Source organism: Nocardiopsis coralli (genome assembly GCF_014892575.1).
Classification (GTDB): domain Bacteria; phylum Actinomycetota; class Actinomycetes; order Streptosporangiales; family Streptosporangiaceae; genus Nocardiopsis; species Nocardiopsis coralli.
On record NZ_JADBGI010000010.1, the window covers coordinates 57,672 to 115,342 of the forward strand.

The window sequence follows — 57,671 nt, forward strand, 5'->3', positions numbered from 1 at the left end:
CCCCGGCCTCCGTCCCCGTGTGTTCGGCGACGGGCTCGCGGCGGAGCTCCGGCCGCCGTCGCAGCAGGGCGAGCACGAGAACGGCGAGCAGGGCGCTGAGGGCATAGGAGAGCGCTACCCCGGCGACCGGCAGGACCGCCACCACGGCGAAAAGCATCCCGGCCACGGGCGGCCCCACGAAGTCCTGGGTGACGGTGCGTGCCCCTTCCGCCCGCCCGTTGGCGCGGTCCAGGTCCGGACGGCCCACCACACGCGTGACGGTGATCCGGGTGGCGGGGTCGGTGACGGTCTCGCAGCAGATGACCACGAACAGGGCGGCGTACAGCAGCCAGACGGTGTGGTTCCCGGTCAGGACCGCCAGGGCGAGCAGGGCGACGGTGGCGGCGGCGACCGAGTTGGACACGACCATGGCGCGCAGGCGGTCGACCCGGTCCAGGAGCACCCCGGAGAACGGGGCGACCAGGAGCCAGGGCAGGAAGCGGGCGATCGTCAGACCGGCGACGGCCAGCGGGTCCTGGGTGAGGGCGGCGGCGATCAGGGGCAGCGCCGTGGCGAGCATGCCGTCGCCGAGGTTGGTGGCGGCGCCGGCGCCCCAGAGCCCGCCGAACGCGGGTCCGAGCGGGCCCCTGCGGCGGGGACGCTGCGGTGAACGGGTGGCCATGGCGGCTCCTCACCGTGGGGGGTAGGGCCACCCACGCTACTCCAAAGACTCCTTTGCAAACAGTCCTCTGCAAAAGTTTCTCTGCACAGTGCTTCTTCGGCTCCGTGGCCGAAGGCGGCCGGACACCCGCCCCTCGAACGGCGAGGGACCTCCTCCCGATCCGGACCCCCTTGGGTGACAATGGAGCCGACCCCGCACCCGCCGAGCGACGGCCCCGCAGGAAGGGACGGCCCCACCATGGACCCGCTGAGCCTGGTCATCGGCGCGCTCATCGCCGTGGGCGGAGTGGCCGTCGGACGGCTCTCCACCCGCAACCGACTGCGCGCCGCCCTGGAGGAGGAGCGCGGCCGAGAGCGCGCGCGCATCACCGAGGACGGGCAGCGGTCCGTGCAGCCCCTGTGCGGGTGCGGCCACCACCTGGTCTTCCACGACCGCGAGTCGTCCAAGTGCCAGAGCCAGGTCGTGATCCCGGGCCACTGGACCGGGTCGAACGAGACGACCTACCGCCAGTGCATGTGCCAGGGCTACCGGGGCCCCCGCCCCATCGACCCCTACTACGCCCCCGACCTCAACGAGAACTGAGGACCCGCGCACCGCACACGGCCCGCGTCCAGCCCCTCCAGGGCCCTGATCGATCACCGATCCCCGTTGACCTGCGGGGGCGCGCGGGTACCCCTCCTACATGGATCCACTCGTGAGCGACATGCTCCTCGCAGCCGTAGCCCTGTTCGGAACTCTCGCCATCATGGTGGTCGTGGGTTACCTCGCCATGCGCGAGGAACGCCGCAGCCACCTCTGAGCACCCACAGGTGAGCCCCTGCCGGCACCGCGCCGGGCAGGGGCAGCACGGCCCGCCCGGCCGACGGCGCGCGTATCGGAACACACCGGACGCGCGCCCGTTCTCTGCCCGGGTGCGAGCACCGCCGCGGGTGGGGGACCCTGGACACGGGACGGGGCCGGGGTGACAACTGTTCGCCGCGGCAAGAGAATGTCCCCGCACGGATCAGCCAGAGAGTGGACGTACGACTAGTGACGACCCCTGTGACCACCACGATCGACCAGCGCATCGCCGAGGAGCTCGGCGTCGGCGCGCACCAGGTCGAGGCCGCCGTCGGGCTCCTCGACGGCGGTTCGACCGTCCCCTTCATCGCCCGTTACCGCAAGGAGGCGACCGGCGGGCTCGACGACGCGCAGCTGCGCGCCCTGGAGGAACGGCTCCGCTACCTGCGGGAACTGGACGAACGCCGGAGCGCGATCCTGGAGTCGATCCGCTCCCAGGGCAAGCTGGACGAGGACCTGGAGGCCCGCATCCGCGAGGCCGACACCAAGGCCCGTCTGGAGGACATCTACCTCCCCTACAAGCCCAAGCGCCGCACCAAGGCCCAGATCGCCCGCGAGGCCGGCCTGGAGCCGCTGGCCGACGCCCTCATGGGCGACCCCGGCCTGGACCCGCAGGAGACCGCGGCCGGGTACGTCGACACCGAGCAGAACGTTGCCGACACCAAGGCCGCCCTCGACGGTGCGCGCTCGATCCTCGTGGAGCGCATGGCCGAGGACGCCGACCTCACCGGTCTGCTGCGCGAGCGCCTCTGGGAGCGGGGCCGCCTGGGCTCGACGGTGCGCGAGGGCAAGGAGGAGGCCGGGGCCAAGTACTCCGACTACTTCGACTTCTCCGAGGCCCTGACCGACCTGCCCTCCCACCGGGTCCTGGCCCTGTACCGGGGTGAGAAGGAGGAAGTGCTCACCCTCAACCTCCAGCCGGAGGAGACGCCCGAGGGCGAGGAGTCGGCGACCGCGCGCAGCTCCTACGAGAACGCCATCGCCCACCACTTCGAGGTCGTCGACCGGGGCCGCCCCGCCGACAAGTGGCTGCAGGACACCGTGCGCTGGGCCTGGCGCACCCGGATCCTGGTGCGCCTGGACATCGACGTCCGCATGCGCCTGTGGCAGCACGCCGAGGACCAGGGTGTGGGCGTGTTCGCGGCCAACCTCCGCGACCTGCTGCTGGCCGCCCCGGCCGGGAGCCGCGCCACCCTGGGCCTGGACCCGGGCCTGCGCACCGGGGTGAAGGTGGCCGTCACCGACGCCACCGGCAAGGTCGTGGCCACCGACACCGTGTTCCCGCACGCGCCCCGCCGCGACTGGGACGGTTCCATCGACCGGCTGGCGAAGCTGTGCGCCGCCCACGGCGTGGAACTGGTCGCGATCGGCAACGGCACCGCCTCGCGGGAGACCGACAAGCTCGCCGGGGACCTGCTGAAGCGCCACCCGGAGCTGAAGCTGACCAAGGTCATGGTGTCCGAGGCCGGAGCGTCGGTGTACTCGGCCTCCGCCTACGCCTCCGAGGAGCTCCCGGACCTGGACGTGTCCCTGCGCGGTGCCGCCTCCATCGCCCGGCGCCTGCAGGACCCGCTGGCCGAGCTGGTCAAGATCGACCCCAAGTCGATCGGTGTGGGCCAGTACCAGCACGACCTGGCCGAGACCAAGCTGTCGCGGTCGCTGGACGCGGTCGTGGAGGACTGCGTGAACGGCGTCGGCGTGGACGTCAACACCGCCTCGGTGCCGCTGCTGACCCGGGTGTCGGGTGTGACCTCGACGCTGGCGCGCAACATCGTCGCGCACCGGGACGAGAACGGCCCGTTCCGCAGCCGGGGCGAGCTGAAGAAGGTCTCACGCCTGGGCCCGAAGGCGTTCGAGCAGTGCGCGGGCTTCCTGCGCATCCCCGGAGGGGACGACCCGCTGGACGCCTCGGCGGTGCACCCGGAGGCCTACCCGGTCGTGCGGCGCATCCTGGACTCGGTCGGCACTGACCTGCCGTCGCTGATCGGTGACGAGAAGGCGCTGAAGCAGCTGCGCCCGCAGGACTTCGTCGACGACACGTTCGGGCTGCCGACGGTCACCGACATCTTCTCGGAGCTGGACAAGCCCGGGCGCGACCCCCGTCCGGCCTTCGCCACCGCCGCCTTCAAGGAGGGTGTGGAGAAGCTCGACGACCTGGAGCAGGGCATGCTCCTGGAGGGTGTGGTCACCAACGTGGCCGCGTTCGGGGCGTTCGTGGACGTGGGTGTGCACCAGGACGGCCTGGTCCACGTCTCGGCGATGTCGCACAAGTTCGTGGAGGACCCGCGCGAGGTCGTCAAGCCGGGCGACATCGTCAAGGTCAAGGTGCAGGACGTCGACATCCCCCGCAAGCGCATCTCCCTGACCATGCGCCTGGAGGACGAGGCTCCCTCGGGCGGCGGCAAGGGCGGCCGCGGAGAGCAGCAGGGCGGCCGCGGTGGACGCGGTGACCAGCAGGGCGGCGACCGCAAGCGGGGCCGCGGCGGCCGGGGCGGCAAGAACCGCGGCCAGAAGCAGGAGCAGGCTCCGCAGGGGGCCATGGCCGAGGCGCTGCGGCGTGCGGGCCTGAGCTCCTAGGAGCACCCGCGGGGCGTCGCGGCCCCGCGGGCGCACACCGGGCGGGTGCCTCTGCGGAGGTGCCCGCCCGTTCTGTTGCCGGACGCGGATCGACCCGGGCCGACCGACCCGGCGCCCCGAAGGCGCCCCTGCCCGACGGTTCCGGTCAGTCGTTGCGCCGGGCGTTGACCCGTTCGGCCAGGGCGCTGAGCAGGTCGTTGGCCAGCGGAAGCTTGCGCAGGTCCTCCGGGCCCGGCAGCGGGGCCTGTTCCCGGTCCCCCAGTTCGCGCACCTCGCCGTGCAGCCGCTCCATGGTCTCGTCCAGCCGGTGGGCGGTGTCGGCGGCCGTGCGCAGCTCCTCCAGGAGCTCCTCGGGCACCGCCTTGGCGTACTTGTAGTAGATCTTGTGCTCGAGGCTGGCCCAGAAGTCCATGGCGATGGTGCGGATCTGGAACTCGACCGGCACCTCCACGATGCGGTCCGACATCCGTACCGGGGTGCTCACCAGCAGGTGCAGGCTCCGGTAGCCGTTGGGTTTGGGGGAGCTGATGTAGTCCTTCTCCTCCGTCACCCTGATGTCCTCGTGCCCCGTCAGGAGGTCGCGGATCGTGTAGGTGTCGGAGAGGAAACTGCAGGAGATCCGGATCCCCGCGATGTCGAGGATGTGTTCGGAGATGCTGTCCAGGTCGAGCGGGATCCCGCGGCGGCGGGCCTTCTCCAGGATGCTCGAGGGGGACTTGAGCCGGGAGCTGGCGTGCTCGATCGGGTTGTGGTCGTGGGTGTAGCGGAACTCCTCGCTGAGGATGTTCACCTTCGTCATGAGGGTGTCGATGGCGAACTTGTACGACATGAGGAATCGGGCGACGTCCTCACGCGCCTCGAGCAACGCTTCGGACACGTCCTCCACCACGGCACCCCCAGCACCCCGCACACAGTGTCACGTGACCGCATGTTACCCACCTCCGCGGGGCATGCCCCCGCGGGTGCCCTCCGGGAAGCGGTTCCGGCCCCTACTTCGGGCCCATGGGCAGGCCGCGCCAGATGTGCCGCACCGGCGAGGGGTCGTGTGCGTAGAGTTCGTCGACCTCGTCCCAGACCTTGACCGGGGTGGCCCCGGCACTGACGGGCGACCACCCTGCGTCACCGCCGGTCGCGAAGTCGCGCCAGGCCCCCATGATGCGCCGTGACAGGGCGCGGTGGGCATCGGTGGGGGCCCCGTCGAACAGGAAAGCCCCGAGGTCGGATTCGAGGGTGCCGAAGGCCAGAGGGAGGTCCAGGGCGTGGCAGGCGCCCAGGCGTCCGCCCAGGGCCGGGCTCTCCAGGGCCAGGCGGAACACGTGCGCGCGCCCGCCGGCGGCGGCGTGGGTCTCGGCCAGGCGGAGGGTGAACTCGCCGAACATGGCGTCGCCCATGACGGACACGTACAGGTCGCGCGGGGACAGGGCCGGGTGGACCTCCCGGTAGGCGGCCACCTCGCCGGCTCCGAGGCCGATCCGGGCGGCCTTGCGCAGGAGGGCCTCCTCGTCGTTCACCCGCACGTCCTGGCCGAGCTCGCTGAAGAGCCGGTACTCGTGGAGGTTGTGGCCGGTGAGCAGGTCGATGTCGGAGACGTCCCCGCGGGCGATGACGTCCAGGGGCGCCTCGGGCAGTTCCGGTCCGCCGACCACGGGGGCGAAGCAGGTCAGGGAGCGACTGCGCCGGCCCTGGCTGTCGGTCCGGGTGAGCACCTCTTCGGTGGCGGCGACGATCTTCTCCGGGGGCAGGGCGGCCAGCGCCTCGGCCTCCAGGGGCACGCCGAGGACCTCGGCGAAGCGTTCGGAGACCAGGCGCGCGGTCTCGGTGCGCATCATGTCCCCGGGCGGGCTGTGTGCGATGGCGCGGTGGAAGAGGCCGCGCGCGTCGGGCATGGCCATGAGCGCCGCCACCGATCCGGCCCCGGCGGACTCCCCCGCGACGGTGACGTTGCCGGGGTCGCCGCCGAAGGAGGCGATGTTCTCGCGCACCCAGCGCAGGGCGGCGATCTGGTCGAGCAGGCCCCGGTTGTCGGGGCGGCCGGGCACGTGCCCGAAACCCTCGAAGCCGACCCGGTAGTTGATGCCCACCACGACCAGCCCGGTCTCGGCGAGGCGGGTGCCGTCGTAGGTGGGTTCGGAGGCCGATCCGACCAGGTAGGCACCGCCGTGGATCCACACCAGGACGGGGGCGTTCTCACCTGCGCGGACGCTGCTCCACACGTTGAGGATCAGGCACTCGCGCGGGGTGTCGGGGGTCCAGCCGGCCGCGCCGATGAGCAGCTCGCCCTGGGGCGCCGGGGGTCCGGGGGCCGTGCAGTCGCGCACGCCGTCGAAGGGGACCGGGGGCGCGGGCGCGGCGAAGCGGTGCTCGCCGAAGGGGGCCTGCGCGTAGGGGATGCCCCGGTGGACGACGACCGTGCCGTTGCGCGCGTGGGGCGAGGGGGTGCCCCGCAGGCGGCCGCTGGGGGTCTCCACGGTGAGTTCGGCGTCCACGTGTGTCCTCCCGTCATGGTGTGGGCCACACCACCTAACAACGTTAGGTACGAGGCCGCAAGACCCTGCGGGCCACGACGTGCCACGAGGAACCGCGAACCGGACCGGGTGCACGGGCGTCCGACCGGCAGAGCGGCCCCTACGCTTGGGCCCGGCCCGCCCCGGGCCTCCCCCGACCGACGACACCGCGCCGACGGCGCGCCCCCGAAAGGCCCCCATGCACGCTCCCCTGTTCACCGCCCCCGTCCTGCTGGTCGAGCAGCCGCACCGGCTCCACCGCAGCGAGGGCCACTACGAGGTGGTCGACGAACGCGGCCACCCGCTCGCCCACGTCAACGAGCACATGAGCTCCTGGCGGGGGCTGCGCGGACAGCACCGTCCGCACACCTTCACCATCTACGACACCCGGGGACGCCCGCTCATCACGCTGCACAAACCGTGGGAACGGGGCCGCCCGCACATCCACGTCAGCGGGCCGCGCGGGGAGCGTTACGGCACCATCGTTCAGGACCGTTCCTTCACCGGTTCGCGCTTCCGGATCGACGACCCGCGCGGGCGCCGGGTGGGCGAGCTGCGGGGTGACCGCAAGGGGTGGCGGTACTCGGTACTCGACCACGCGGGTGTGGAGGTGGCCCGGCTCGGCAAGGAGCACCCGGGCCTGCGCGGGCAGTTCTTCACCACCGAGGACCGCTACGCGCTGGAGTTCGCCTACGACCTGCCCTGGCCGCTGCGGCGCATGGTGCTGGCGGCGGCGCTGACCGTGGACGTGCTCCTGCACGAGCAGGAGGCGGAGTTCTACCACTCCCACTACGCCGACTTCCGGCGCTACCCCGAGTACGGGTACCAGCCGCGCCACCACTGGCACCATCCGCGCCGGGGTTACCTGGTGGACCGGCGCCGGAGGGCTCCGCTGGCGCCGCGGTCGTCGTTCCGGGCACCGCACTCCGGTGGGGCGTACGTGCCGCTGCGGGAGAGCGCGCCGCCCCAGGCCGGGTACGCGCCCTACTCCGGCCCGGTGCACGCGGCGCACTCGGCGCCGGGGGTGCAACGTTCGGCGCCGGTCTCTCGGAACACCGCGGGGCCGCGGCGGACCACCCCCGGCGGCGGGGGCGGCGCCTCCAGCGGCGCGGGTGCCAGGCGCGCCCGCAGTGAGATGCAGCAGCGTTCGGCGCCGGCACGGCGGACCTCGGGCTCGGCTTCCTCGGCCTCCCGGTCGGGACCGGCGGTCGTGGGCTCCTCGCGTGCGGGCGGCTCGCGTGCGGGCGGTTCCGGTGCGTCGTTCGGCGGATCCGGCGGGGGCGGTTTCTCCGGCGGCGGTGGTTCCCGGGGTTCTGGGGCCTCCTCCGGGGGCGGGTCCCGGCGCAGCGGCGGGTCCTCGGGCGGCTCCCGCGGAGGCTTCGGCGGGGGCGGCTCGGGCGCGTCCTTCGGCGGCGGGCGTTCGTCCGGTGGCGGTGGCGGTTCCTCGTCCGGCGGGTCCCGCGGAGGCGGCGGCTCCAAGGGCGTCGGCGGCGGTTACCGCAGGTCGGGCGGGGCCGGCGGCTCCTCCCGCAGCGGGGGCGCCAAGAGTATGGGCGGTTCGCGGGGCGGGGGCTCCAAGGGCCGCGGCGGCTCGGCCCGCGGAGGCGGCGGTTCCCGGCGTTCGGGTGGCGGCGGCTCCCGGCGTTCGGGCGGCGGGGGTTCCCGCCGTTCCGGTGGCGGCCGCCGCAGGTGAGCCGTTCCGCCCCGGGGAGCGCACCGTTCCCCGGGGCGGGGCACCGCTCAGGCGCGTTCGTCGGCGACCATCGAGCGCACGGCGGGGGCGACCTCGGCGGCGAAACGCTCCACCTGCTCCACCGAACCGTCCGAGGGGCCGAAGACGAACGTGTCCATCCCGTACTCCAGCACCAGCTCGGTCAGCTGGTCCACCCACTGGTCGGCGGGGCCGTCCAGGAACCCGGACGAGGCACCGCCGGTAATGGTGCCCCACACGTTGTAGACCCGGCGGATCGAGGCGGGGTCGCGCCCCGCCTCGGCCGCGCCCTCGTCGATGAGCGCGTGTTTGCCGGCGAGCTCGTCGGGACCGATGAACCCGGTGGAGGGCACCCACCCGTCCGCGGCGCGCCCGAGCGCCCTCAGCAGGCGGGGGCCGGCCACACCCAGCCAGATCCCCATGTCGTGCACGGGAAGCGGCCCGGGCTTGACCCCGGAGAGCGTGTAGTGCTCGCCGGAGAACCGCACCGACCGCTCCCCCGACCACATGAGCCGGATGATCTCGACCGCCTCCACCAGGGCGCCGGCCGCTTCGCGCGGGGTGCGCCGGGGCCCGCCCATCGCGCCGATGGCCTCCCAGAACCCGCCGGCGCCCAGTCCGAGCTCGAACCGGCCCCCGGAGAGCACGTCGAGGCTGGCGGCGGAGGTGGCCATGACCGCGGGCGGGCGCAGCGGCAGGTTGGCCACGTCGGGGAAGACCCGCACGCGCTCGGTGTGTGCGAGCACCGTGGCCATGAGCATCCAGGTGTCCAGGTGGCGCCGCTGGTAGGGGTGGTCCTGGATCCCCACGAGGTCGAGCCCGCCGCGGTCGGCCGCCGCGACCTGGGCCCACAGGGTCTCCAGGGACCGGGGGTCGGCCTCGGGAGAGGGGAACAACCCGAAGGCCACGTCGCGTCCGTAGTCACCCGTCGTCATCGCTCGCTCCCGCCCGGGGCCGGTTCACTCCTTCGGTGAGCGGTAGACCAGGTCGACGTAGTCGGGGTGGCGTTCGATCCACCCCTTGACGAACGGGCACAGCGGCAGCACCGCCAGGCCGCGCCCGCGGACGTCGTCGAGGGCCTCGCGCACCAGCGTTCCTCCCAGACCCTTCCCCTCGAACGCCGGGTCGATCTCGGTGTGGGTGAACGTGATGAGGTCGTTGGTGAGGATGTACTCGGCGTACCCGGCGACCTCCCCGTCGCTGATGATCTCGTACCGGCGCTCGTCCGGGCGGTTCACGACCTCGGTCGCCATGCGTGGCCCCCACTCGTCTCGTCCAGGCGGGGCCGAGCGCCCCACCCGCCCCATTGTGGCGCCGCCGCGGAGTGCCCACCCCTTGCGGCGCGCACCCCGCCGGACATAGAGTCGCCCTGACATACCGACCAGTCGGTCTAAGGAGAGCTCCATGACTTCCCGGTTCGCCGGACGGACGGCCGTCATCACCGGCGCCAGCCGAGGCATCGGCCTGGCCATCGCCCAGCGGCTCGTGGACGAGGGCGCCCGTGTGTGCATCACCGCGCGCAAACCCGAACCGCTCAAGGAAGCGGTCGAGGCCCTCGGCGGCCCCGAGCACGCCATCGCCGTTCCGGGCAAGGCCGACGACCCCCAGCACCAGGACGAGGCGATCGCCGCGACCATCGAGGCCTTCGGCAGCCTCGACATGTTCGTCAACAACACCGGCATCAACCCGGTCTTCGGGCCCATGATCGAGCTCGACCTGGACGCCGCCCGCAAGATGGTCGACGTCAACGCGCTCTCGGCCATCTCCTGGGTGCAGAAGTCGTACAAGGCCTGGATGGGCGAGCACGGCGGATCCGTCGTCAACGTCTCCTCCGTCGCCGGACTCAAGCCCGCCCCCGGCATCGGCTTCTACGGCTCCACCAAGGCCATGGTCAAGCACATCACCGAGGAACTGGCGGTGGAGCTCGCCCCCGGGATCCGCGTCAACGGCGTCGCACCCGCCGTGGTCAAGACCCGCTTCGCCGAGGCGCTCTACGAGGGCCGCGAGGGCGAGGTCTCGGCCCAGTACCCCATGCAGCGCCTGGGCGTGCCCGAGGACGTCTCCGGTGCCGTGGCGTTCCTGCTCTCCGACGACGCCGCCTGGGTCACCGGCCGCACCCTCGTCGTCGACGGCGGCTCGACCCTGACCGGGGGGCTGTGACATGGACCTGACCGGAACCGGCGCGGTCGTGACCGGCGCGGGCAACGGCATCGGCGCGGCCCTGGCCCGCCGCCTGTCCGCAGCCGGCGCGGACGTGGTCGTCAACGACCTGGACGCCGCTGCCGCCGAGGCCGTGGCCACCGAGATCGGCGGCCTGGCCGTACCGGGCGACGCGGCCTCCGAGGACGGCGTGACCGCGCTCGTGGCCGAGGCCGGGGCACACCTGGACGGCATCGACCTCTACGTCGCCAACGCAGGCGTGGGCGTGGGCGGCGGACCCGAGGCGCCCGACACCGACTGGGACTTCGCCTGGCAGGTCAACGTCATGGCCCACGTGCGGGCCGCCCGCGCCCTGGTGCCGGGGTGGGTCGAGCGCGGCCGCGGCCACTTCATCAGCACGGTCTCCGCGGCGGGGCTGCTCACCATGCTCGGCAGCGCCCCCTACTCGGTGACCAAACACGCGGCCCTGTCGTTCGGCGAATGGCTCTCGGCCACCTACGGCGACCGCGGCGTGGCCGTGCAGTGCGTGTGCCCCCTGGGCGTGCGCACCTCCCTACTGGAGGACAGCGGCGACGTCGGCCAGGCGATCCTGAGCGCGGACGCCATCACCCCGGAGGAGGTCGCCGACGCCGTCATCGAGGGGATGGCCGACGAGCGGTTCCTGATCCTGCCCCACCCGAAGGTCGCCGACTTCTACGCGGCCCGGGCCACCGACACCGACCGCTGGCTCAAGGGCATGCGCCGCCTGCAGGCCAAGGTCGACGGCGCGGCCGGCTGACCCGCGCCCACAACGAGACAGTCCAGAAAGGAGCGGGCGGCCCCGCGGGGTGCCCGAGACGACGATGACAGAGGAACTGCCCGGACTGGACCTGGACCGGTTGCGCGCGTACCTGGACCGCGAGGCCCCCGGGATGATCTCGGGTCCGCTCAGCGGCGAGGTGATCACCGGCGGCAAGTCCAACCTCACCTACACCGTCACCGACGGTTCCGGCCGCTGGGTGGTGCGCCGTCCTCCCCTGGGCCACGTGCTGGCCACCGCGCACGACATGTCCCGCGAGTACCGGGTGATGACCGGACTGCGCGAGACCGACGTGCCGGTGCCCCGCACCCACCTGCTGTGCGAGGACACCGAGGTGCTCGGCGCCCCCTTCTACGTGATGGAGCACGTGGAGGGTGTCCCGCTGCGCACCCGCGAGGAGATCGCGCCGTTCGGGGTCGAGGGCACCCGGGAGATCGGCCGCGACCTCATCACCACGCTGGGGAACCTGCACGCCGTCGACCCCGAGTCGGTGGGCCTGGGCGACTTCGGCCGCCCGGCCGGGTTCCTGGAGCGCCAGGTGCGGCGCTGGCGCAAACAGCTCGACGCCTCACGCAGCCGCGACATCCCCGGGATCGACGACCTGCACGAGCGCCTGGCGCAGACCCTGCCCGAACAGGGCGCGCCCGCGATCGTGCACGGCGACTACCGGCTCGACAACGTGCTCGTCACCGACGACGGCCGCCTGACGGCGGTCCTGGACTGGGAGATGGCCACCCTCGGCGACCCCCTGGTGGACCTGGGCCTGATGCTGGTCTACAAGGAGCACTCGGTCACCGGCGGCCTCTCCCCCGCCACCTCCGCGGAGGGTTTCCCCAGCGCATCGGAGCTGGTGAAGACCTACGCGGCCGCGACCGGGCGCGACGTGTCCCGCCTGAACTGGTACGTGGCCTTCGGCTGCTTCAAGCTCGCGGTGATCGCGGAGGGCATCCACTACCGGCACAGCCAGGGTCTGACCGTGGGGGCCGGTTTCGACACCATCGGCGAGGTGGTCCCGCTCCTGGTCGAGCGCGCCCACGCCACACTGCAGGAGGACTGAATGGACTTCGCACACGACCCCGCGACCGAGGAACTGCGTACCAAGCTGCTGGCCTTCATGGACGAGCACGTCCACCCGGCCGAGGAGGTCTTCGCCCGGCAGATGGCCGAGCGCGAGGACCACTGGTCGGTGCCGCCCGTGGTGGCCGAGCTGCAGGCCGAGGCGCGCCGGCGGGGCCTGTGGAACCTGTTCCTGGCCGGCCACCCCGAGCACGGGGGGCTGTCCAACCTGAGCTACGCGCCGCTGGCCGAGATCACCGGCCGGAGCCCGGGGCTGGGGCCGAACGCGCTCAACTGCGCCGCACCCGACACCGGGAACATGGAGGTGCTGACGATGTTCGGCACCGAGGAGCAGAAGAAGCGCTGGCTGGAGCCGCTGCTGGACGCCCGGATCCGTTCGGCGTTCGCGATGACCGAGCCGGAGGTGGCCTCCTCCGACGCCACGAACATCACGACGAGCATCGTGCGTGAGGGCGACGAGTACGTCATCAACGGCCGCAAGTTCTACATCACCGGTGCGCTCAACCCGGCGTGCGAGATCTTCATCGTGATGGGCAAGACCGACCCGGACGCCCAGCGCCACAAGCAGCAGTCCATGGTGCTGGTGCCGCGCGACACCCCGGGCCTGCGGGTCGAGCGCGGGATGCACGTGTACGGCTACGACGACAGCGACCACGGCGGGCACGCCGAGGTGGTCTTCGACGACGTGCGGGTGCCGGCGGAGAACCTGATCGGCGGCGAGGGCGAGGGCTTCGCCATCGCGCAGGCCCGCCTGGGCCCGGGCCGGATCCACCACTGCATGCGTGCGATCGGGATGGCCGAGCGGGCGCTGGAGCTGACGTGCCGCCGGGTCCTGGACCGGACCGCGTTCGGGCGCCCGCTGGCCGACCAGGGTGTGGTGCGCCAGTGGATCGCCGAGGCGCGGGTGGCCATCGAGCAGCTGCGGCTGCTGGTGCTCAAGACCGCCTACCTGATGGACACGGTGGGCAACAAGGGTGCCCACTCCGAGATCCAGGCGATCAAGATCGCGACGCCGCGCACGGTGGAGTGGATCCTGGACAAGGCGGTGCAGGCACACGGCGCCGCAGGGGTGAGCCAGGACTTCCCCCTGGCCCGCTGGCAGGCGAGCGTGCGCACGCTGCGCCTGGCCGACGGCCCCGACGAGGTGCACCTGCGCTCCCTCGGCCGGGCCGAGCTGCGCAAGTACCGGTAACCGCCGGCCCTGCTCTCCCGCGCCCGCCCCGGCCGCCCGGGACGGGCGCGGTGTTCGTGCCACCTCCGATGCCCGGTGGAGCGCTTCGGAAGGCTGGTCGAGCACGGCCGGAGCCCTCTCGGTAAGCTTCCGCTCGGAACCGACCGGAGGAGGCGCCGATGCCCCGGACCTTGATCGACCTCAGCCACGAGATCGACCACGGGATGAGCACGTATCCGGGGCTGCCCGGGCCCGAGATCTCCGACCACCTCAGCCGGGACACCTCCCGGGAGCACTACGACGCAGGGACCGAGTTCCACATCGGCCGCATCTCGATGGTCGCCAACACCGGCACCTATCTGGACACACCCGCGCACCGCTACCCCGACGGCCACGATCTGGCGGCGTTGCCCCTGCACGCCGTGACCGACCTCCCGGCGGCGGTCGTGGCGACGCGGGACCGCGCGATCGGCCCCGAGACCCTGGACGGTGTCGAGGTCGAGGGCGCGGCCGTGCTGTTCGCGACCGGGTGGGACCGCCACTGGGGCACCGAGGGCTACGGCGCGTCCGAGCACCCCTTCGTCACCGGGGAGACCGCCGAGCTCCTGGCCGAGCGCGGTGCGGCGCTGGTCGGGATCGACTCGGTCAACATCGACGACACCACTGGCGGCACGCGGCCCGCGCACTCCGCGCTGCTGGCCGCGGAGATCCCGATCGTGGAGCACCTGACCGGGCTCGAGCAGCTGGTGGGCCGTTCGGCACGGTTCTCCGCGGTGCCGCCGAAGATCCGCGGGATGGGCACCTTCACGGTCCGTGCGTTCGCCGTCGTCGACGCCTGAGCACGGCCGTACGGGTCAGCCGGCGGTGATGGTCTGGTCCCCGTCGGAGATCCAGCCGATCCGCCGCAACAGGACCGCGAAGACCCAGGCCAGCAGCGCGGGGACCACGAAGAAGAACGCCGCGATCAGACCGAGCACGTAGGGCGAGGTCCCCATCGTGTTGAGCGTCATGATCGGCCCCACCAACCCGGACGTGCCCATCCCCGCACCCGCGGCGTTGTTCTCCAGCGCGAACCCGACCGTCGCGATCGGGGCGGTGACCGCGCCGGCCAGCGTCGGCGGGATCAGGATCCGGGGGTTGCGGAAGACGTTGGGGATCTGCAGCATCGACGTCCCCAGCCCCTGCGAGACCAGACCGCCCCACCCGTTGTCCCGGTAACCGGCGACGGCGAACCCGACCATCTGCGCGGCGCACCCCACGGCCGCGGCGCCCGCGGCCAGGCCGCTCAGGTCGAGCATGACCGCGATGGCCGCCGACGAGACGGGCAGGGTCAGCGCCAGGCCCATGAGCACCGCGACGAGCACGCTCATGAGCAGGGGCTGCTGCTCGGTCGCCCAGGAGATGAGCCCGCCGAAGCGGCGCAACCCCGCGTCGATGACCGGCCCCGCGACCCAGGACACGGCGAAGCCGGCCCCCACGGTGGTCAGCGGGGTGAGCACGATGTCGACCTTGGTCCGGCTCGACACGAGCTTTCCGGCCTCGGCCGCCACCAGCGCCGCCAGGAACGCCCCGGCCGGGCCGCCCAGTTCGGCGCCGGCCGCCCCGGTCGCCACCGAGGAGAACAGCACCAGGGGCGGCGCACCCAGGGAGTGGGCGACCGCCACACCGATCGCCGGGCCCATCATCGCCATCGCCAGCTCGCCGACCTCGACCAGGACGCCGACGCCGGTCTGCTCTCCGGCGGTCTGCAGGATCAACCCGATGATGAGCGACGAGAACAGGCCCAGCGCCATGGCGGACATGGAGGTGATGAAGTAGGTGTGCAGCGACGGCCGTACGCCGCTGGATGCGAGAAACGCCTTCACGAGGATCCCTTGGGTGGTCTGCGCTGCGTCGCAGCCGGGTACAGCCCGCCCATCTTGCCACCTGCGGCCGGCCCCCGCGTCCCCCGGGTCAGCCGGTGTGCGTCAGCGAGGAGAGCAGGTCGGCGAAGTGCCGTCCCACGTCCGCGCCGGTCAGGGGCCCGCGGAGGGTGCTCCTCCCTCGGGCTCGAGGCGCTCCATCAGGGACGGAACGACCCCGCCCTTGGCCAGGATCTCCCTCTCCGACGCGGTCTCCACCGCCAGGGAGACTGATACGTCCTCCTGTCCCCCCGAGACGGTCACGACCCTCACGCGCATGTCCGCGTCCGGCCCGGCCATGATCTCGGCGACCGGTACCTCGACCCGGTCCCCGGACGCGACCCGGTCCAGGCCGTCCGACGCCGGTCCCGTGCGGACCAGCGGCAGAATACCCATACCGATGAGGTTGGTCCGGTGGATCCGTTCGAAACTGCGGGCGATGACGGCACGGACCCCCAACAGCTTCTGCGCCTTCGCGGCCCAGTCGCGTGAGGAACCGGTTCCGAACCTCTCGCCCGCGATGATCACCACCGGTGTTCCCTCGGCCGAGTAACGCTGTGCGGCTTCCCAGACAGTCACCGTCTCCCCGCTCGGCGCGTGGACCGTGTGGGCGGTCGGGGCTTCCGGCGCCAGCCGGTTGGTCAGTGCATGGTTGTAGAAGGCACCGCGGACCATGACTTCCCAGTTGCCCCGGCGCGAGGCGAACACGTTGAGGTCGTCCCGGTCCTCACCACGCTCGACCAGGAAGTCCGCTACGAAGCTCTCCCGGGGGATCGCGCTCGCGGGTGAGATGTGGTCGGTGGTGACGTCGTCGCCCAACACGAGGAGGGGGTGGGCAGCGAAGGTGCCGGACGGAGCGCCTACCCGGTCCTCCGCGAACGGTGGCGGCCGAAGTACCGTCGAGCGCGGATCCCACGGGAACCGGGCGCCCGGCGGGGCATCGACGGCCTCCCAAGCCCGGTTCCGCGCGGCTGATCGGAACTCACGGCCGAAATCCTGTGCGTCGAGCGCGACCGAGAGCAACTCGTCGATCTCCTCGTGACTCGGCCACAGGTCGGCGAGTCCGATCTCCCGACCGTTCCGAACCGTGATCGGTTCGCGGGTCAGGTCCTGGTCGGCGTCCCCGGCCAGTGCATAAGCCACGACCATGGGCGGGCTCATGAGGAACCCCGTGTCCAGGTCGGGATGCACCCTTCCGGGAAAGTTGCGGTTACCCGAAAGGATCGCGACCGGGCGCACGCCACCCCGGGCCTGCGCGCGTTCGATCTCCGGGGTCAAGGGACCGGAATTCCCGATGCAGGTCGCGCACCCGAAACCGACGATGTCGAAGCCCGTCTCGGAGAGGTCCTCGGACAGGCCGGCCCGTTGCAGGTAGGACGCCGCCGCGGGTGATCCCGGGGCCAGGGATGTCTTCACCCACCGCTTCGGAACCAGACCGTACTCACGCGCCCGCCGGGCGAGGAGCCCGGCCGCGATGAGCATCCGGGGGTCAGTGGTGTTGGTGCAACTGGTGATCGAGGCCAGCGCCACCGGGTGGGTGGGGAGGTCGCGCTCGCGATCGGCACCGGGACACGGTGCCGGGTGGTTGGCCAGCGCAGCCGGGATCGCGCTGATCGGCAAGTGGTCCTGGGGCCTCTGCGGGCCCGCCGCGCTCGTACTGATCGCGTCCATGTCGATCCGTACGGTTCGTGTGTACTCGGGGGTGGCGTCGGGATCACCCCACAGCCCGGCTTTCCTGCAGTAGGCCTCGACCAGGTCGATGTGCTGGTGACTGCGACCGGTCAGAGTCAGGTATCGCAGCACCTGCTCGTCAACCGGGAAGTAGCCCGTGGTGGCACCGAACTCCGGAGCCATGTTCGCCACTGCTGCGCGTTCGCCCACGGTGAGTGTCGTGACGCCGGGGCCGTGGAACTCGACGAACGCCCCCGTCACCCCGAGGGAACGCAGCCGTTCGGTGACCACGAGGGCGAGGTCGGTGGCCATGACGCCCGGACGGAGGCGCCCGTGCAGTTCGACCCCGACGACGTCGGGGATCTGCAGGGACGTGGGCATCCCGAACATGACGGTCTCGGCCTCCAGGCCTCCAATGCCCCACCCCAGCACGCCCAGCCCGTTGATCATCGGCGTGTGGCTGTCCGTTCCCAGCATCATGTCCGGGTGGACCGTTCGGTGCCCGCTGCCCCCTCGGGTCTCGACCACTGTGGCCAACTGCTCCAGATTGATGGTGTGCATGATCCCGGTTCCCGGGGGGTTGATGTGCACGTTGCCCATCTCGCGGGCGGCCCATTTGAGGAACCGGTAGCGCTCTCGGTTGCGCCTCACCTCTTCGCGGACGTTGAGGCCCGCCGCGTCCTTGCGGCCGTAGACCTCCACCGCCAGGGAGTGGTCGACGGAGATCTCGACCGGCAGGGACGGACTCATCGAGGCCGGATCTCTCCCGCCCCGGGCCAGGCGGTCGCGCATCGCGGCCATGTCGACCAGGGCGGGCGTGCTGGTGGTGTCGTGCATCAGGAGCCGCCCCGGCGTGAAGCCGATCTCGACGGTGCTGGAGCGGTCGGTGATCCAGTCCCTGATCGCCCCGACCATGCGCCGGCGGTCATGTGCGGACGCGCACCTGCTGACGTTCTCGGCGAGCAACCGGAGCACGAACGGCCACCGCTGCCAGCCCGGACCGAGCACGCGCGGGATGTCGACCATCTCCAAGAGATCCCCTGCGTGCTCGAGTGTCGTGATCGGGCCGTCCTGTGAGCGCGCCAACGTCGACCTCTTCCTGCTCGGGATCAGAAGTATATTTTATAATCTATACCTTCCGAGTGCACACTCGGGCACTCCGGGCCACCCACCCTCACATCGGCCGATTGACACCGAGCTCACGCCCTCGTGTAGCCTGCCTCACATAATCCATATTTTATATTCTATGTCCTCGCCTGTGGCCACCAGCGCAGGGCCAGGTCATCCCTTTGTCCCGCCGACATGCCCCTCGGCCCCCGGACCTTCCCAGGCCCGCCCCCGACCGCGCCCGGCGCCGGCGATGCCGACGCGAACCAGAAGGAGATCCCCGTGGAGGACACATCCGCACTACTGACCACGGTCGGGCTGTGCGTCATCGGATCCACGGTCGCCCTGCTCATCTGGGGCAGGCTGCACCCCATCGTCCCTCTCGCCCTCACCCCGGCCGTGGGAGCCCTGTTGGCCGGTTTCAGCACAGCTGAGATCGGTGAGTTCTTCTCCTCCGGCCTGAGTCAGGTGATCGAGGTGGCGATCATGCTGATCTTCGCCATCGTCTTCTTCGGGATCATCATCGACTCGGGCTTGTTCAATCCGCTCATCCGGGGACTCATCCTGGCCACCCGGGGCAAGGTGGTGCTCGTGGCGATCGGCACCTCGCTGATGGCGATCGTCGCCCATGTCGACGGGGCCGGCGCCAGCACGTTCCTGTTGGTGATCCCGGCGCTACTGCCTCTGTACAAGGCACTGAACATGAGCCGTTACCTGCTTCTACTGCTCGTGGTCATGAGCGCCAGTGTGTTCAACATGATCCCTTGGGGAGGCCCGCTGGGACGCGCGGCGAGCGCCGTCGACGAGGACGTCATCGAGCTCTACCAACCGTTGCTCGCGGTCCAAGCGATCTCGGTCCTCCTCATCGTGCTCTTCGCCGCCTACCTGGGCACCAGGGAGAAACGCCGGATCGCCGCGGCCGTCTCGGCCGGGGACCTCCCAGCACAGGAGGGCGTTTCCGTCCGGCGCATCGCGGACGACTTCTCGGCCGAGCGCGAGAAGGAGGCACAGCAGCTCGGGGGCGACGTGCGCAGGAACCGCACCGTACTGACCATGAACGCCGTCCTACTGTTGACCGTGGTGACCGTGATGATGGCCGGCCTCGTTCCGCCGGCCCTTGCCTTCATCCTGGGGGTCGCCGCCGCTCTCCCCTTGAACGTCCGCACGGCCCAGGGACAGATGGAACGGGTCAGGGCCCACGCGCCCGCCGCGCTGATGACGACATCGATCCTCTTCGCAGCGAGCATCTTCCTCGGGGTCCTCAACGAGAGCGGCATGCTCGCCTCCATCGCGACTTCCGCGCTCCTGGTCGTCCCGGAGGGCGTGGGGCCGCAACTGCACCTCGTCGTCGGGTTCTTCGGGGTGCCTTTGGATCTGCTGACCAGCACCGATGCCTACTACTTCTCCCTACTCCCGCTGGTGGACGCCACCGCCGGGGAGTTCGGAGTGGACACGACCTCCACGCTGTACGCCATGCTGATCGGCAACGTGACCGGTACTTTCATGAGCCCGTTCACCGCCGGTACCTGGCTCGCGGTCGGGCTGGTCGGCGGCCAGATCGGCAAGCACATCCGTTATTCTTTCCTGCCGCTGTGGTTCATGAGCATCCTGCTGATCCTCGTCGCAGTCGCCCCCGGAGTGATCGGACTGTGAGAAGAGGGCAGAATTGATGGCTCCGCGTCCTCGGCTGTGGATCGCGCTCCTGTCCGCCATGGCGCTGACCAACCAGCTCTCGGTGAACATCGTCAGGCCGGCCACCACGTACAAGGTCGACGAACTCGGCGGGGACACCACCGTGGTGGGGCTCATCGCGGCCGCCTATGCGGTGGTGCCGCTGGTCTCGGCGATGTCCGTCGGCCGGCTCGCGCAACGCCTCCCGGCCCTGAGCGGCCTGATGGCGGGCGGTTTCCTCACCATGCTGGCGGGGGCCGCCGCGATCGCCCTCTCCCCCGCTGTGTGGGCCATGTTCGCCGGAACGGCCCTGTTGGGGTTCGGGCAGTTGGTGTTCACCATCGGCGGCCAGTCAGCGGTCGGCCGGATCGCGGGCGAGCGCCGGCTCGACTCCGGTTTCGGCTGGTTCACCGCCGGTGTCTCGGCGGGCCAGATGCTGGGGCCTCCCACAGCCGGTTGGATCATGGTCCGCCCCGATTCCGCCCCCTTTCCCGGTGGGAGCGACGCGGCCATCGCCTTCGGCGGTCTCGTCGTCCTGCCGGCCCTGGCCGTCCTCGCGGCGTCGGTGCTGCGGTCCCACAAGGGCACAGGAACTGCGACGGGCGGGGCGTTCCCGACGAAGGGTGTCCCACACGGTTCCGGCCCCGGTTCCCGGCCCGAACACGTCAGTGCCCGGCAGATTCTCCGGCGTCCGGGCGTGGGCTCGCACGTGGTCGCCTCTTCCGGACTCCTCGCCCTGACCGACATCCTGGTCGCGTTCGTCCCCCTTCTCGGGGAGGAAGCAGGCCTCTCCCCGGTCGTGGTCGGCCTGCTGCTCGCCATGCGAGGGGTGGGGTCGCTGCTCTCGCGTGTACTCCTCGGGACGCTGACCGCCCGTGTCAGGCGGGAGACGTTACTGACGGCAAGCCTGGTCTGCTCGGCGGCGTCCTTCACCGCCTTCCCGTTCACACTGGGCCATCCGGGGGCCGCGGGCGTGCTGATGGTGATCGGAGGGTTCTTCCTGGGGTTGGGACAACCCCTCACCATGTCCCTGGTCGCCCTCGCCGTCCCACCGGGATGGCGTCCGCCCGCCTTGGCGCTGCGTCTGGTGGGCAACCGGCTCGGTCAGGTCGTCGTCCCGGTCGCGGCAGGAGCGATCGCGGCTCCGGCCGGCCCCGCTGGAGCGGTGTGGCTAGGAAGCGGTCTCCTCATGGTCTCGGTGGCCGAACGGCGGTTGTCACCGGGCCGCCGGAAGGGCGAGGAGATCTGAACCGAGCACAGGAAGGTCGTACAGCATATAAAGTACAGGTTGTTGAACCTCGGTACCGACCATGCGGACATAAACCCCGTGTACAGCAGCACGGGCGCCCCAGGGAGAAAACCATGCCACCGCCCACCTGGACCAAAGCCGGTTATGCCTACGAACAGGTCCGTCGGCGCATCATGGCGGGCGCCCTCGAGTCCGGCCAGACACTCCCTCTCGGACAGCTCACGGAGGAGTTCGGCGTGAGCATGACTCCGATGCGTGAGGCCTTGCGCAGGCTTGACGCAGAGGGACTGGTCGTCATCGACGTGCATCGCAACGCCCGGGTGGCGGCGCTCTCGGCAGAGGAAGCGGTGCACCTGTTCGAGCTGCGGGAGAAGCTCGATCCGATGGCAGCTTCACTCGCTGCCGAACGCCGTTCCAAAGCGGATTCCGAGCACATCCGCGCCACGCTCGACCGGATGCAGCCCTTGGAGGACGAACACGACCTCGATGCGTTGGCTGCTCACCGCGACTTCCACCGTGCCGTCTACCGGGCTTCCCGGAACCCGCTGCTCATCGAAACCCTCGAAGGGCTCTGGGACAAGGCGGACCGGTACCGCCAGCTGGGGATCGCCTCCCTGCGCGACGACGAGGACGACCGCGCGCGTGTCCACCGCGAACACACGGCGATCGCGGAGGCCGTCATCGGCGGAGACGCGGAGACCGCAGAGCAGGAAATGCTCGCCCACGTGAGGGGGAGCCTGGGACGGCGGGCCATCGGCGTGTTGGACCCGGCCACGGAGAGGGACAAGAGCTAGCCGGTGTGCGTCAGCGAGGAGATGAGCAGGTCGGCGAAGTGCCGTCCCACGTCCGCGCCGGTCAGGGGCCCGTCCTCGCGGTACCAGGTGCTGAGGTGGTGCACCGAACCGAAGTAGAAGTCCACGACGAGGTCGGCGGAGACGTCGCTGCGGAAGGTCCCCTCGGCCTGGCCCTGCTCGATCATGGAGCGGAAGTGCTCGTGGTACTTGCGCCGCTCGGCCCGCACCGTGCGCTGCTTCTCCTCGCCGAGCTGGTGCATCGACCGGAAGAAGATGACGGTGTCGTCCAGGTTGTCGACGCTGGTGACGATCACGTCGACCGCCGCGGCGTGCACCCGTTCGGTGACGGGTTCGGGCCGGCCGGAGATCTCCACCAGGTGGTCGGTCTGCATGCGCAGCACACGCGCGTAGACCTCGTAGAGCAGGTCGTCCTTGGAACCGAAGTAGTGGTACATGGCGCCCTTGGTCACGCCGGCGGCCGCCACGATCGCCTGCACGGAGGTGCCCTCGTAACCGCGCTCGGCGAACAGCCGGGTCGCGGCCCTCAAGAGCCGTTCGGGCACCGGTCCCGTCGCGGTGCCGTTGCCGTCGTCCTCGCGCGCCTGTGCCATCTCTTGCCTCACCTCGTGTCCCCGCCCCGTCGCGGGTCCTCGTGTGCCAACCGTGCCAGCATACCGACCGGCTGGTACCCGAGGTACCCGCTGCACGGGAGCGTCGGAACACACCGGGTTGCCGACCGCGGCCGCCGGGCCCTCCCTTCGTGGGAAGGCCCGGCGGTACCGGCGGGCTCAACGCGGGGCGGTGTCCACCCACACGGCCCGGTCGGGTCCGAGTTCCCCCGTGTGTGCGGGGTCGCTGTGCAGCAGGGGTTCACCCTCGGGCAGCGGCAGGGGCTGCGTTCCGAGGTTGACCGCGCACATCAGGCTGCCACGGGTGAACCGCAGCAGGTCGGGGTGCTCCGGATCGCCGTGCCACTCCAGGTCCCCGGCGCCCACCCAGTGTGCGCGGCGCAGGGCGATGGCGCTGCGGTAGAGCGTGAGCACCGAACCCTCGCCGTTCTGCTCGGAGGCGGCCAGCTCACCCCACAGGGCGGGCTGGGGCAGCCAGGGTTCGGCCGAACCGAACCCGTACCCGGGCCGGTCGGCCTCCCAGGGCAGGGGCACCCGGCAGCCGTCGCGGCCCTTGAGCTCGCCGTCGCTGCGGTGGTACATGGGGTCGTCCAGGGCGGCCCCGGGCAGGTCGGCGACCTCGGGCAGCCCCAGTTCCTCACCCTGGTAGACGTAGGCCGACCCCGGCAGCGCCATGGTCAGCAGCACCGCGGCGCGGGCGCGGCGCAGCCCCAGTTCGTCGTCCACGGGCGGCTGCGTGCCACCGGAGTGCAGCCACGCGTTCTGGTCCACGTCGCGGGGCAACCCGTAGCGGGTGCGGTGGCGGATCTGGTCGTGGTTGGACAGCACCCAGCTGGGCGCGGCCCGCAGCCCTTCGAGCCCGGCCAGGGACCGGTCGATGGTGGTGCGCAGCTCGCGGGCGTCCCACGGGCAGCGCAGGTAGAAGAAGTTGAACGCCTGGTGGAGTTCGTCGTCGCGCACGTACAGGGGCAGGCGGTCCAGGCTGACCCCGGCCTCGGCCACGGCCATCCGGGGCGGGTCGTAGGAGTCCAGGAGCTTGCGCCACTCCCGGTGGATCTCGTGCACCTCGTCGCGGTCCCAGAACGGGTGGTCGTCGCCGGCCGGGGGCGACATGAGTGGGGCGGCGTCGTTGCCGTACGTGGGGCGCAGCGGTTCCTCGAGGTCCTTGAACATCCCGTGGGCGACGTCGACGCGGAAGCCGTCCACACCCGCGTCGCACCAGAACCTCAGGGTACGCAGGAAGTCGGCGCGCACCTCGTCGTTGTGCCAGTTCAGGTCGGGCTGCTCGCGGGCGAAGATGTGCATGTACCACTGGCCGTCGGGCACCTGTTCCCAGGCGGGCCCGCCGAACTTGGACTGCCAGTCCGAGGGGGGCTGCGACCCGTCGGGGCCGATTCCGTCCCGGAAGACGAACCGGTCGCGCTCGGGCGACCCGGGCGGGGCCGCCAGGGCCTCCTGGAACCAGGGGTGCTGGTCGGAGCAGTGGTTGGGCACGATGTCGATGATGATGCGGATCCCGCGTGCGTGGGCGGCCTCCACCAGGGTGCGGAAGTCGTCCATGTCCCCGTACACGGGGTCGACACCGCGGTAGTCGCGCACGTCGTATCCCCCGTCGGCCAGCGGGGAGGGGAAGAAGGGGGTCAGCCACAGGGCGTCGACCCCGAGGCCCTCGAGGTGGTCCAGGCGTGCGGTGATCCCGGGCAGGTCACCGACCCCGTCACCGTCGGAGTCGTGGAAACTGCGCACGTAGATCTGGTAGACCACGGCGTCGCGCCACCAGTCGCGGTCGGGCACGGAGGGATCCTTTCCTGTGGGGACAACGGTCCTGTGTGGACAACGGCGGGCGGGCCTCGGCCCTCGACGGCTTCAGCCCTTGACTGCGCCGGCCGTCATGCCCGCGACGACGGCCCGGCGGAAGACCAGGGCCAGGACCGCGATCGGCAGCACGGTGGCGACCGAGGCGGCGAAGATGGTGCCGAAGGGGACCTCGAACTCCGACCCGAACAGCGCGATACCGACGGGCACGGTGCGCATGTCGTCCTCGCTGTTGAAGGTCATCGCCATGAGGAACTCGGTGAGGCAGGCGGTGAACGTGAAGACCCCGACCGCGAAGAGCCCGGGGCGGACCGTGGGCAGGATGACCGACCAGACCGTGCGGGTGGTCGAGGCCCCGTCGATCTGCGCGGACTCCTCCAGTTCGTAGGGCAGGTCCTTGAGGTAGTTGCGCATGATCCACACCGCGAACGGCAGGTTGAACGCCACGTACGGCAGGATCAGCCCGACATGGGTGTTGAGCAGCCCGAGGGAGCGCTCGATCATGTACAGCGGCGTCACCACGGCGATGGTCGGGAACACCGAGATCATCAGCAGGAACACCATGATCGGGCCCTTGCCGCGCACGGGCATGCGCGCGAGCGCGTACCCGGCGAACAGCGACAGGCCGAGAACGAAGGTGGTGGCCAGGCAGGCCACGAGCAGGCTGTTGAAGACGTAACGCCCGAACGCGTGCTGCCCGAAGGCCTCCTCGTAGTGGGTGAGGGTGGGCTCGGAGGGCCAGAAGGTGGGCGGCAGGGTGCCCATCTCGCCCGTGGGCGTGATCGAGTTGACGAGCAGCCAGTAGATGGGCGCCGCGGTGACCAGGGCGATGACGACGGCGCTGACGTTGACCGTGTTGAACACACGGCGCCGGCCCCGGCGGCGGGGCGGTTTCACGGCCGTGGTGCTCATCGGCGCACCTCCCCGACCTGGGCGCGGAAGACCTTGAGCGCCAACAGACACATGATCAGGACGATCCCTCCGGTGGTCACGGCGATGGCGGCGCCCGCGCCGAGGTTCAGGCTCTGGAACATCACCCGCCAGCCGAGCAGTGCCAGGGGTTCGGTGGCGGTGCCGGGCCCGCCGCCGGTCATGACGAAGGGCAGGTCGAAGACGCCGAAGGACTGCAGGGTGCGGAACAGGACCGCGATGGCCAGCGTGGAGGTCAGCTGCGGCAGGGTGATCCGCCAGAAGCTGTGCCAGGCGTTGGCGCCGTCGATGCTCGCGGCCTCGTACTGCTCGCGCGGGATGGTGACCAGCCCGGCCAGGACGATGATGGCCACGAACGGGGTGGTCTTCCAGATGTCGGCGATCATCACCGCGGCGATGGCGGGTGCTGGTTCGCCCAGGATCACGACCTCCAGGCCGACCAGGTCGAAGAACCAGGAGATGACGCCGTAGGAGGAGTTGAGCATGAACGCCCACAGCTGGGCGGAGACCACGGTGATCATCGCCCACGGCACCAGGAGCAGGGCCATGAGCCAGCCGCGCCCGGCGGTGAGGCGTTCGAGCACGAGGGCGATGAGGGTGCCCAGCGCCAGCTCCACGGCGACGGTCACGACGGTGTAGAAGAGCGTGAACGCCAGGGCGCTGTACCAGCGTGCGCTGGTGAGCAGGGCGACGTAGTTGTCGAGGGTGGGCCCCTCGAGCTCGAAGCCCGAGTAGGACAGGTCGACGTGCGAGAAGCTCATCGCCAGGGAGAACAGCACCGGGAAGACGGTGACGGCCCCGACGACGACCAGGGTGGGTGTCAGGTAGGCCCACGCGGTGCGGGTCGCGGCGCGGTGGGCCCGGCCGGCGCGGGGTGCGGGCCGGGGCGTGCGGGCGCGCTCGGGTGCGGTGTCCCGGGCCGGGTCCTGGGTGTGGGCGGTCACCTCACAGGCTCCTTCCGTCGAGCGCCGACTGCACGGCGCCGCGGGCCTCGCCGAGCGCGTCCCCGGTCTCCTCGGTCCCGGACAGCACGGCGTTGACGTTGCTGAACACGGCCTGGGAGACCTGCGTGTAGTGCGGTGTGGAGGTGGGGCGGGAGACGAGGTCGTTGTCGGGGGCGGCGGCGATGACCGGGGACAGGGCGCGGATCTCCTCGGACTCGCGGACGGAGTCCAGGGTGGGCACCGTCGAGGAGCGTTCGGCCATCTCCGCCTGGATCTCGGGGCTGGTGATCCAGGTGAGGAAGGCCAGCGAAGCGCCGAGGTTCTCGGTGTGGGGGTTCATGTACACGTTCCACCCGCCGACGCTGGAGGCGCGGGTGTCCTGTCCTTCGAAGGCGGGCATCGCGGTGACGCCGACGTCCCCGGCGATCTCGGACATCCCGGGGTCCTCGGCGGTGGCGTGGGCGTAGGCCCAGTTGCGCAGGAACGCGCTCTGGCCGTTGGTGAAGGACTGCAGGGACTCGGGCTCCTCGAAGGTGGACACCCCGGCGGGGGCCAGGCCCTCCTCGCCCAGGCCGTGCATGAACTCGACGGCCTCGTGGGCGGGTGCGTCGTCGATCGCGGGTGACTCGAGGGCGTCGTCGAGGATCCCGCCGCCGGCCGCGGCAACGAACTCGTTGGTCACGGCGGTCAGGCCCTCGTAGGCGGCGCCCTGGTAGGCGATCCCGTGGTCGACCTCGCCCTCGTCGATGAGCAGGCGGGACTGCTCGGCGACCACTTCCCAGGTGGTGGGCGGCTCGAGGCCGTGCTCCTCGAGCAGGTCGGTGCGGTAGTAGAGGAAGGCCTGGTCGAGGGTGAGGGGGATGCCGTAGGTGCGGCCCTCGTAGGAGGCGGCCTCGACCACGGCGGGGTCGAACCCGTCGAAGTAGTCGTCGGGCAGGTACTCGTCGACGGGCAGCGCGAGGCCTGCGTCGGCCATCTGCGCCGACCAGGCGACGTCGCCGTTGTAGATGTCGGGGGTGGAGGAGCCGCCCATGATCTGCGTGGACAGGCCGGCCCGGTTGGTGTCGACGTTGGTGGGGGCGCTGACGACCTCGACCTCGATCGTGGGGTGGAGGCGTTCGAACTCCTCCACGAGCCACACGCGGGCGTCGTCGCCGCGGTTGCCGAACGGCGCGGCCTGCCAGGTGATGGTGACGGGTTCGTCGGGCACGTCGGTGCTCTGGCCGGCGACGGGGTCGTCGTGGTCGGTGGCGCAGCCGGCCAGGACGGTGGTGACCACGAGCGCGAGGGCCGCCTTGGGCAGGCCTGTGCGCGGGGGTCGGTCGGCGCGTGGGGATCTCACGCCGCTCACCTCGTTTCGCAAACGTTTGCGTCTTGGAACCCAGGAGAGCTCGGCGGGGGACACTGCTCTGACCAGGGTGAAACTCTGTGAAGAGGACGGTAACACGCGAGACATGATGTGACCATATGGGGGAAATCTAGGCAAGCGCTTGCGTAACTGCTACCGTGAGGGCGTGAACGAGCACTCGCCCCCCGGCGGCCCGGCCACCATGGCCGACGTCGCCGAGGCCGCCGGCGTGGCGGTCTCCACGGTCTCCCGGGCCCTGCGCGGCCGTCCCGGCGTCTCCAGCGCCCAGCGCGAACAGATCCTGCGCGTGGCCGACGAACTCAGTTACAGCGTCTCTGCCTCGGCCTCACGGCTGGCCGGCGGGCGCACCGGCGCGGTGGGTGTGCTGGTGCCCCGTATCGACGGCTGGTTCCACTCCACGGCGGTGGCCGGGCTCCAGGAACGCCTGCACGAACACGGCCTGGACCTGGTGCTCTACCGGCTCCAGGGGCGTGAGGAGCGCACGGGGTTCTTCACCCGGCGGGCGTTCCGGCACCGGGTGGACGCGCTCGTGGTCGTGGGCACCACCCTCACCCCGGACGAGGAGGAGCTGCTCGCCGAGGCCGGCCTGCCCGTCGTCGGGATCAGCACCCGCCCCTCCGGCCGACCCTTCGCCGACGTGGACGACCGCGCCGGCGCCGCGGGCGCGACCCGGCACCTGACCAACCTCGGGCACGAGCGCATCGCGATCCTGCGTTCGACCACCCTGCTGGGCACACACGGCGCGGTCTCCCACGACCGCTACGCCGGGTTCTGCGGCGCCATGGCCGAACGGGGCCTGGACGTGCCCGAGGCGTACGTGGTCTCGGCGCCCTGGGGCCTGGAGGGAGGGGCGCAGGCGATGGCGGAACTGCTGTCGGCCGCGACCCCGCCCACCGCGGTCTTCGCCGAGTCCGACGAGGTCGCGATCGGGGCGCTGCGCACGTTGCGGCGTTCCAACGTCGAGGTCGGACGCACGATGTCGGTGATCGGCTTCGACGACCACCAGCTGGCCGAGCTCCTGGACCTGTCGACCGTGGCCCAGCCGGTGCACGAACAGGGGCGCACCGGCGGGGACCTGGTCGTGGAGGCCCTGGAACACGGCCGGGTGGCCGAGCCCGAGCGGGTGCTGCCCACCCGGTTGGTGGTGCGCGGCACCAGCGCCGGGCACTGATCCCTCGCCGCTCCGGATCCATCGCCGCCGGGCGCCCCTCAGGGACGCCGAACGCTCAGGGGCGCTGCCCGGTCAGCACGTTGCTCACCGCCGACAGGTACCCGCCGAACCAGCGGGTGGCGGTGTTCTCGGGCAGTTCGCGCAGCCCGCGGATGGGCACGCGTGGCAGCCGGATGCGCTGCATGCCGTTGAGCGAGGACGTGAAGGAGGCGACCGCGGCCGGGCGGCGGCGCACCTCCTCGTAACGGCGCAGCGCCCAGGCGGCGTCGGCCCGGGCCCCGCTGTCGCTGAGCGCGGTCACCAGCGCCCAGGCGTCCTCCAACGCCTGGTTGGCGCCCTGCGCGGTGGCCGGCGGGAAGGTGTGGGCCGCGTCGCCCAGCAGCGTCGTGTTGTCCTGCCCCCAGGCGCCCTGCACCCGGGTGTTCAGGTGCGGGGCGAAGGTCATGTCCGAGCTCTCGGCCTGGTCCAGGACACTGCGCACGTCCGGGTCGGTCCAGGCGGAGAACAGCTCGCGCAGCACGGGCGCGGGGTCGTCGGTCACCGGCAGGTCGCGGCGCCAGCGCACGTCGAACCACCACTGCACGAGCCCGTGCCCGGCCGGCATGATGCCGCAGGTGCCCTGGCGCCCCTGGGTCAGGGAGGACACGCGCCCGGCCGCACGCGGGGAGTCGAGGGTGGTCAGGCCCTGCCAGCTCGCCCACCGGCCCATGGACGGCGGTTCCTGGCCCAGCAGGTGGGTGCGCACCACCGAGTCGGGCCCGTCGGCGCCCACGACGACGTCGCCGGTGCTGCGGGTCCCGTCGGAGAAGACGGCGCTGGCGGTGCCGTCGGCGTGCAGGCGCACGCCCGTGCACTCGCGTCCGAAGTGGAGCACGCCGTCGGGCAGGTCCTGGGAGAGCCGGTCGAGCAGGGCACGCCGGGGCACGGTGCGTGCGGTGAAGCCCAGGTGTTCGGCGATGAGCGCGACGTCGATGCCGAGGGTGACGCGGCCCTTGGTGTCCCGGGTCTCCAGGACGTCGATGGGCCGGCCCAGGTCGTCAACCTCCACGCCGAGCTCGTTGAGGGCCGCGACGCCGTTCGGGTACAGCCCGACACCTCCCGCCCCGCTCAACCGCTCGTCCCGTTCGTGCACCTCGACCTGGACACCGCGTTCGACCAGACCCGCGGCGAGCGCAAGACCGCCGACCCCGGCACCGATGACCACAACCCGCATACCATCCCCTTTCTTCGTTCCGAGGCTAGTGCGTCCCGTGTGCGGTCCCCATAAGGGTCCGGCCGGGGCAGGCCCCTCAGACACCGCCGAAGACGGACTCGTCGCCGTGGAACCGGGTGGTGGGGCACCACTGGATGAGCATGATCGTGGCGTCGTCGGTGAAGTGTCCTTGCTGGTAGTCGCGGATGTCCTGGATCAGGCGGCGCAGGGTCTCGGGGGTGCGTTCGTCCCCTGCGGTGGCTCGGATGATGAACTCCACGAATCGCTCGAGACCGAACATCTCACCGTGTGAATCACGGGCCTCCACGACCCCGTCGGTGTACATGAGGATCTGGTCGCCGGGTTCGAGCTGGATCTGGTGCAGCGTGTGGCTGCGCCCCTCCTCCAGGCCGAGACCGAGCGGGGGTTCGGCCGGGCGGTCCAGGGCCCCGCCGACGAGTTCCTGGCGCCGGATGAGCAGGGGCGCGGGGTGGCCGCAGTTGATCCAGGAGAACACGCCCCCGGCCAGGTCGAGCGTGGAGAAGACCCCGGTGCAGAACTGGTCGGGCAGCCATTCGGACAGGGCGGCGCCGACGTTGCCTGTGAGCTGGGCCAGGCCCGCTCCACTGCGCCGGGCGTTGCGCGCACCGGCCATGGCCACGGCGGCGGTCAGCCCGGAGGCGAGGTCGTGGCCCATGGCGTCGAGGATCGTGGCGTGCAGGACGTCGCGGGTGATGGAGTGGTCGTAGGCGTCGCCGCCCACCCCGTAGGCCGGTTCCAGGACCGCGGTGGAGACCCCGCGTTCTGTGCCGACCGAGCGCGGGGGCAGGAAGGCGCGCAGCATTTCGGTGCGCAGGTCGACGTTGCGTTTGCGGATCCGGCGCAGATAGGTGTCGCTGTGGGCGCGCTGCGAGTTGATGATCAGGGAGAGCAGGGCCGCCAGGGTCCGGCACCGGTGGAGGGTGGGACGGTCGAGGGCGCCGGCGACCACGTGCAGCACGCCCATGCGGTCGGACCCGTTCATCAGCGGCAGCCACAGGTTCAGCCCGCTCTCGCCCTCGGCCAGGCGCATGGACTCGAAACGGTAGGCCTCGCCGGCCAGGGTGCTGTCCACGTCCAGTTCGGGCCCGGTGACCAGGGGGACGAGGACCCTCTGTTGCAGGTCGACGAGGTGCACGTTGACCCGGGTCAGGCCGAGCGCGCGGGCGTACCGGTCGGCCAGCTCCAGTGCCTCGATCGGGCCGTGGTCGTGTGCGGCCCGCACGAGGTCCTCGAAGACCCGCTCGCTGTCGCTCAGAGCAGGACTCTCCCCCATCTGATCACCCCCGGTGAAGTCTCACACTGTGCGGCGTGCGGGTGGCCGAGCCGCTGAGGCGTGTCCGTGCCCGTCCGGATGTGGTGCACTGCGCGGGGCAGGAGTGCCCCTTCGGACGACCGAGAGCGAGGAGCGACCATGTGCCTGAACGGAACCGGTGAGACGGTGCGCGCGCGTACTGGCGATGCGGCCCCCGACCGGACCGGGGGCCCGGCCCCGGGTGCGTCCGCGTGGCCGTCGCGGCCGGGGCGGGTGGTGGACCTGAGCCACGTGCTGTCGCCGTCGATGGCCACGTTCGACGAGGAGAAGCCGGTACGCGAGACGGTCGACCCGCCGCTGCCCGAGGGCGAGAGCGGGTTCCACCTCAACCGGTGGAGCTTCCTGGAGCACACCGGGACCCACCTGGACGCGCCGGGCCACGTGGTCGGGGGCGGGCGGCTGGTACCCGACATCGCGCCGGAGGAGCTCGTGGTCCCGGCGGTGGTCGTGGACGTGCGGGAGCGGGCCTCGCGGGACCCCGACACGGTGCTCACGGTCGAGGACGTGCTCGACCACGAGCGGGTGCACGGACCGGTCCCGGAGGGCGCCGCCGTGCTCATGCTGTCGGGGTGGGACGCCCGGTGGGAGCGCGGCGATCCCGCGGTGCGGGGGGTGGCCGAGGACGGGTCGTGGCACTTCCCGGGGCTGAGCGCCGAGGCCTGTGCCTTCCTGCTGGAGCGGCGCGGTGCGGCCGGGTTCGGGGTGGACACGCTGAGCACCGACCCGGGGGTGTCCACGGAGTTCCCCGCCCACGAGGTGATCGGGCGGGGCGACCGGTGGGGCCTGGAGTGCCTGACCGGCCTGGAGCGTCTGCCCGCGCGCGGAGCGACGCTGGTGGTCGGGGTGATGCCGGGCGAGGACGCCTCGGGTGCGCCGAGCCGGGTGCTGGCCCTGGTGTGAGCGACCGAGGTGCCGTTTTCCGGTAGCCGCTGCCAGAATTATTGACAGTGACTACCATAATTTCTAGGGCCCCTGAGAGAGCGGGCGATCCCCGCCCGCTTCCCCAGGGAGGTAAGTCCATGGACGTGCTCATCGTGGTGGAGACCGCGTTCGGCAACACCCGGGCCGTGGCGCAACACGCCGCCGAGGCGCTGACCGGCGCCGGACCCGGGGTCCGGGTCGAGGTCGTCACCGCCGCCGACGCCCCCGCGCGGCTCCCCGAGAACACCGGGCTGCTGCTGGTCGGCGGCCCCACCCACGACTTCACGATGTCCAAACCGGGCACCCGCAGCCAGGCCACCGACAAGGGCGCCACCGAGGTCGGGGCCGAGGGCATCCGCGAATGGATCGCCCGGGTCGAGCCGCGTACCGGACTGAGGACGGTCACCTTCGACACCGCCTTCGAGCAGAAGCTGAGCGGGTCGGCGGCCAAGGCCGCCGCCAAGGCGCTGCGCAAGCGCGGCTTCGACCGGGCCGAACGCGGGCCGAGCTTCCACGTGGGTGGGCGCGAGGGCCCGCTGCGCGAGGGCGAGGAGGAACGCACCGCGCAGTGGGCGGCGCAGCTGGTGCACGAGCGGGTCTGAAGGGGCCGGTCACCGCCGCGGGGCCGGACGGGGCCCCGGGTAGGATCCTGTGCGCGCCGGGGCCCGCTCCCCCGCCCGACGAACCGCCGATCCCCCACACGGAGTTCCCTTGAACGACCTCATCGCGCACCTTCTCGTCCTGCTGGGCGCCGCCGTCCCGTGGTTCGAGCTGTTCGTGGTCCCGCCGGCCATCGCGCTGGGGCTGAACCCGGTCATCGTGGCCTTTCTGGGCAACACCGCAGTGTCCTTCGCAGCCATCGCCGGCTCGGCCCGGCTGCTCGCGTGGTGGGAACGCCGCCGCGGACGGCCGATCGGGTCCGGGTCGGCCGGGCAGCGCGGACGCAAGGCCTTCGAACGCTTCGGGGTGCCCGGGCTGGCGTTGCAGGGGCCGTTCCTGTCGGGCATGTACTTCGCGGTGCTGTTCTCGGTCCTGCTGGGCGCTCCGCGCAGGTCGGTGGCGCTGTGGACGGTGGCCAGCAACGCGCTGTGGACCGTCGCGCTCGCCGTCGGCACCGTCGCGGGCGTGGGCGTTCTGACCTGACCCCGCGCGGCGCGGTCAGCTGTTGGCCGCGTGGGCGGTCCGCATCCACCCGAGCACCTCGTCGTCGAGGTCTCCAGGCCCCTCGAGCCCGATCTTCACCGTCACCTGGCCACCCAGTCGGCTTCCGGCTCTGCTGATGCGGGGCGATTCGGGGGCGTCGTCCCAGCGCAGCCCCAGGTCGACGCGGGTGCGGGTGCTGGGAGCAACGACCGCGAACGTGCGTCTGGGTGTGACCAGCGAGACGTAGGTCTTGCGGACCTGGATCTCGGTCTCGCCGACCTCGGGGAGCACAGCGATCACCGCGTCGAAGACGGGACGCAGGTGCCGGCGGTCGGCGTACTGGGCGTCGACCAGTTCGTCGGAGGACTTGGTGAAGAAGTCCGGGTAACCGAAACGTTCGTGCACGAGCAGCATCTGGGAGTACCCGGTCACCCCGCGCTCGGCGAGCCAGGCACGGAGCCCGGCCTCGTCGCCGGGGCCCTCGTCGCGCACCTGGGCGTTCCAGTCCTCCAGTGAGCGGCCGGTACTGCGGCGCAGCAGACCGATCTGCCACTCGCGCATCTCCTGCCAGGACTTGGCCTGCGGGCCGAGCGTGCTCATGTGTCCAGCGTACGCCCGGCCCGCCCGATCGACACCCTCGACCGGTCAGCCGCTGTAGTGGATGGCCAGGTCCGTGCGCCCGGGGTGGATGTCCTCCCGCAGGGCCCGCGTCTCACGTCCGTAGTCGCCGTCCTGCAGCCGGCGGAAGGGGCGGCCACGTTCGTCGGCCAGGCCCTTGACCCGCTCGACCAGGAGCCCGGCCTGCTGCTCGCGCCCCGCGTCGTCGATGCCGTCCGCGTCGTGGACCACGTGGAGGTCGAGCGTCTCGATCCCCACGTACCAGAGGGCGCCGTGAGTCAGCGGGAACAGCAGCGACTCCAGGTCCCCGCTGACGCCGCGCGGCCCCAAGGTGCGCCGGTCGTCTCCGGCGGTGACGATCACGAGCGCCTTGCGGCCCATCAGGCGTCCGTCCCCGTACCGGCGGGGCAGGCCCGTGTCCTCGTCGAACTCGCCCTGGGCGAAGCCGGTCTGCAGGACTCGGTCGACCCAGCCCTTCAGCATCGCCGGCGGCCCGTACCACCAGAGCGGGAACTGCAGCACCAGCAGCTCGGCTGCGGCCAGCCGCTCCTGCTCCCGCCGCACGTCGGGCTCCACCTCGCCCCGGGCGTAGGCGTCGCCCGTCAGTTCGGCGAGGTTGCCGGGGACCGCGGACAGGCTGCCCAGGTCGCGTTCGCCCAGCGCAGGGTCGAACCCGTCGGCGTAGAGGTCGGAGACGGTCACGTCGTACTGCTCGGACAGGGCGGCGCTCCCGGCACGGAGCAGGTGCCGGTTGAGCGAATCGCGCCGGGGGTGCGTGTAGACCCAGTGGGCTCGGCCCGGGGTCGGTTCGTGGAAACTGTTCATGCCTCCATGGGACCGCAGCCCCGTGAGACGGAGAATCGCCGAAGGTCTCACGGGGATCATCGAGCGTCCAGCCGCCGCCGAACAACCCCTAGGCTGGCACGGTGGACACTCTGACCGACGTGCTCAACCACATCCGTTCGTGCGGGGCGCTGCTGGGCCGGACCCTGGCGACCCCGCCGTGGTCCGCGACGTTCGCGGAACGGGCCTCCCTGTCCCTGGTCACGATGCTCCGCGGGGAGGCGTGGATCGTGGACGGCGGCGCGTCCCACCGGCTCGGGCCCCGGGACATCGCCGTCGTCGTGGGACCGGAAACCTTCCACGTGACCAGTGACCCGGACGCGAGCCCCGCGCCCCTGTACGTCCAGATCGAGAACGGGGTGTGCCTCGACGCCGAAGGCCGTACCGCCGACGGCATCTCGCTGGGAACCCGCACCTGCGGAACGGAGTTGGACGCCGAGGACGCTCTCCTGAACGGGTCCTACACCGTCACGGGACGCGTGGCCGACCGGCTGTTGAGCGCCCTGCCGCGTGTGTTCGTGGTGCCGCGGGACGCCCAGCGCACCGCGGCCCTGGAGCTCCTGGAGGCCGAGGTCCTGCGCGAGGAGCCCGGGCAACAGGCCGTCCTGGACCGCCTGTTGGACCTGGTGCTGGTCGGCGCACTGCGGGACTGGTTCGCGCTGCCCGAGGTGAAGGCCCCCGGCTGGTACCGGGCGAGCTCGGACCCGGTGGTGGGCACCGCGCTCGCGGCCATCCACGACGCCCCGCACCGGCCGTGGACCATCGAGCTCCTGGCGCGTGAGGCGCACGTCTCGCGCGCCACACTGGCGCGGCGCTTCACCGACCTGCTGGGTGAGCCACCGATGTCGTACCTGACCGGATGGCGCCTGTGCATGGCGGCCGATCTGCTCGAACGCGACGACTCCACGGTCGAGACCATCGCCCGCGAGGTCGGTTACTCCAGCGCCTACGCCCTGAGCACGGCCTTCCACCGCGAGTACGGGGTCCGCCCCACCCGGTACCGGCGCACGGCGGCAGAAACGGACATGCCCCGCGCCGGGGCGGGGGCATGACCGGGACTCCTCGTGTGTGAGTGGGCGCGAAGGGACTCGAACCCCTGACCTATTGCTTGTAAGGCAACCGCTCTAGCCGACTGAGCTACGCGCCCCGGTGGGTCGACTGGTGATCATACCGGTCTCGCGGCGTGCTGCCGAACCGTTTTGTGCGCAGGCGCCGGTTGTGGCCCCGGGACCGCCGGGCACCTACCCGTGCGGCCCCGGTTCCGGATCAGAACGGGTAGGTGCGGATGTCGGCCTGCATCGTCACCCACTGGGTCTCGGTGAAGGCCTCCAGGTTGGCCGCGGTGCCGCCGAAGCGCGACCCGGTCCCGGAGGCGCCCACACCCCCGAAGGGCGCCACCGCTTCGTCGTCGACGGTCTGGTCGTTGACGTGCACCAGGCCGGTGGGGATGCGTTCGGCCAGCTCCATGCCGCGCATCGGGTTGCCGGTGAGCACGCCCAGGGAGAGCCCGTGGTCGGAGGCGGTCGCGATCTCCACGGCCTCGTCCAGGGTGTCGAAGGCGATGACGGGTGCGACCGGCCCGAAGACCTCCTCGGCGTGCGCGGGGGTGTCGGGGGTGACCCGGTCCAGGACGGTGGGCCGGTACATCAGCCCGTCGTAGGTGCCGCCGGCCCGCACCCGGGCACCGGCCTCCACACTGCGGCTCACCAGGCCGTGGACCCGGTCGCGCTGGCCCTCGTCGATGAGCGGGCCCAGCGCGGTGCCCTCCTGCTGCGGGTCGCCGACCGCGAGCGCCTCGGCCTTGGCCGCCAGCAGCTCGACGTAGGCGTCGGCGATGGAGGAGTGCACCAGGTGGCGCCCGGTGGTCATGCAGATCTGGCCCTGGTGCAGGAAGGATCCCCACGCCCCGGCGGAGGCGGCGCGTTCGACGTCGGCGTCCTCCAGCACCACGAGCGGGGAGTTGCCGCCCAGTTCCAGGTGGGCGCGCTTGAGGTGGCGCCCTGCGGCCTCCCCGACCTTGCGCCCGGCCTCGGTGGAGCCGGTGAAGGAGACCACGCGCACCGCGGGCTCCTCCACCAGGCGCGCCCCGGCCTCGGCGCCCCCGGGCAGTACGTGTAGGAGCCCTTCGGGCAGCCCGGCCTCGCGCAGGATCTGGGCAATGACTGTTCCCCCGGTCACGGCGGTGCGGGGGTCGGGCTTGAGCACCACGGCGTTGCCCAGCGCCAGGGCGGGGGCGACCGAGCGCAGGCCCAGGATCAGCGGGAAGTTGAAGGGCGCGATGACCCCGACCACCCCGGCGGGCACCCGCCGCGACAGGCTCAGCCGGGGCTGTTCGCTGCGCAGCACCTCGCCGTTGGGCTGGGACGCCAGCGCCGCGCTCTCGTGGGCCTCGGTGGCGGCGAGGTGCACCTCGAACCCGGCCTTGCCCCGGGCCGAGCCGGTCTCACGCATCGACCACTCGACGATCTCGTCGGCGTACCGCTCGAACAGGTCCCCGGCGCGGCGCAGCACGGCGGCACGCTCGGTGTAGGGGGCGGCGGCCCACGCGCGCTGGGCGCTGACGGCCGCGCGCACGGAGTCGGTGACGTCGTCGGCGCCGGCCGAACCGATGCTGCCGATCGCCTGCCCCGTCGTGGGCGAGGTGACGGGGGCGGTGCCGCCGCGTGCGGGGGTCCAGGTTCCGGTGAAGACCCGGTCGGTCCATTCGTTCGGGTCGAGCAGGGGCATCGGTACTCCTCGGGGATCGGGGACGGCGGGGCACGGCGCCCTCGGCCGGGCGGAGGGTGATGGTCGCAGAGCGCCCGTTCGTGCGTATCACGGACACGTGCTCGGATCGTCAACCTACGCCACCGCCCGCGCCCCGCGCCAGGGGCGGAACCGACCTGCGCACCGCCGGCTCAGGGCCGGAACTCCGGGTCGGGGGCCACGGCGACGTCGAGCAGGACCGGTTCGGTGCGCCCGCGCAGGGTGGGAACGATCTCGTCGAGCGCGGCGGCCAGGTCCTCGTGCGAGCCCACCTGCCGGGAGGGACAGCCCAGCCCGCCGGCCAGGGCCGACAGCGAGACCTGGTCGAAGGCGGGCCACGGGGGTTTGCCGCCGCGGGCCTCGGCGAGGCGGTCCATGATCGCGTAGCGCCCGTTGGCCAGGACGAGGAAGAGCACCCCGGTGCCGTAGCGGGCGGCGCTCCACAGGGCCTGGACCTGGTACAGCGCAGACCCGTCGCCGACCACGGCCACGACGGGCCGGTCGGGCGCACCCATGCGGATCCCGGCGGCCGCGGGCAGGGCGAACCCGAGGCCGCCCATGGCCGCGGACACGTACCCGAGCGGACGGCGAGCGGGCAGGATCCGGTGGAGATCCGGGCGGCTGGACGGGGTCTCCTCCACGATCACGGTGTCGGCGTCGATGCGCTCGGCCAGCGCCGCCATGACCTCCGCCGGACGCAGAGGACCCCTGGGACCGGGCTCCGGCGTCGACGGGGCCTGCACGGTCTCCGGAGACCCGGCCGACCGCTCCGTGCTCTCTCCCGGCCCCTCCTGACCGGACCGCGCGGGCAGGTGCCGCACCAGGGCCCGCAGCGCAGGGGCCACCGGCGCCAGGACGGCGAGCTCGACCGGGCTGCGGTGGGCCTCGGCCGGCCGGTCGGTGATCAGCGCCAGGCGGGTCCCGGGTTCCACGAGCGGCCCGGGGCTGTACTGGTACTGGCGGAACACCGGCGCACCCGCCGCCAGCACCACGTCGTGCACGGACAGCACCGCACGCAGCCGTTCGCGGTCGGCCGGCAGCACCCCGGCGTAGAGGGGATGGTCCTGCGGGAACCCGGCCCGGGCCCCGAAGCTCTCCTGGAACACCGGGGCCTGCAGGTGCTCGGCCAACGCCACCAGGGCCGCCCACCCCTGCGCACTGTCGGTCCCCGCACCGGTCACCAGCGCCGGGCGGCGGGCGCCGGCGACCAGCACGGCCAGGTCGTGCACGTCGCCGTCCTCCACCCCGGAGGCGGAGACCACCCGGGCCGCGGCCGCACGTTCGGGCGGCGGCGTGCCGGTGTCCTTCGGGTACGCGGGGGCGGACCAGTCGCCCTGGGGCACCACCACCAGGGCCGGCCCCTGGCCCCGCACGGCCTCGTGGTGGGCGCGGGCCACGGCCCCGGGCACGTCCTGGGGCACGGCCGGTTCGGCCACGTGCACCGGATAGTCGCCGCCCAGGCCGTGCAGGTCACCGGTGAGGAAGGGTTCCAGGGCCAGGTGCCTGCGGTCCTGCTGGCCCACGAGCACCACCAGCGGCGCCCGGTTCACACGCGCGGTGGCCAGGGCCCCGACGGCGTTGCCGAGCCCCGCGGTGGTGTGCAGCTGCACCAGGGCGGGGCGTTCGCGGGCCAGTGCCCACCCGGTGGCCATGCCCACCACCGAGCCCTCGTGCAGGGCCAGCACGAACGTGAGGCTCTCGGGCAGGTCGGTGAGGAAGGCGACCTCGGTGGAGCCCGGGTTGGCGAACAGCGTGGTCAGGCCGTACTCGTGCAACACCTCCAGGGTCGCCTCGCGCACGGTCGTCGCTCCTGCGGTCCCCTGCCCCGGATCGGGCTCTGCGTTCATGCTCACTCCCGCGCGCTCGCCTGCTTGGCCTGCTGGATCTGCCCGTGCACCCGGGCGCGCAGCTCGGTGAAGCGCTGCGCGGAACGGGTGGTGAGCTGGTCGCGCTGCTCGGGCAGGTCGATCTCGACGTCGTCCTGGACGACCGTGGGCGCAGACGACAGCACGAGCACACGCTGTCCGAGGTAGACCGCCTCGTCGATGTCGTGGGTGACGAACAGGACCGTCATCTCGAAACGCTGCCACAGCCCGCGCACGAGGTCCTCCAGGTCGGCGCGGGTCTGGGCGTCCACCGCGGCGAAGGGCTCGTCCATGAGCAGCACCCGCGGTTCGTAGGCGATGGCGCGTGCGATGGCCACACGCTGCTGCATGCCGCCGGACAGCTCCCACGGGTGGGAGCGCGCCGACCCGGCCAGCCCCACGGCCTCCAGCGCCTCCTCCACCAGGGCGGTACGGCGCGCCCGGGGCAGGCGTTTCTCCTTCAGGGGCAGCTCGACGTTGCCGCGCACGGTCAGCCAGGGGAAGAGGCTGCGCCCGTACTCCTGGAAGACCACCGCCATGTCGGGCGGGGGTTCGTGCACCGGGCGCCCGTCGACGGCCACGGTGCCCCCGGTGGGGGCCAGCAGCCCGGCCACACACTTGAGCAGCGTGGTCTTGCCGCACCCCGACGGGCCCACCAGGCAGGCCAGTTCCCCCGCGTCGAGGCGGAAGGTGAGGTCGTGCACGGCTTCGACGCTGCCTCCCGCCGAGCCGTAGGTCTTGCGCAGTCCGTTCACGTCGAGCACGTCCGGGCCTTCCTGGGAGTGCGGGCGGGTGTCACGGTTCATCCCCCTCGTGCGGTGGCGCGCAGGCCCCGGTGCCAGCTCAGGACCCGTTTCTCGACCTGGCCGAAGACCAGCGACAGGGCCACGCCGAGCAGGCCCAGCAGCACGATCCCGGTCCACATCTCGGGGATCGCGAACCCGCGCTGGAACTGCACGATGGCGAACCCGAGCCCGCTGGAACTGGCGAACATCTCGCTGATGACCATGAGGATCACCGCGATGGACAGCGCCTGCCGCAACCCGGTCATGATCTGGGGGCTCGCCGAACGCAGCACCAGCGTGGTCAGGCGGCGCCGTCCGCGGATCCGGTAGACCCTGCAGGTGTCGGAGAGCACCGGGTCGACGGCGCGCACACCCTCGATGGTGTTGAGCAGGACCGGCCACACGCACCCGGAGACGATGACGGCCGCGCGCATGGTGCTGTCCAGGCCGACCAGGAGCATGAGCAGCGGCACCAGGACCGGGGGCGGCACCGCACGCAGGAACTCCAGCACCGGTTCGGTCAGGGCCCGGAGCGTGCGCGACAGCCCCAGAGCCAGCCCCGCGCCCACACCGAGCACCGCGGCCAGGAAGAACCCGGTCAGCAGCAGGCCGATGCTGGGCAGCGCGTCGGTGAGGAAACGCTCCGAGACCCACACGTCGACGAAGGTGGTCGCGACGGTGCCGGGGGTGGGCAGGTAGAAGCTCCCCTCCCCCGACGCCGCCCACCACCACAGCCCCACGAGCAGCGCGGGCAGGAGCAGGAGGCGGGCCAGGAACGACAGCGCACGGGCCGGGGCGCTCGCCGGACCGGGGGCGGGGCTCACGCGGACACCTCCCCGCGCACCGACGGGTGCCAGTGCAGGGCCCGGCGCTCCACCGCGCGCACCCCGGTGTTGACGAGCACACCGAGCACCCCGGTGGCCACGATGAGGGCGTAGACGACGTCGGGGGCGCCGCTGGACTGGGCCACCGCGATCTCCTGTCCGAGGCCGGGACTGCCGATGACGAGCTGGGCGGTGATGGTCAGGATCAGGGCCACGGCCGCACCCAGCCGCAACCCGGTGAGCAGGTACGGCAGCGCGGTGGGCCAGACCAGGTACCGGATGCGTGCCAGGCGGCCGAGCCGGTAACTGCGCGCGGTCTCCTCGGCGACGGGGTCGACGTCGGCGACCCCGTGCAGCACCTGCACGTAGATCTGCCAGAACGCGGCGTAGACGACCAGCAGCAGGGTGGAACGGATGTCGGTGCCGTACAGCAGGATCGCCAGCGGGATCAGCGCGACCGAGGGGATGGGGCGCAGGAACTCCACGGTCGAGGCGGTGTAGGCGCGCAGCAGCGGGACCGACCCCACGACCAGGCCCAGCACGGTCGCTGCGACCGCGGCGATCGCCAGGCCCGACCCCCACGCCAGGACGGTGTCGCCGACCGCGCCCCAGAACTGGGCCGTGGCGGCGCGCTCGGCGAGGGTGGCCAGCACGGTCGAGGCCGGTGGCAGGTACTGGGGGTCGGCGGCGGGGGTGCGGGGCAGGAGCTCCCAGGCGAGCAGGAACAGCACGATCCCGCACAGGCCGAGGGAGACCGTGCGCACCGAGGCGCTGCCCCGGCCGGGAGGTTGCGGCCCCGAGGGCGCGGTGGCCGGCGCGTGTCCGGCCCCGGCCCTGGTCGGGGACGTGGTCACGGCTGTTCCGAGAAGAGCTCACCGAGGTCGGGGGTGTCCTCCACGAGCCCGTCCTCCTCCATGAGGTCGGCGACGACCTGGACCGACTCGGTGTGGGGTTCGGGTGGGAACGCGGGCAGGCGCATGGTGTCGATGAGGTCGGCGTCGATCTCGGTGTAGTCGCCGATGATGCGGCGGACCTCGTCGGGGTGGTCGTCCGCGTAGGCCAGGGACGCGGCCATGGCGTCGCCGAAGGCCTGCACGGTCTCGGGGTCCTCCTGCAGGGTCTGCTCGGAGGTGAAGTAGACGGCGATGGTGAGCTCGTCGTGCACGTCGGCGAAGTTGGAGGCCACCTCGGTGGCTCCGCCGTCCAGGGCCGCGCCGAGGAAGGGTTCGACGACCCAGGCCGCGTCGATCTCGCCCTGGTCGAGGGCGGCGGGCATGTCCGGGAAGTCGAGCTCGAGGAACTCCACCCCGGACGGGTCGCCGCCCGCCTCGCGGATGGAGTTGCGCACGGAGGTGTCGCCGATGTTCTCGAGGTTGTTGACGGCGATGGTGGCGTCCCCGAGCTCCGACACGTCGGTGATGTCGCTGCCCTCGGGCACGACGACGGCGCCGAAGTCCTCGCCCTGCTGCCCGGTGGTGGCGACCCCGTTGGCGACCGAGCGCATCGGCAGGCCCTGGTCGAGGGCGATGATGAGGGAGGTGACGTTGCCGAAGGCGAGGTCGAAGTCGCCCGAGACCACACCGGGCACCGCCTGGGCGCCGCCGCTGGTGTTCTGCACGGTCACGTCGAGGCCGTGCTCCTCGAAGAAGCCTTGGTCGATGCCGAGGTGGAGGGGGGCCACGTCGATGATGGGGATGGCGCCGACGGTGATCTCGGTGAGACCGTCGTCGGTCTCGCCGTCACCGCACCCGCCGGCCAGGAGCGTCGTCGCGGCGGCGGCCGCGGCGAGGGATCTGCGACGCATCGAGTCTCCTCTTGTGTGCGCCTGTCGAACGCGTGTTCCTGCCGCGAACGTAATCCACGCCACACACGGCGTCAACCCCCTCTGGCTAGGCAGTCAGGGCACGGGCACGCTCCAGGGCGCGGGCCATCTCGCGCGGCTCGGAGACGGGGGTGTGGTCGCTCCAGCGCACCACACCGTCGGCGTCGATCAGGAACGAGCCGCGGCGGGCCACACCGCGTTCGGCGTCGAAGACCCCGTAGGACTCGGCGACGGCGCCGTGGGGCCAGAAGTCCGACAACAGGCGGAACGGGAAACCCTCCCGGTCCGACCACGTGCGCAGGGCGAAGACGGAGTCGACCGAGACCGCCAGCACCCGGGTTCCGGTCTCGGCGAAACGGGGATGCAGCTCGGCCAGCTCGGCGAGCTCGCCCGAGCACACGCCGGAGAAGGCCAGCGGGTAGAAGACCACGAGGACGGGGGCGCCGCGCAGGGACGACAAGGAGACGGGTCGGCCGTGCTGGTCGTCCAGGGAGAAGTCGGGCGCCTGGGCGCCCTCGGGGGTGCTCGTCAATGCTCTCGTTCGTGTTCGCTGCGTGCGGGCGCCGCTCAGCGCCGCGCGCCCGCCCTGTGGGGCGCGCGGCACCGGTGGTTCGGTCGCGTCGAGGCCCGTTACCGCTTGGGAACGACCAGTCGGGTGCCCGACCAGTCCGAGCCGACACTGACCGCGCTGGTCTGGGACAAGCCGGAGGTACTGGCGGCGTCCGCCACGTCGTTGGGTGACACGTGCAGGTCACGCCCGGCCTTCGGGGTCAGCACCAGGATGGTGCCGCCGTCGGCGATCAGGGTGACCGTGTCCATCAACGCGTCGGTGAGTTCATCCTCCTCGTCGGACCGCCACCACAGCAGTACCGCGTCGACATCGCCGTCGAAGTCCTCGTCAACCAGTTCCTCACCGGTGAGTTCGACGATGGAAGCGCGCAGGCCCTCGTCAACGTCGTCGTCGAAGCCGAATTCCTGCACCACCTGACCCGGCTTGAATCCGAGTCGGTCAGCCAAGCCGCGTTCGCTCTGTGCCTGGCCCGCGGTCGCGCTCACGAAAGTTCTCCTCCACTGGTTTCTTTGTCAATCTGTTCTGCTCGAGCGGTGGCGCCCGATGCAGTTCGTTCCTCAACGATGCCGGGCGTTCCACCCGCTGTGTGGGTCCGTCACCATCGCTGATGGCCTAGTTCACACGGTAGTGGCATGTCCCGTCAACGCGCGTGCGAACCCTCCACCCAGGTGCCCCACCGGCACCGAGTGTTCACGCGGACGTCAGGAACGACAGGCGCACCCGGCGCTCGGGGTTGTCCACGTTGAGGTCGACCACCGCGACGGACTGCCACGTGCCCAACTCGAGCGAGCCCCCGATCACGGGGACCGTGGTCTGGGGCGCGACGTAGGCCGGCATGACGTGCGACCGTCCGTGGCCGCGGGAGCCGTGCTTGTGGCGCCACCGGTCGTCGGCCGGCAGCAGGTCGTCCAGGGAAGCGAGCAGGTCGTCGTCGGATCCTGCCCCGAGTTCGATGATCGCCACGCCCGCGGTCGCGTGCGGGACGAACACGTTGAGAAGGCCGTCGCCGGCGCCGGCGACGAAGTCCGCACACCGGGACGTGATGTCGGTGATGCTCTCCGACCCTCCCGTGTGCAGTTCGAGGATCTGTGTCCGCATAGCGCCACCATCGCGCAGCCCGGCCCTTCGTGCAACCATCGGGCGTCACCACTGTGGACGGCGGCGGTCCCCGAGCGCTCCCAGCAGCGAGTACCGGCCCTCTCCTCTGGTATGCGAACCTGGGAAAAAGGAGGGGAAACCATGACTGTCTCTTTGCGTCTGGGACCCCTGTTGCGGCACGTGGGACCCACCACCGCCACCGTGTGGGTCGAGACCGACGCCCCCTGCAGGGTCCGGGTCCGCGTGGACGGGCACACGACCGCCACCGCGCGGACGTTCGCCGTGCACGGCCACCATTACGCCGTGTGCGAGATCGAGGGCCTTCCGCCCGGGTCGGCGCTGCCCTACGAGGTCTTCCTCGAGGACGACCGCGTCTGGCCCGACCCCACCTCCTCCCTGCCCCCGAGCGTGGTGCGAACGACCGACCCCGACGCCTCCACCCGGCTCCTGTACGGCTCGTGCCACGTGCCCACGGGCGACACCCCCGAAGGGGTGGTCGACCACGGTCCGGACATGCTGCGCGCCACCGCGCGGCGCATGGCCGAGGACCCGCCCGAGGGGAACCTGCTGCTCCTGCTGATCGGCGACCAGGTCTACGCCGACGAGGTGCACGAACCGATGCGCGAACACCTGCGCGCCTCCCGTGAGGAGGGACATTCCTCACCCGAGGGCGAGGTGGTGGACTTCGGCGAGTACGCGGAGCTCTACCGCCGGGCCTGGAGCGACCCGCAGGTGCGGTGGCTGCTGTCGACGGTGCCCACGCTCATGGTCTTCGACGACCACGACGTGCGCGACGACTGGAACACCTCCGCCGCCTGGCGGCGGGCGATGGACGAGCTCCCCTGGTGGCCCGAGCGCGTCACCCACGGCCTGGGCGCGTACTGGGTTTACCAGCACCTGGGCAACCTCTCCCCCGAGGCGCGGGAGAAGGATCCCTGGTGGAACCGGGTGCGCGAGTGCACCGGCGACGCAGGGGACACGGTCGACGAGTTCGCGTGGCGGGCGCACGAGGACCCGGACTCCTACCGCTGGAGCCACCGGGTCGACGTGGGCCCGGTACGGGTGCTCATGGCCGACACCCGCTGCGCACGCGCCCTGGGCGAGGGCGACCCGTCGGACGGCTCGCGTTCGATCCTGGGACCCCGGGGCCACGAGTGGCTCGACGAGCACCTCACCGGCGGCCCGGACCACGTCGTCGTGGTCTCCACGGTCCCGGTCCTGCTGCCGCCCGCCGTGCACCACCTGGAGGCCTGGAACGAGGCCGTGTGCGCGGGCGCCTGGGGGGAACGGGTGCGGGCACCGGCGGAACGCCTGCGCCAGGCCCTCGACCTCGAGCACTGGGGCGCGTTCCAGTACTCCTTCGCCCACCTGGCCGGGGCGGTGCTGGAGGTGGCCCGCGGCGAACGCGGCCCCGCACCGGCGACCGTGCTGCTGCTCAGCGGGGACGTGCACTTCTCCTACATGGCGCGGGCAGTGCCCAGTGAGGGTGAGGCCCCCGGGACCCGTGTGACGCAGCTGGTCTCCTCTCCCCTGTGCAACCGACTGCCTTCGCACCTGCGCCGCACGGCGTGGCTGTCGACCACGTGGCCCTTCCGTGTGGCCGGGCGGGTGATGTCCCGGCTGGCGCGGGTGGCCCCGCCGGCGCTGCGCTGGTCGTTGGAGGGCGCGCCCTACTTCGGCAACACCATCGGCGAGGTCTGCCTGGAGGGGCGCAGCGCCGAGGCCCGCTGGTACCACTGTCCCAACGGCGGCCCCCACGCCCTGCCGGACGTGCGCTTCCGCTCCTCGCTGTGAACCCGCCGGTCCCGCCCGTGGACCGGCGGCCCGGGCTCGCTCCATGCAGGGCCCTCAGGAATACGAACGCGGCCCGCCGGTTCCGGCGGGCCGCGTCGCGGATGTCCTCGGGGCCTGGGTGCTCAGGGCTTGTGCGAGTGCGGGCGGCGCGTGGACTGCGCCCCGCGCCGTGTGCGGCGCACCCGCTGGGACAGGGCCCCGCCCCGCTCCAGCACGGTGCCCGAGGTGCGCTCGGAACCGGTGCCCGTCGTGGCGGCCGGGTTCCCGGCCGCAGGGGTGTCCTCGTCGAGTGCGGGCATCTTGGCGGTGGGCTCGATCTCGTCGCCGCCCACCCCGGCGCCCTCGCCGTCCCCGGCGGTCTCACCCTGCTCCTGTTGCTCCGACGCCTCGTCGCCGTCCTGGCCGGCCGACAGCGACGGGATGCGCGCGGTGGTGACCTGGTCCGGGTGCGGCAACACCACCTCGGGGTCGCGGGCCTGGTCGCGCTCGGCCTGCTCCGAACGGCGCAGCTCCGCCTCGCGGCGCGAGACCGCACGGGCCTTGGCCCGGTCCTCACGCCACTGGCGCCAGATCCGCCGGCCGGAGGTCACCAGGGGCCAGGTGACCTTGGACGGGCGCGAGAGCGCGTGCCACAGGTAGGCGGTGGTGCCCCAGGCCTCCATGGCCCGCCGCGCCCTGGTGATGGTGAAGAAGGTCGGCATCGCCATGAGGATCTGCGGCCACGCGAGCGCCAGCGCCGCGAACAGCGGGTACATGCCCCCGCCGATGAGCGAGGCCGCCGCGCCGATGGCCACGGGGACCAGCGCCAGGGCGATGCGCAACCCGGTGAACTGGCGGAACCGGTGCAGAGAACGGCGCGCGGACACCTGGGGCGTGAGCCCCTCCGGTAGCGGTGTGGGCTGGACGATGACGGCCAGCAGCAGCGTGCCCACACCCACGCTCGCCGCGAGAAGAATGGTCCACCCGGACGCCGAGAGCGCCCCGCCCACCAGCAGGGCGACCAGCCCCAGGACGGGCAGCGGCGCGGGCAGCCAGAAGAGGACGCGGCGACGCAGTTGGCCCTCCTGCGTCGGCTCCAGCACGTAGTTGATCACGGGCCGCAGTATCCGGCCCCCTGTCCTCGGTCGTTCGACCACAGTGTTGACCCCCCAAGAACGTCGTGACGGCAGCGGTGCGGTAGCCCTCGCCCGAGACCCAGATCCGGTTCACCGCAGTACCGGCGGTGCTCCGCTCGCCACAAAGCTATCCCTTTTCGCGTAGTCCCCGGGCGCGTACGGTCAGTCACATACCTACCCGACGCCGATGAAGCCGCGATAAGCGGACAGAAGACTCAGGCAACGATCGCATCACGTCTGCCTTGTACGACGCTTCTGAGGCCGGAGTGGTTGCGGTCAACCACGTTCCGTCGCGTCGAGTCGACCCAGTGCCACCGCTATGCGCAGGACGAAGGATCCTCGACCGTCGGACGGGGTGTGCCCGGTCAGCTCGGCGATCCGGCTGAGCCGGTAACGGACGGTGTTCGGGTGGACGAACAGCATGCGTGCCGTCGCCTCCAGGGAGGACGCGTGTTCAAGGTACACCGAGAGGGTGTCCAACAAGGGCGATCCCGCGCCGAGCAGAGGTTTGTAGACCTCTTCGACGAGTTGGCGGCGCGCCCCCGCCTCCCCCTGCAGCACCCGCTCGGGCAGCAGATCCTCGGCCAGCACCGGACGCGGGGCGTCCGGCCAGGCCACGGCCGAACGGAGCCCGCTCACGGCGGCACGCGCCGAGGCCCCCGACGCCCTCAGGTCGGGAACGGCCGGGCCGACCACCACGGGTCCGGGCCCGAACAGCCCGGCCAGGGGTTCGGCCGCCGCCGCGGGCAGTTCCCCCTCGGGGTAGGTGTCGCCCACACCGACCACGACCACCACCCGGTCGCCCTGCATCCCCGCGATGACGTCGTGCCCCGCTCTCCGGGCCGCCCCGCGCAGGTCGTCGAGGACCTTGTTGCCGTCCTCCTCGCCGCTGTCACCGGCGATCGCGATGACCGGGGTCTGGGTCCAGCGCAGCGACGACCCCCACGTCTGCAGGCCGTCCTGGTGGTCACCGTGCAGCAGCGCGTCGACGATCAACGCCTCCAGGCGCGCGTCCCAGGCGCCGCGGGCCTCGGCGGCACGGGCGTAGACCTTGGCCGAGCTGAAGGCGACCTCGCGGGTGTAGCGCAGCACGTCCTCGCGCAGCTGCATGGCGCCCCCGGGGGCGGCGAGCTCGTCGACCTGCCCCTCGACCACGTCGATGACCACACGGATCATGTCGACGGTCTGCTGCAGCGTCACCGAGCGCGTCAGCTCGCGCGGGGCGGTACCGAAGACCTCCACCGTGATCGCCGGACGCCCGCGCACCGGGTTGCGGAACCAGTCGACGAAGGCGGCCACGCCGGACTGGGCGACGAGGCCGATCCAGGAGCGGTCCTCCGCGGACATGCGGCGGAACCAGGGCAGGCGCTCCTCCATGCTCGCCACGGCCGCGGTGCCCAGGCGGCCCATGGACCGTTCCAGGCGGCGTGCGGTCTCGGCCCGCAGCGCGTCGGCGCCGTCCTGCGCGGATGCGGGCCCCGAGGGGTCGCTGTCCTGGTGGTCCCGGGGTCGGTGGGGTTGCTCGTTCACACCTCCAGGGTGGCATCCCTGCCGGGCACGGGGTCGGATGCCTTCCGGTGTCCCCCGCCACTCGGGCCGCCCACGAAAACCCACGGGGGCGGGTCGTCACACCCGCGAGCCGCGTAACGTCGGGGTGTGCGCCCTCCGCGTGACCGCCCCGGGACCTCGGGGCGGCACAGTTTTGTGGAGGGTCCACAAACGGGACGGAGCGAAGTTCGTGTCCGTCCCCATCCGACTGGTGATCTCCTACAGGGCAAGGTGGATGTCGTGCTTGTCATCGTTGCTCCCGGCCAAGGCGCCCAGGTACCCGGTTTCCTCTCCCCATGGCTCGAACTGCCCGGCATGGCCCCGCGGTTCGAGGCGTGGTCGGAGGTGGCCGGGCTGGACCTGGTGCGCTACGGCACCACCGCCGACGCGGACGAGATCCGCGACACGGCCGTCGCTCAACCCCTCCTCGTCAGCGCCGGACTGGCCACCGCCACCGCGCTGCTGGGTTCCGTCTCGGGCCCCGAGGCCCCCCTGCCCGTGAGCGGGTCCTTCGCGGACGCCGTCGCCGGCCACAGCGTCGGCGAGTACACCGCCGCCGCCCTGGCCGGGGTCCTGACCCCCAATGACGCGCTGGCGCTGGTCGCCGAGCGCGGCCGGGGCATGGCCGAGGCGGCTTCCCGCACCGAGACCGGCATGACCGCGGTCATGGGCGGCAAGCGCGAGGACGTGCTCGCCGCGATCGAGGCCGCGGGACTCACGCCCGCCAACGACAACGGTTCCGGGCAGATCGTGGCCGCCGGCACCACCGAACAGCTGGCCGCCTTCGCCGAGAACCCGCCCGAGCGGGCCCGGCTGCGTCCCCTCCCGGTCGCCGGCGCCTTCCACACCGAGCACATGGCCCCGGCCATGGAGCGCGTGCGCACCGCCGCCGCGCACATGGAGACCAACGACCCGTCGGTGCGCCTGCTCTCCAACGCCGACGGAGCCGTCGTCGAGCAGGGGTCGGACTACCTCGAGCGGCTCGTCACGCAGATCTCCTCGCCGGTGCGCTGGCAGGCCTGCAGCGAGACCCTCGCCGACCTCGGCGTGACCGCCATGATCGAACTCGCACCGGCGGGCACCCTGACCGGGCTGGCCAAGCGCGCGCTGCGCGGTGTCGAGCTCCACGCGGTCAAGACCCCCGACGACCTGGAGCGGGCCGCCGCCATCGTCAAGGAGCACGCGGGCACCGCTGCCCCCGCGCGCTCCGATCAGGAAGGCTGACATGTTGAACGCCCCCAGCGCGCCGGGCGGAGCGGTGATCCGCTCCTTCGGCGAGTACCAGCCCGCCCGCGTGGTCACCAACCACGACCTTGCCCAGCGTGTGGACACCAACGACGAGTGGATCCGCAGCCGTGTGGGCATCGAGGAACGGCGCGTGGCGGGCCCCGACGACAGCGTGGAGAGCATGGCCGTGGCGGCCGGGGGCAAGGCCCTGGCCGCGAGCGGGCTCTCCCCCGAGGACATCGACCTGGTGATCGTGGCCACGTGCACCTCGCACGACCAGATCCCCAACTCCGCCGCGACCGTGGCCGCCCGGCTCGGCATCCCCGCCCCCGGCGCCTTCGACGTCAACGCCGCCTGCGCGGGCTTCTGTTACGCGCTGGGGCTGGCCTCGGACTCCGTGCGCGCCGGGTCCTCCCGCAACGTCCTGGTCGTGGGCTCGGAGAAGCTCAGCGACTGGGTCGACTGGGAGGACCGCGCCACCTGCGTGATCTTCGCCGACGGCGCGGGCGCCGCGGTGGTCTCGGCCGACGAGGACCAGGGCATCGGCCCGGTCGTGTGGGGTTCCTCGGGCGAGCGCGCCGACACCATCTACCTGCGCGAGCACAAGTACCTCTACCAGGAGGGCCAGGCGGTCTTCCGGTGGACCACCACCGAGCTCTACAAGGTCGCCCTGCAGGCCCTGGAGCGCGCCGGGGTCGACCCGAGCGAGATCACCGCTTTCGTTCCCCACCAGGCCAACCTGCGCATCGTCGAGTCGATCGCCAGGAAGCTGGGCGCTCCCCAGGCGCTGGTGGCCCGCGATATCGTCACCGCGGGCAACACCTCGTCCGCGTCCGTCCCGCTCGCGCTCTCGCGCATGATCGGGCGCGGGGAGCTGCGTTCGGGGAGCACTGTACTCACCCTGGGCTTCGGGGCGGGGCTGGTCTACGCCGCACAGGTGATCCGCATCCCCTGACCCCTCAGCCCGAGCGGCACCGCACGGCATCGGGTCCGGACCCGTTCCACCCCCGTGCGGCGGGGCCGCCGAAAACACCGACACCGAAGAAGGAGATTGACATGGCCGAGCACAGCGAGCAGGACATTCTGAAGGGCCTCGGCGAGATCGTCGAGGAGATCGTCGGCACCGAGCCCTCCGAGGTCACCCCGGAGAAGAGCTTCGTGGACGACCTGGACATCGACTCCCTGTCCATGGTCGAGATCGCCGTCGCCGCGCAGGACAAGTTCGGCGTGGAGATCCCCGACGACCAGCTCAAGGACCTCAAGACGGTCCAGGACGTCATCAACTACATCCAGAAGTAGCGTGTCCGTGCGCCCGGGCGGCCCCCGCCCGGGCGCCGGGAACCAGGGACCCGGCCGGCCGTGACGCGGCCCCGGGCCCGCACCGAACTCCTCGTCGCACACCACCCACCGCCTCCCGGCCCGCAACCGGGAACGACCCACGAGAAGGGCGATCGGATCATGTCCAAGACCGATGTCGTCGTCACCGGCCTCGGGGCCACCACCCCCCTCGGGGGTGACGTCGCGACCACATGGTCCGCGCTCCTCGACGGCCGCTCCGGTATCAGCATGCTGCCCGAGGAATGGCACGAGAGCCTCCCGGTGCACTTCGCAGGCCGGATCGCACAGGAGCCGTCCGAGAAGCTCCCCAGGCCGCGCCTGCGCCGCCTGGACCGGACCCAGCAGTTCTCTCTCATCGCCGCTCAGGAGGCCTGGGAGGACGCCGGAACCCCCGAGGTCGACCCCGTCCGCCTGGGCGTGGTGGTCTCCAGCGGGATCGGCGGCATCCTGACGATCCTGGAGCAGTACGACACCTTCCGTGAGAAGGGCTGGAAGCGAGTCTCCCCGTTCACCGTGCCCATGCTCATGCCCAACAGCCCCGCCGCCGCCGTGGCCCTGGAGTACAGCGCCCGCGCCGGGGCCCACGCGCCCGTCAGCGCCTGTGCGTCCAGCGCCGAGGCCGTGGCCGACGCGGTGGAGATGATCCGCGCGGGCCGCGCGGACGTGGTCATCGCCGGCGGCACCGAGGCCGCCATCCACCCGCTCAACATCGCCTCGTTCGCGTCCATGCGGGCCCTGTCGACCCGCAACGACGACCCCGAGGGCGCCTCCCGCCCCTGGGACCAGGCGCGCGACGGCTTCGTCATGGGCGAGGGCGCCGGCATCCTGATCCTGGAGTCGGCCGAGCACGCCGCCAAGCGCGGCGCCCGCGTCTACGCCCGCGCCGCGGGTGTGGGCTACACCGACGACGCCTACGACATCGTCCAGCCCGACCCCGAGGGCCGCGGCCAGGCGCGTGCGATCACCGAGGCGCTCAAGGACGCCGACCTCAAGCCGGACGACGTCAAGCACGTCAACGCGCACGCGACCTCCACCCCGACCGGCGACGTGGGCGAGACCCGCGCGATCCGGACGGCTCTGGGGGACGCGGCCGCCGACAGCGTGCGGGTGACCTCCACCAAGTCGATGACCGGCCACCTGCTGGGCGGCGCCGGCGCGGTCGAGTCCATCGCCACCGTCAAGGCGCTGTACGACGGCGTCATCCCGGCGACCATCAACATCGACGAGCTCGACCCGGAGACGGCCGTGGACATCGTGCGCGGCAAACCCGAGGAGATGCCCGCCGGCGACGTGGCGGCCCTCAACGAGTCCTTCGGGTTCGGCGGCCACAACATCGCGCTGGCGTTCAAACGCGCCTGACCCTTCGAGGGGCGGGGCCCGCACCAGCGGGTTCCCGCCCCTTCTTCTTTCCCGCCCCCGCAGGCACGGTCCCGTACCCGCGAAGGAGCACGACGCAGTGACAGTGATCGACAACGGCGCCCGACCGGCCTCGGAGCAGGCCGGCGACCCCGATCCGCGTCGGCCGAGCGTGCGGCTCTCGCGGTTCTTCGACCGCGGCACGGTCGAGCTGCTGACCGAGGAGGGCCCGGGTATCGACGCCGTGGCCGCCACCGGGCTCATCGACGGCCTGCCCGCGGTGGCCTTCGCCAACGACGCCCGGATCCAGGGCGGGGCGATGGGCACGGCCGGGTGCGCGGCGATGGAGACCGCCTACGCCCACGCGGTGCGCGACGGTGTCCCGGTGGTGGGTCTGTGGCACTCCTCGGGCGCCCAGCTCGCGGCCGGGGTGGAGAGCCTGCACGCGGTGGGCCGGGTCTTCGCGGTGATGACCCGCGCCTCCGGTGTGGTCCCGCAGATCTCGGTCGTGCTGGGCCCGGCGGCCGGCGGCGCGGCCTACGGTCCGGCGCTGACCGACGTGGTGGTCATGTCCGACCGCGGCAAGGTCTTCGTCACCGGCCCCGGGGTCGTGGAGAGCGTGACCGGCGAGCAGATCACCGCCGAGGAACTGGGCGGCGCCGACGCACACGGGCGCCGCAGCGGCGTGGTGCACGTGACCGCACCCGACGACGGCGCGGCCATGGCGCGCGGCCGTGACCTGGCCCTGCTGCTAGGGCGGCAGGGCGAGATGGAGCCCGCCGACGTGCACGACGCCGACCTGGGGTACGTGCTGCCCGAGTCGGCCCGGCGTGCCTACGACGTCAAACCCCTGGTGAACGGGGTGCTCGACACCCCGCTCGGCGACGGGGCCGTGGAACTGCAGGCCAAGTACGCGCCGAACATGGTCACCGCCCTGGGCCGCCTGGGCGGGCGCACCGTCGGCGTGCTGGCCAACAACCCGCTCCGTCTGGGCGGGTGCCTGGACTCCAGATCGGCGGAGAAGGCCGCCCGTTTCGTGCGCATGTGCGACGCGTTCGGGGTCCCGCTGGTGGTCCTGGTGGACGTGCCCGGGTACCTGCCCGGGGTGAGCCAGGAGTGGGACGGGGTGGTGCGCCGCGGAGCCAAGCTCCTGCACGCCTTCGCCGAGGCCACGGTCCCGCGCGTGACCCTGGTGACCCGCAAGTCCTACGGCGGCGCCTACATCGCGATGAACTCGCGTGCGCTCGGGGCGACCCGGGTGCTGGCCTGGCCCACGGCCGAGGTCGCGGTCATGGGGCCGGTCGCGGCGGTGCGCATCCTCAAGCGCCGCGAGCTCGCGGCCGTCCCCGAATCCGAACGCCCCGCGCTGGAGGAACGCCTGGCGGCCGAGCAGGAGCGCGAGGCAGGCGGCCTGCCCCGGGCCCAGGAGCTGGGTGTGGTCGACGAGGTCGTCGAACCCAAGAACACCCGCACCGCCCTGGCCCATGCGATCGACCGTGCCCCGGACGCACGCGGCGCCCACGGCAACATCCCGCTCTAGCCCGCGTCGCCCCCGGCGGCCGGAAAGCGGCCGGAAGAACGACGGTGCCCCGCGCTCCCTCGGGAACGCGGGGCACCGCTGTGTCCGGGGTCAGTCCCGGGGCTCGGGACCCTTGGTGCCCGACGGGCTGATGGTGGGCGCCTCCTCGGCCTGTGCGGACGCGGAGCCCTGGGCGTCCTCACCGTTCTGGGCGGCAAGGTCGCGGGCCAGGCGCTCTCGGGTCGCCTCGTCGTAGAGGTGGTCCAGCTGCGGGCGGCGGGCCATCCGGCCGTCCCCGGAGGAGCGGCCCATGGCGCGGCGGCGCAGCCACGGAACCAGGTGCTGGCGGGCCCAGCGCCGGTTCTCGCGGCGGCGCAGGATGCGCGGCAGCTGCTGCGGAGGGGTGCTCCAGGGGTCGGTCCAGGCCTCGCGCGGTCCCATCGGGAACCCGATGAGGTCGGCGATGCGGGCCGCGACGACCTGGTGGCCGGTCCCGTTCAGGTGCAGGCGGTCCTCGCTCCACGCACGCGGGTCGTTGAGGGCGTTGAGCGCCCACAGGTCGACGATCTCGGTGCCGGTGCGTTCGGCGACCGAGCGCATGTGCATGCTGTAGATCGCGATCCGGCCCCGGTAGTAGCGCAGCACCGGGATCCAGCCGGTGTCGTGGCCGGAGATGATGACCACGCGCAGGCCGGCGTCGAGCAGCTGGCGCACGCCCCACTCGAAGTGCTCGGCCAGGGCGTCCAGGTTGCTGCCGGGCCGCAGGACGTCGTTGCCGCCGGCCAGCACGGTGACCAGGTCCGGCTTCCACTCCAGGGCCTTCTCGAGCTGCTCACCGAAGATGTGGTGCATCCGGCGCCCGCGCACACCCAGGTTCGCGTACCGGAAGTCCGGGGTGAGGGTCCCCAGGTGTTCGGCGAGACGGTCGGCGAACCCGCGGTACTCACCCCCTGGACCGCTGTTGTCCTCCATCCCCTCGGTGATGCTGTCGCCGAGGGCCACGTAGGTCCGGATGGGTTCCGGTCTGCCCACACGCGCCGACGCTGGGGGATTCATGTCAAGGTCTGTCACGTCAACCAATCATCCGGCTCGACCGCACCACGCGCGCGCAGGACTGAGGGTGCGTGGGCTGCGGCACATCCTTCGTCACCGGCCGCCCTGGGCCGCCGACCCGCGTTCGAACACCGTCGACCCCTGGTCGGCCCCGATCGGGCCACCCGGCCGAAGGGTGTTCGGTCGAGGACAGTGCCCACCAAGCATACCCGCGGCCTCCCCCGTTTCACGCGTGCGCGTAACCACTCCGGGGGCACACGGGGCGGCGCCGAACCGCCCCTGACATGTCGATTGCCCGGTATGAGGTAGAGCACAGCAGAATGTACCGCACGCTGCGGGAACTCCCGCCACTGGGGCCATCACACACCGTGTTCGCCTGCGCGACGGCCCAGCACACGGGATCATGGGGGTACCGATGCGCTTCCCGGGCACGTACGATCTCGGGAAGTGCTCACGGCACCCCTGTCCCCCGGTCCGCCGTGCCCTGCCCAGGAGCACAGGTGGCGGCCCCTCGTCCTCGCCTGCCACCGACCGGCTCGGGACGCGTACTGTGGTGCACCGAACCGAAGGCCCGTGCGGTTCCTCCCGAATTCACGTGCAGACACCAGGAGGTCGAGGTCCCCAGCGGATGAACGCCGTCTCTCCGATCTGCCTCGTCGACCTCGCGCCCGCATTGCGCTGGTCGAAGTCGCCGGATGTGGCACCCCTGCTCCACCACGACCGGCTCATCGAGGGTTGGTGGCACTCCCTGCCCGTCGCCCGCGTCCTGGAGATCGCGGGCCCGCCCTGGCTCGCGCACAGCCTGGCGCGTGTGGCGGTCGAGCAGTGGGGACACGTGCCCCTGTCCGAGTTCCTGCCCAGCCTGCGAGGGCAATGGGTCGAGGCCGCCGAGCTCGCCGAACCGGTGAGCACCGTGGTCTCCTCCGCCGGCGGCTGGGGCCACCTGGTCAACGCCTGCCCCCAGGAGATCGGTGGCTGGGCGCTGCGCGACTGCCGACTGCTCGACGTGGTCAGCACGGTCGCCTGGCGCGCCCTGCGCCCCTGCGGTGAGCTGCCCAGCGGACCGGTGCCCTCGCCCGCGCTCATGCTCGAGGCCGTGCGCACCATCTCCAACTGGCTGCCCGAGTCCGCACCCGATCACGTGCGCGACGCCCTCGACTACCTGAGCGGGGCCACCAACGCCGGGGACGCACCCCCCGACGCCGACACCGGCGAGTTCGACGGCCCGCCCCAGACCCCGGCCACCCGCGCCATCCGTACCCTGCGCGCACTCCGGGCCCAGCGCGACCGTGAGGAGGCCGCGGCGGAGGAGGCACCCGTCGGCGGGATGGTCAGTTCCGCGGCCATGATCCCCGAGGCGGCGCACGCGGCCCCCGGCGGCAACGCACCGGCACCGGCCGCCGAGGACACCTCCGCCACCGACCTGCGCTCGCAGTTCCGCAGCTCCCTGCTGGGCCCCGGACGCACCCTGCGCCGCCCCAGCTTCGGCCCGCCCAAGGCGATGCGCGCCGACACCGAGGAGGCCCCCGCGGCCCCCGCGCTGGGTGAGCACCCGCTGGTCGACCAGGTCGAGCAGATGATCAGGTCCTGGCCCGAACTGGAACGCACCGTCGCGGCCGAGCGCCTGTTCGCCACCGACCCCATCAGCATCCGGGTGCTCTCCGAACAGATCTCGGTGGACGTGCGCGAGATCCGCTCGGCCCAGCGCAAGGTCGAGGAACGCCTGTTGAACTGGCTGAACTCGGCCGAGGGCGCGTCCATCACCAAGCACCTGCGCGACCTGTCCGAACAGTTGGGCACCGCCACCACCATCGACCGGCTCATCAGCGCCCACGCCGACCACCCCGTCGACGTGCCGGCGCTGCAGACCCCGATGTGGCGCGTGATCATCACTCTGTTCACCGACCGCCGTATGTACAACGGCTGGCTCATCGCCGACGACCCCAACCACCTGCGCACCCAGACGCGGGAGATGGTCGGGGACGCCCCCAACCTCACCGAGGCCGGCAACCGGCTGGCCCGCCTCGGGATCCGCCAGCCCGAGCTGCGCGCCTGGCTGCTGAGCACCCCGGGCGTGAACATCCGGGACGGCCACGTGTTCGTCGACCCGGCCGTGCCCATGGAGGGTTCGGCCCGGTCCCCCGAGCCCCTGGGCGAGGACGGCGCCACCACGCAGAACGGCCTGCCGA

General features: G+C 72.0%; 51 protein-coding genes and 1 tRNA gene (2 of these 52 cut by a window edge). 23 read left to right on the forward strand and 29 right to left on the reverse strand.

Annotated elements, in window-relative coordinates; translation table 11 throughout:
- Positions 1-661, reverse strand: partial view of an MFS transporter gene (locus IDM40_RS13035; RefSeq protein ID WP_193122258.1) — the 5' portion only. 620 nt of this gene lie to the left of the window's left edge; only the first 661 of its 1,281 coding nucleotides appear in the window; it begins with the start codon at positions 659-661; its stop codon lies off the left edge, out of view.
- Positions 662-898: 237 nt separating this feature from the next.
- Between IDM40_RS13035 and IDM40_RS13040 the strand changes: the two genes are divergently transcribed.
- Together IDM40_RS13040 and IDM40_RS13045 are read left to right on the forward strand one after the other, a co-directional pair.
- Complete coding sequence (locus tag IDM40_RS13040; protein ID WP_193122259.1) at positions 899-1,243, forward strand: hypothetical protein; 345 nt, start codon at positions 899-901, stop codon at positions 1,241-1,243.
- Between the two features lie 459 nt (positions 1,244-1,702).
- A complete protein-coding gene (locus IDM40_RS13045; protein ID WP_193122260.1) occupies positions 1,703-4,078 on the forward strand; it encodes a Tex family protein in 2,376 nt (791 codons plus the stop codon).
- 145 nt (positions 4,079-4,223) lie between these two features.
- On the opposite strand, the gene IDM40_RS13050 is transcribed toward IDM40_RS13045, so the two are convergent.
- Together IDM40_RS13050 and IDM40_RS13055 are read right to left on the reverse strand one after the other, a co-directional pair.
- On the reverse strand, positions 4,224-4,907 hold the full coding sequence (locus IDM40_RS13050) for a GTP pyrophosphokinase (protein ID WP_193122394.1): 684 nt from the start codon (positions 4,905-4,907) through the stop codon (positions 4,224-4,226).
- A gap of 160 nt (positions 4,908-5,067) precedes the next feature.
- Positions 5,068-6,564, reverse strand: a complete 1,497-nt coding sequence (locus tag IDM40_RS13055) for a carboxylesterase/lipase family protein (RefSeq protein ID WP_193122261.1) — start codon at positions 6,562-6,564, stop codon at positions 5,068-5,070.
- Positions 6,565-6,781: 217 nt separating this feature from the next.
- Between IDM40_RS13055 and IDM40_RS13060 the strand changes: the two genes are divergently transcribed.
- Complete coding sequence (locus IDM40_RS13060; RefSeq protein WP_193122262.1) at positions 6,782-8,275, forward strand: LURP-one-related/scramblase family protein; 1,494 nt, start codon at positions 6,782-6,784, stop codon at positions 8,273-8,275.
- 47 nt (positions 8,276-8,322) lie between these two features.
- Here IDM40_RS13060 and IDM40_RS13065 read toward each other — a convergent pair whose 3' ends face one another.
- A complete protein-coding gene (locus IDM40_RS13065) occupies positions 8,323-9,228 on the reverse strand; it encodes an LLM class flavin-dependent oxidoreductase (protein WP_193122263.1) in 906 nt (301 codons plus the stop codon).
- A gap of 24 nt (positions 9,229-9,252) precedes the next feature.
- Positions 9,253-9,600 carry a GNAT family N-acetyltransferase gene (locus IDM40_RS13070; protein ID WP_328807018.1) on the reverse strand — a complete coding sequence of 116 codons (348 nt, stop codon included), beginning with the start codon at positions 9,598-9,600 and terminating at the stop codon, positions 9,253-9,255.
- 97 nt (positions 9,601-9,697) lie between these two features.
- Between IDM40_RS13070 and IDM40_RS13075 the strand changes: the two genes are divergently transcribed.
- From IDM40_RS13075 to IDM40_RS13095, 5 genes are all read left to right on the forward strand, one after another.
- Positions 9,698-10,453, forward strand: a complete 756-nt coding sequence (locus IDM40_RS13075; RefSeq protein WP_193122265.1) for an SDR family oxidoreductase — start codon at positions 9,698-9,700, stop codon at positions 10,451-10,453.
- 1 nt (position 10,454) lies between these two features.
- A complete protein-coding gene (locus IDM40_RS13080; RefSeq protein WP_193122266.1) occupies positions 10,455-11,231 on the forward strand; it encodes an SDR family oxidoreductase in 777 nt (258 codons plus the stop codon).
- 64 nt (positions 11,232-11,295) lie between these two features.
- Positions 11,296-12,309: a phosphotransferase family protein gene (locus IDM40_RS13085; RefSeq protein ID WP_193122267.1), complete on the forward strand. Its 1,014-nt coding sequence runs from the start codon at positions 11,296-11,298 to the stop codon at positions 12,307-12,309.
- Complete coding sequence (locus IDM40_RS13090; RefSeq protein WP_193122268.1) at positions 12,310-13,521, forward strand: acyl-CoA dehydrogenase family protein; 1,212 nt, start codon at positions 12,310-12,312, stop codon at positions 13,519-13,521.
- A 158-nt stretch (positions 13,522-13,679) separates the two neighbouring features.
- Entirely contained in the window at positions 13,680-14,339 is a 660-nt protein-coding gene (locus tag IDM40_RS13095) for a cyclase family protein (protein WP_193122269.1), read from the forward strand.
- A gap of 15 nt (positions 14,340-14,354) precedes the next feature.
- On the opposite strand, the gene IDM40_RS13100 is transcribed toward IDM40_RS13095, so the two are convergent.
- Positions 14,355-15,365 carry a PTS transporter subunit IIC gene (locus IDM40_RS13100; protein ID WP_193122270.1) on the reverse strand — a complete coding sequence of 337 codons (1,011 nt, stop codon included), beginning with the start codon at positions 15,363-15,365 and terminating at the stop codon, positions 14,355-14,357.
- 150 nt (positions 15,366-15,515) lie between these two features.
- Positions 15,516-18,158 carry an aconitate hydratase AcnA gene (acnA, locus tag IDM40_RS13105; RefSeq protein WP_216630732.1) on the reverse strand — a complete coding sequence of 881 codons (2,643 nt, stop codon included), beginning with the start codon at positions 18,156-18,158 and terminating at the stop codon, positions 15,516-15,518.
- A 303-nt stretch (positions 18,159-18,461) separates the two neighbouring features.
- On the opposite strand from acnA, the gene IDM40_RS13110 reads away from it, so the two are divergent.
- From IDM40_RS13110 to IDM40_RS13120, 3 genes are all read left to right on the forward strand, one after another.
- Positions 18,462-19,832: a CitMHS family transporter gene (locus IDM40_RS13110; protein WP_216630733.1), complete on the forward strand. Its 1,371-nt coding sequence runs from the start codon at positions 18,462-18,464 to the stop codon at positions 19,830-19,832.
- Between the two features lie 16 nt (positions 19,833-19,848).
- On the forward strand, positions 19,849-21,099 hold the full coding sequence (locus tag IDM40_RS13115; RefSeq protein WP_193122272.1) for an MFS transporter: 1,251 nt from the start codon (positions 19,849-19,851) through the stop codon (positions 21,097-21,099).
- Between the two features lie 113 nt (positions 21,100-21,212).
- Positions 21,213-21,893, forward strand: coding sequence for a GntR family transcriptional regulator (locus tag IDM40_RS13120; RefSeq protein ID WP_193122273.1), 681 nt, complete (start codon positions 21,213-21,215; stop codon positions 21,891-21,893).
- Here IDM40_RS13120 and IDM40_RS13125 read toward each other — a convergent pair.
- The 5 genes from IDM40_RS13125 to IDM40_RS13145 form a co-directional block, all read right to left on the reverse strand.
- The gene (locus tag IDM40_RS13125; protein ID WP_193122274.1) at positions 21,890-22,504 is read right to left on the reverse strand and encodes a TetR/AcrR family transcriptional regulator; all 615 of its coding nucleotides are present in this window, start codon (positions 22,502-22,504) and stop codon (positions 21,890-21,892) included. The genes IDM40_RS13120 and IDM40_RS13125 overlap by 4 nt on opposite strands.
- 177 nt (positions 22,505-22,681) lie before the next feature.
- On the reverse strand, positions 22,682-24,316 hold the full coding sequence (locus IDM40_RS13130; RefSeq protein ID WP_193122275.1) for a glycoside hydrolase family 13 protein: 1,635 nt from the start codon (positions 24,314-24,316) through the stop codon (positions 22,682-22,684).
- Positions 24,317-24,388: 72 nt separating this feature from the next.
- Positions 24,389-25,249, reverse strand: coding sequence for a carbohydrate ABC transporter permease (locus IDM40_RS13135; RefSeq protein ID WP_193122276.1), 861 nt, complete (start codon positions 25,247-25,249; stop codon positions 24,389-24,391).
- A complete protein-coding gene (locus tag IDM40_RS28155; protein ID WP_193122277.1) occupies positions 25,246-26,211 on the reverse strand; it encodes a carbohydrate ABC transporter permease in 966 nt (321 codons plus the stop codon). Before IDM40_RS28155 ends, IDM40_RS13135 begins: the two co-directional genes overlap by 4 nt.
- A 1-nt stretch (position 26,212) precedes the next feature.
- A complete protein-coding gene (locus IDM40_RS13145) occupies positions 26,213-27,553 on the reverse strand; it encodes an ABC transporter substrate-binding protein (RefSeq protein ID WP_193122278.1) in 1,341 nt (446 codons plus the stop codon).
- 172 nt (positions 27,554-27,725) lie between these two features.
- Between IDM40_RS13145 and IDM40_RS13150 the strand changes: the two genes are divergently transcribed.
- Positions 27,726-28,751, forward strand: a complete 1,026-nt coding sequence (locus IDM40_RS13150; protein WP_216630734.1) for a LacI family DNA-binding transcriptional regulator — start codon at positions 27,726-27,728, stop codon at positions 28,749-28,751.
- Positions 28,752-28,806: 55 nt separating this feature from the next.
- On the opposite strand, the gene IDM40_RS13155 is transcribed toward IDM40_RS13150, so the two are convergent.
- The gene (locus tag IDM40_RS13155) at positions 28,807-29,964 is read right to left on the reverse strand and encodes an FAD-dependent oxidoreductase (protein WP_193122279.1); all 1,158 of its coding nucleotides are present in this window, start codon (positions 29,962-29,964) and stop codon (positions 28,807-28,809) included.
- A 76-nt stretch (positions 29,965-30,040) separates the two neighbouring features.
- Positions 30,041-31,258: a PP2C family protein-serine/threonine phosphatase gene (locus IDM40_RS13160; RefSeq protein ID WP_193122280.1), complete on the reverse strand. Its 1,218-nt coding sequence runs from the start codon at positions 31,256-31,258 to the stop codon at positions 30,041-30,043.
- A gap of 138 nt (positions 31,259-31,396) precedes the next feature.
- Between IDM40_RS13160 and IDM40_RS13165 the strand changes: the two genes are divergently transcribed.
- The 3 genes from IDM40_RS13165 to IDM40_RS13175 all read left to right on the forward strand — a co-directional run bounded on the left by IDM40_RS13165 (position 31,397) and on the right by IDM40_RS13175 (position 33,361).
- Positions 31,397-32,197: a cyclase family protein gene (locus IDM40_RS13165; protein ID WP_193122281.1), complete on the forward strand. Its 801-nt coding sequence runs from the start codon at positions 31,397-31,399 to the stop codon at positions 32,195-32,197.
- A 119-nt stretch (positions 32,198-32,316) separates the two neighbouring features.
- Positions 32,317-32,820 (forward strand): flavodoxin family protein, encoded by a 504-nt coding sequence (locus IDM40_RS13170; RefSeq protein WP_193122282.1) that lies wholly within the window; start codon positions 32,317-32,319, stop codon positions 32,818-32,820.
- 109 nt (positions 32,821-32,929) lie between these two features.
- Positions 32,930-33,361: a hypothetical protein gene (locus IDM40_RS13175; protein WP_193122283.1), complete on the forward strand. Its 432-nt coding sequence runs from the start codon at positions 32,930-32,932 to the stop codon at positions 33,359-33,361.
- A 15-nt stretch (positions 33,362-33,376) separates the two neighbouring features.
- On the opposite strand, the gene IDM40_RS13180 is transcribed toward IDM40_RS13175, so the two are convergent.
- Together IDM40_RS13180 and IDM40_RS13185 are read right to left on the reverse strand one after the other, a co-directional pair.
- Positions 33,377-33,961: a DUF5655 domain-containing protein gene (locus IDM40_RS13180; protein WP_193122284.1), complete on the reverse strand. Its 585-nt coding sequence runs from the start codon at positions 33,959-33,961 to the stop codon at positions 33,377-33,379.
- A 45-nt stretch (positions 33,962-34,006) separates the two neighbouring features.
- Positions 34,007-34,804, reverse strand: a complete 798-nt coding sequence (locus IDM40_RS13185) for an NAD(P)H-dependent oxidoreductase (RefSeq protein WP_193122285.1) — start codon at positions 34,802-34,804, stop codon at positions 34,007-34,009.
- A 101-nt stretch (positions 34,805-34,905) separates the two neighbouring features.
- Here IDM40_RS13185 and IDM40_RS13190 point away from each other — a divergent pair, with 101 nt between their 5' ends.
- Complete coding sequence (locus tag IDM40_RS13190; protein ID WP_193122286.1) at positions 34,906-35,874, forward strand: AraC family transcriptional regulator; 969 nt, start codon at positions 34,906-34,908, stop codon at positions 35,872-35,874.
- Between the two features lie 21 nt (positions 35,875-35,895).
- On the opposite strand, the gene IDM40_RS13195 is transcribed toward IDM40_RS13190, so the two are convergent.
- From IDM40_RS13195 to IDM40_RS13240, 10 genes are all read right to left on the reverse strand, one after another.
- A tRNA-Val gene (locus tag IDM40_RS13195) sits at positions 35,896-35,969 on the reverse strand.
- Between the two features lie 119 nt (positions 35,970-36,088).
- The gene (locus tag IDM40_RS13200; RefSeq protein ID WP_193122287.1) at positions 36,089-37,549 is read right to left on the reverse strand and encodes a benzaldehyde dehydrogenase; all 1,461 of its coding nucleotides are present in this window, start codon (positions 37,547-37,549) and stop codon (positions 36,089-36,091) included.
- A 170-nt stretch (positions 37,550-37,719) separates the two neighbouring features.
- Positions 37,720-39,414, reverse strand: coding sequence for a thiamine pyrophosphate-dependent enzyme (locus IDM40_RS13205; RefSeq protein WP_193122288.1), 1,695 nt, complete (start codon positions 39,412-39,414; stop codon positions 37,720-37,722).
- A 2-nt stretch (positions 39,415-39,416) separates the two neighbouring features.
- Complete coding sequence (locus IDM40_RS13210; RefSeq protein ID WP_193122289.1) at positions 39,417-40,238, reverse strand: ABC transporter ATP-binding protein; 822 nt, start codon at positions 40,236-40,238, stop codon at positions 39,417-39,419.
- A complete protein-coding gene (locus IDM40_RS13215; protein ID WP_193122290.1) occupies positions 40,235-41,041 on the reverse strand; it encodes an ABC transporter permease in 807 nt (268 codons plus the stop codon). Before IDM40_RS13215 ends, IDM40_RS13210 begins: the two co-directional genes overlap by 4 nt.
- Complete coding sequence (locus IDM40_RS13220; protein ID WP_193122291.1) at positions 41,038-41,895, reverse strand: ABC transporter permease; 858 nt, start codon at positions 41,893-41,895, stop codon at positions 41,038-41,040. The genes IDM40_RS13215 and IDM40_RS13220 overlap by 4 nt, the downstream gene beginning before the upstream one ends.
- On the reverse strand, positions 41,892-42,845 hold the full coding sequence (locus tag IDM40_RS13225; RefSeq protein ID WP_193122292.1) for an ABC transporter substrate-binding protein: 954 nt from the start codon (positions 42,843-42,845) through the stop codon (positions 41,892-41,894). Before IDM40_RS13225 ends, IDM40_RS13220 begins: the two co-directional genes overlap by 4 nt.
- 85 nt (positions 42,846-42,930) lie before the next feature.
- The gene (locus tag IDM40_RS13230; protein ID WP_193122293.1) at positions 42,931-43,395 is read right to left on the reverse strand and encodes a peroxiredoxin; all 465 of its coding nucleotides are present in this window, start codon (positions 43,393-43,395) and stop codon (positions 42,931-42,933) included.
- A gap of 98 nt (positions 43,396-43,493) precedes the next feature.
- A complete protein-coding gene (locus tag IDM40_RS13235; RefSeq protein ID WP_193122294.1) occupies positions 43,494-43,919 on the reverse strand; it encodes a DUF3052 domain-containing protein in 426 nt (141 codons plus the stop codon).
- A gap of 205 nt (positions 43,920-44,124) precedes the next feature.
- Positions 44,125-44,532 (reverse strand): YjbQ family protein, encoded by a 408-nt coding sequence (locus IDM40_RS13240; protein WP_193122295.1) that lies wholly within the window; start codon positions 44,530-44,532, stop codon positions 44,125-44,127.
- A gap of 141 nt (positions 44,533-44,673) precedes the next feature.
- On the opposite strand from IDM40_RS13240, the gene IDM40_RS13245 reads away from it, so the two are divergent.
- Positions 44,674-46,326 carry a DUF7800 domain-containing protein gene (locus IDM40_RS13245; protein ID WP_193122296.1) on the forward strand — a complete coding sequence of 551 codons (1,653 nt, stop codon included), beginning with the start codon at positions 44,674-44,676 and terminating at the stop codon, positions 46,324-46,326.
- Between the two features lie 122 nt (positions 46,327-46,448).
- On the opposite strand, the gene IDM40_RS13250 is transcribed toward IDM40_RS13245, so the two are convergent.
- Together IDM40_RS13250 and IDM40_RS13255 are read right to left on the reverse strand one after the other, a co-directional pair.
- Positions 46,449-47,420: a hypothetical protein gene (locus tag IDM40_RS13250; RefSeq protein ID WP_193122297.1), complete on the reverse strand. Its 972-nt coding sequence runs from the start codon at positions 47,418-47,420 to the stop codon at positions 46,449-46,451.
- 297 nt (positions 47,421-47,717) lie between these two features.
- Complete coding sequence (locus tag IDM40_RS13255) at positions 47,718-48,971, reverse strand: PucR family transcriptional regulator (RefSeq protein WP_193122298.1); 1,254 nt, start codon at positions 48,969-48,971, stop codon at positions 47,718-47,720.
- A 333-nt stretch (positions 48,972-49,304) separates the two neighbouring features.
- Here IDM40_RS13255 and IDM40_RS13260 point away from each other — a divergent pair, with 333 nt between their 5' ends.
- From IDM40_RS13260 to IDM40_RS13280, 5 genes are all read left to right on the forward strand, one after another.
- A complete protein-coding gene (locus tag IDM40_RS13260; protein ID WP_216630755.1) occupies positions 49,305-50,213 on the forward strand; it encodes an ACP S-malonyltransferase in 909 nt (302 codons plus the stop codon).
- Between the two features lies 1 nt (position 50,214).
- Entirely contained in the window at positions 50,215-51,171 is a 957-nt protein-coding gene (locus IDM40_RS13265; protein ID WP_193122300.1) for a beta-ketoacyl-ACP synthase III, read from the forward strand.
- A gap of 101 nt (positions 51,172-51,272) precedes the next feature.
- Positions 51,273-51,515 carry an acyl carrier protein gene (locus tag IDM40_RS13270; RefSeq protein ID WP_017614483.1) on the forward strand — a complete coding sequence of 81 codons (243 nt, stop codon included), beginning with the start codon at positions 51,273-51,275 and terminating at the stop codon, positions 51,513-51,515.
- 159 nt (positions 51,516-51,674) lie between these two features.
- A complete protein-coding gene (fabF, locus tag IDM40_RS13275) occupies positions 51,675-52,913 on the forward strand; it encodes a beta-ketoacyl-ACP synthase II (RefSeq protein ID WP_193122301.1) in 1,239 nt (412 codons plus the stop codon).
- Positions 52,914-53,010: 97 nt separating this feature from the next.
- On the forward strand, positions 53,011-54,450 hold the full coding sequence (locus tag IDM40_RS13280; protein ID WP_193122302.1) for an acyl-CoA carboxylase subunit beta: 1,440 nt from the start codon (positions 53,011-53,013) through the stop codon (positions 54,448-54,450).
- A gap of 90 nt (positions 54,451-54,540) precedes the next feature.
- Here the strand turns inward: IDM40_RS13280 and IDM40_RS13285 are convergent, their stop codons facing one another.
- Positions 54,541-55,485, reverse strand: a complete 945-nt coding sequence (locus IDM40_RS13285; RefSeq protein WP_193122303.1) for an SGNH/GDSL hydrolase family protein — start codon at positions 55,483-55,485, stop codon at positions 54,541-54,543.
- Between the two features lie 625 nt (positions 55,486-56,110).
- Between IDM40_RS13285 and IDM40_RS13290 the strand changes: the two genes are divergently transcribed.
- Positions 56,111-57,671: the 5' portion of a hypothetical protein gene (locus tag IDM40_RS13290; RefSeq protein ID WP_193122304.1), read on the forward strand. 686 nt of this gene lie beyond the right edge of the window; only the first 1,561 of its 2,247 coding nucleotides appear in the window; its start codon is at positions 56,111-56,113; the stop codon falls past the right edge of the window.

Coding starts and splice junctions, on each gene's coding strand:
- IDM40_RS13160 (WP_193122280.1), bottom strand. CDS start 31,258: ATGGGGGAGAGTCCTGCTCTGAGCGACAGCGAGCGGGTCTTCGAGGAC.
- IDM40_RS13265 (WP_193122300.1), top strand. CDS start 50,215: ATGTTGAACGCCCCCAGCGCGCCGGGCGGAGCGGTGATCCGCTCCTTC.
- IDM40_RS13170 (WP_193122282.1), top strand. CDS start 32,317: ATGGACGTGCTCATCGTGGTGGAGACCGCGTTCGGCAACACCCGGGCC.
- fabF (WP_193122301.1), top strand. CDS start 51,675: ATGTCCAAGACCGATGTCGTCGTCACCGGCCTCGGGGCCACCACCCCC.
- IDM40_RS13285 (WP_193122303.1), bottom strand. CDS start 55,485: ATGAATCCCCCAGCGTCGGCGCGTGTGGGCAGACCGGAACCCATCCGG.
- IDM40_RS13090 (WP_193122268.1), top strand. CDS start 12,310: ATGGACTTCGCACACGACCCCGCGACCGAGGAACTGCGTACCAAGCTG.
- IDM40_RS13040 (WP_193122259.1), top strand. CDS start 899: ATGGACCCGCTGAGCCTGGTCATCGGCGCGCTCATCGCCGTGGGCGGA.
- IDM40_RS13205 (WP_193122288.1), bottom strand. CDS start 39,414: ATGAACGCAGAGCCCGATCCGGGGCAGGGGACCGCAGGAGCGACGACC.
- IDM40_RS13120 (WP_193122273.1), top strand. CDS start 21,213: ATGCCACCGCCCACCTGGACCAAAGCCGGTTATGCCTACGAACAGGTC.
- IDM40_RS13245 (WP_193122296.1), top strand. CDS start 44,674: ATGACTGTCTCTTTGCGTCTGGGACCCCTGTTGCGGCACGTGGGACCC.
- IDM40_RS13225 (WP_193122292.1), bottom strand. CDS start 42,845: ATGCGTCGCAGATCCCTCGCCGCGGCCGCCGCCGCGACGACGCTCCTG.
- IDM40_RS13085 (WP_193122267.1), top strand. CDS start 11,296: ATGACAGAGGAACTGCCCGGACTGGACCTGGACCGGTTGCGCGCGTAC.
- IDM40_RS13200 (WP_193122287.1), bottom strand. CDS start 37,549: ATGCCCCTGCTCGACCCGAACGAATGGACCGACCGGGTCTTCACCGGA.
- IDM40_RS13135 (WP_193122276.1), bottom strand. CDS start 25,249: ATGAGCACCACGGCCGTGAAACCGCCCCGCCGCCGGGGCCGGCGCCGT.
- IDM40_RS13180 (WP_193122284.1), bottom strand. CDS start 33,961: ATGAGCACGCTCGGCCCGCAGGCCAAGTCCTGGCAGGAGATGCGCGAG.
- IDM40_RS13115 (WP_193122272.1), top strand. CDS start 19,849: ATGGCTCCGCGTCCTCGGCTGTGGATCGCGCTCCTGTCCGCCATGGCG.
- IDM40_RS13155 (WP_193122279.1), bottom strand. CDS start 29,964: ATGCGGGTTGTGGTCATCGGTGCCGGGGTCGGCGGTCTTGCGCTCGCC.
- IDM40_RS13065 (WP_193122263.1), bottom strand. CDS start 9,228: ATGACGACGGGTGACTACGGACGCGACGTGGCCTTCGGGTTGTTCCCC.
- IDM40_RS13060 (WP_193122262.1), top strand. CDS start 6,782: ATGCACGCTCCCCTGTTCACCGCCCCCGTCCTGCTGGTCGAGCAGCCG.
- IDM40_RS13185 (WP_193122285.1), bottom strand. CDS start 34,804: ATGAACAGTTTCCACGAACCGACCCCGGGCCGAGCCCACTGGGTCTAC.
- IDM40_RS13240 (WP_193122295.1), bottom strand. CDS start 44,532: ATGCGGACACAGATCCTCGAACTGCACACGGGAGGGTCGGAGAGCATC.
- IDM40_RS13165 (WP_193122281.1), top strand. CDS start 31,397: ATGTGCCTGAACGGAACCGGTGAGACGGTGCGCGCGCGTACTGGCGAT.
- IDM40_RS13050 (WP_193122394.1), bottom strand. CDS start 4,907: ATGTCGTACAAGTTCGCCATCGACACCCTCATGACGAAGGTGAACATC.
- IDM40_RS13095 (WP_193122269.1), top strand. CDS start 13,680: ATGCCCCGGACCTTGATCGACCTCAGCCACGAGATCGACCACGGGATG.
- IDM40_RS13270 (WP_017614483.1), top strand. CDS start 51,273: ATGGCCGAGCACAGCGAGCAGGACATTCTGAAGGGCCTCGGCGAGATC.
- IDM40_RS13260 (WP_216630755.1), top strand. CDS start 49,305: ATGGCCCCGCGGTTCGAGGCGTGGTCGGAGGTGGCCGGGCTGGACCTG.
- IDM40_RS13080 (WP_193122266.1), top strand. CDS start 10,455: ATGGACCTGACCGGAACCGGCGCGGTCGTGACCGGCGCGGGCAACGGC.
- IDM40_RS13210 (WP_193122289.1), bottom strand. CDS start 40,238: ATGAACCGTGACACCCGCCCGCACTCCCAGGAAGGCCCGGACGTGCTC.
- IDM40_RS13075 (WP_193122265.1), top strand. CDS start 9,698: ATGACTTCCCGGTTCGCCGGACGGACGGCCGTCATCACCGGCGCCAGC.
- IDM40_RS13070 (WP_328807018.1), bottom strand. CDS start 9,600: ATGGGGCGGGTGGGGCGCTCGGCCCCGCCTGGACGAGACGAGTGGGGG.
- IDM40_RS13125 (WP_193122274.1), bottom strand. CDS start 22,504: ATGGCACAGGCGCGCGAGGACGACGGCAACGGCACCGCGACGGGACCG.